Origin of the sequence: Sphaerisporangium corydalis (genome assembly GCF_025506355.1) — a bacterium.
Classification (GTDB): Bacteria; Actinomycetota; Actinomycetes; order Streptosporangiales; family Streptosporangiaceae; genus Sphaerisporangium; species Sphaerisporangium corydalis.
Map to the genome: position 1 here is coordinate 1 of NZ_JANZYP010000073.1, position 51,614 is coordinate 51,614.

Consider the following 51,614-nt stretch of genomic DNA (forward strand, 5'->3'; position numbering starts at 1 on the left):
TCAAGGCCGGGCACGATGGGCCGTGCGATGGAAGCCGGCCCTCAACGCGTTCTCCATCACCTTCGGCGACCGGTTCCCGGCCGCCGAGACCTACTAACCCGAAGACGCTGGAAACACCTTTAGCGAGACAGACCCGCGTGGGGTCCTCGGCGGGGGACGCGCGCCTTGCGCACAGGACGCCACGGCTCGGGCCCGGGGCGGGGGTGGTCGAGTAACGGTGGCGGCGGTCGTGAACACCTCGCCGGAGACGAACCCCATCATGTGCACGTCCCCAGCGAGGGATGTCTGTGCACGTCCTTAGCGAGCGACATCGACGTGGGGTCGCCGATGGGGGGAGCGGTACGCGCCTGGGGGCGAGGGCGCCAGGGCGCGGCTGGGGTGAGGGCGGGGTGGCTCGCTTGGGTGGGGCGGGGATGGTGGTCGGGCGGCGGTTGCGGGTGTGGGTACGGGCGCCTGGCCGGAGACGAACCCCACCAGGTGTACGTCCTTAACGAGGGATGTCAGCGTGGAGGCGTCGGCGGGGGGAGCGGTGCGTGCCTGGGGCGAGGGCGCCACGGCGCGGCTGGGATGGGGGCGGGGGTGGCTCGCTTGGGTGGGGCGGGGATGGCGGCCGGGCGGCGGTTGCGGGTGTGGGTACGGGCGCCTGGCCGGAGACGAACCCCACCAGGTGTACGTCCTTACGAGGGGTATTGGGTACCGACGTGGGGTCGCCTGCGGTGGGGGCGGTGCGGGCGGGGTGGCGGTGGATACGGCTCGCATCCAGGTGGGGATGGCTCTGGCTCTGGCCTGGGGGTTAGAGGGCTCCGGCGAGGCTGCGGAAGGCTAGGCCGGTGCCGAGGAGTACGACCATCGTCGCTGTTCCGAGTGGGGCGAGGCCCGCGATGCGGCCGGCCAGTCCCTTTCGGGCCGTGGCCAGGCGGTCGAGCCGGGAGGCCAGCTTGACGAGCAGCAGGCCGGTCGCCGTGAGGGTGGCCGCCATGCCGAGGCCGTACGCGCCGACCAGGGCGACGCCGAACCATGTACGGCCGAGTGCGGCGGCTCCGAGGAGCACGATCAGGGCCGACGGGCTCGGCACCAGCCCGCCCGCCACCCCCAACCCGATCAACCCGGCCCGCTCATGCCCACCCCGCCGCCCCCGCCCACTTTCCCCGCCACCGCTGTTTTGGTTCCCGCTAACGGTGTGCTCGTGGTGGGGTTCGTCTCCGGCCAGGTGCCCGTGCCCATGTCCGTGGCCATGTCCGTGGCCGACTTGGTGTTCGCGCGTGTTCTCGTGTTCGTGGACGAGGGTGTTGCCGGGGGCCTTGTCGGTTGTGGGGGTTTGGTGGGTGGTGGTCGCCTGTGCGCGAGTGGTTTGGGTGGCGTGGTTGTGCCCGTTGGCGACGTCGTGTTCGTCCCCGCTGGCGCCGCTTTCGATCCCGCTAACGGTGTGCTGGTGGTGGGGTTCGTCTCCGGCCAGGTGGCCTAGGTCGTGACCGTGGCCATGTCCGAAGCCGTGGCCGTGGCCGTGGCCGTGGCCGAAGCCGTGCCCGTGACCGTGGCCGTGGGTGGGGTGGCCGCGGAGGGCGGAGTGGAGGAGGCGGAGGCCTACGGCGGCGATGAGGAGGCCGCTGGCCAGGCCGAGCCAGGAGAGTACCGATTCGCCGGCCACCGTTGAGAAGGCGCTGATCAGCAGGCCCACCACCAGTACACCGGCGGTGTGCGTCACGGTGACCGTGGCGCCGACGACCACCGCGTCGCGCGGGCGACCCCGCCGGCCGGCCAGGTAGGCGGCCATGATGGTCTTCCCGTGGCCGGGGATCAGCGCGTGCCCGGCGCCGAGTACCACCGCGAGCAGTACGGCGAGCAGGCCGAGCGGAACGGTGAGATCGGACGCCCCGACCAGGCCGGTGAACGTGCGGTCGACCGAGTTCAGCGCGTCGCCGATGGGGCCGCCGATGCCCAGCCCGCCCAGGGAGGCGCCACGGGGTGCGGCGGCGCCCGCCGGTCCCGTCCCGGCCACGCGCAGCGTCACCGAACGCTGGTCCAGCGGGCTGGAGAGCAGGTCGTCGGGATATTTCCGCAACTGGTCGCTGCCGCTCACCGCCGGCACGCCGGACGGCGCCAGCGCCGGCCCCTCCGACGACGCGGTGATCTCGCGCCAGCCGATGCGATCCGCGAGGTAGGTGTCGGAGAACCCCACCGAGGAGGCGACGGTGGCCGGGGCGGACAGTTCGCAGGTCAAGCGACTGGTGCTCAGGCCTCCCTGCCCGGGGGTGTACTCGAACCCGGCTCTGCCGACCCGCCAGGCCGCGGGCTTCCCGTCCACGACGAGCCGCTGTGACCCGGCGAGCGCCGTGCACGTGGTGGTCGCGTACGCCGCGCTCTCGGCGGGCGAGACGGTCCCGGAGCCGTCGGTGTCGACGGCGTCCTTGGCCTGGAGGGTGGGGAGCTCGGCGTAGTCGACGACGGCCGTGTTCTCGACCCGGTCCGGGAGCACCTTCAGCCCGTTGGAGTGGTTGACGGTGAAGTTGCCCAGCGGGTGGAACGCCACGACGGCGGCCAGGACGAGACCGATCATGAGAACCTCGCTAGAGCGGGGAGTTTCGGGTCGAAGTGGGGGTTGTAGAGCTTGGCCTGGGAGAGGGAGTGGGAGGAGCTCTTGCCTAGTGCGTGTTCGATCGTGCCTCGGTGGTAGTACGAGAGCGCGTTGCGCCAGCCTCTGGCGGTGGCCTTCTTGGCGTACGGGAGGGCCTCGCGGGATCGGCCGGCGCGGTGGAGGGCCCAGGCGAGGGCGTCGGCCGCGACCATGTTCGGGTTGCGCGCGTACTCGGCCTCGGCGTGCCGTACGGCCTCGGCCGGCGACCCGTGGTCGGCCTCGAACTCGGCCCACGTGAGGTCGTCGCGGACGCCGTTCGCGGCCATAAGGCCCTTCTGCGCCTTGAGCAGCGCCCACTGCCCGCCGGGGTCTTTGCCGAGCCGCAGGAGCACCTCGCCGTACTCGGCGACGTACTGCGCGAGCGGCAGCCGGGCGACGACGGTCGCGTAGCCGGCGGCGGACTCGTCCAGCCGCCCGGCGAGCGCCGCGGCGCGTGCCCGGCCCGCGAGTGCGGGGACGAACCCGGGTGAGGACCGCAGGGCCTCGTCGTACATCTGCCCGGCGCGTTCGAGATCGCCGCCGCGCAGCGCCAGCTCGCCGAGGTAGTAGCGGCAGTAGGCGACGTCCTCGGGGGTGAACGCGTCGCGCAGCCCCGCTTCGAGCAGTTCCCTGGCCTTCTCGACGTCGCCGCGCAGCTCGGCGTCGTAGGAGGCGCGGGTGAAGGACGCGACGCCGGGCTTGAGCTCCATCATCCGCGCGACTGCCTCGGCCGCCTCGGGGTAGTCGCCGAGCTGGGTGCGGGCGTCGGTGAGCACGCCGTAGGCGGCGGACCCGTACGGGTTGACGGTGATCGCCCGCCCGGCCAGCCGCGCGGCCTCGGTGAACTCGTGGCGTCCGGCGGCGAGCGCCGCCTGGCCGGTCAGGACGGCGAAGTCGTCGGGGGCGAGGGCCGAGGAACGGGCCAGCGCCTCGTCGGCCTTGACGTAGTAGGAGGGGTCGGCGGTGAGCCTGGCCTGCTGGACGTACGCCACGCCGAGGGCCGCCCAGGACTGGTGGTCCTTCGGCAGCCGCTTCAGCCTGGCTTGCAGGCCCTTCACGGCCTGGGCGACGTCGGCCGAGGAGGTGGGGGTCTCGGCGTAGGCGGCCGAGACGGGGGCGGACGGAGCGGCGGGGGCGGACGGCGGGAGCATCATCGCCCCCACGGTGACGGCCAAGGCGAGGCCCACGGCGCCCACGCCCATGATGGCGGCCGTCCGTGCCCTGCCGTGCGGGCGTTCGGGATCGGACATGGTGGTTCTCCTGGTGGTTCGCGAAGCGGTGGCGCGGGTGCCGCGCCGGCTCCCGCCGGGTGGCGGGAGCCGGGGGCCTCGGGTCAGTGCTGGTTGACCGCGGACGAGCTGGGGAGCGGGATGTAGGGGAAGCGGGGCTGGAACGGCTTGTCGTTGCCGTTGACCTTGTCGCCGGCGGCCAGGGCCTCGACGAGCTTGCCCGACTGCGCGGCGCCTTCGACGGCCTGCAGCGAGATGTCCACGACGTCGTCGCCGAGGCGGCGGCCGTTCGGGAAGCCCTGCAGGTCACCGGCGAGCACGCCGAGCCGGTTGGGCTCGGCCGTGGGCGGGACGGCCATGTTCAGGCGCAGCATCTCCGAGGGACGGAAGGCCCGGGGGTCGGCGTCCTTGTTGAGGATCTGCGAGTTGAGGTCGGCCTTGATCGGCCCGTTGGCCTTGGCGATGCCGGTCAGGAAGATCTCGACCAGGTCGTTGCGCGGCGTCTTGGGCGCGGGGATCTTGTAGATGCCCTCGATCAGCTTGGGCAGCTCGGGGTCGGTCACGCGCTTGACGACGGCGGGGATCGAGGCGTCCTTGTCGGGGCTGATGGCGTTGAAGGTGTCCTTCAGGCCGGCCGGGATGACGACCTCGTTGACCAGCGGGTTCCCGAGGCGGGACACCTGGCGGTAGCCGCCCGGGCTCCACTTCTCGGTGGTGGACCAGATGCCGATCACCGGGTTGCGCTTGGAGTCGCCCCGCAGCGCGACCTCGTCCTTCGGCACCTGGATGGCGATGCTGTGGACGTTGTAGCCCTTGGTGGTGTCCTGGCCGACCTCCGACAGGTCGCCGCCGTACAGCAGGTCGAAGACCCGCAGGTCGAGGAAGAACGCCTCGTCGGCCTGGCCGGCGAAGGTCTGGCCGCCGCCGGGGAGCCGGCGCAGGGACTGCGCGCGTAGCTGCCCGTAGTCGGGCATCGAGGCGGCGCCGACGTTGCTCGGGGCGACGACGCCGTCCCTGACCACGGTCGTCCAGCCGTGCCTGGCGGTGAACTTCTTGAGCGTGTAGCGCTGGCGGAACAGCAGGTTCTCGTCGTTGATCGAGGTGACCTGGCCGTTGTTGTACAGGAAGGTGGAGGTCCCGCGCTTGTCCTCATTACGGAAGGTCCACTGGTAGGTGACGTCCGGCAGCCCGTTGCCGTTGTTGTCGATCTTGATGTTGTACCGGGACTGGGTGTCGAACGTGTAGAAGTTCGGCCCGCCGGTGGGTTCCTCGAACGGGATCCAGTTGGCCATCAGCGTCACGGTGTCGGGTTTGTCCGGGCTGACGAAGGCGTAGACGTCGGTGTTGTCGTTCCTCGGGTCACCGGCGATCAAGGGGGCCTCGCGGTGCGAGGACGCGCCGCTGGTGTCGGGGCGGAGCAGGGTGAGCGAGGACGCGGCCAGCGCCCCCACTACTCCTAGTGCGATCAGGGCTCGGTTTATCCGGAGCTCCATGTCGTCGTTCCTTTCGGCCGCCGGTCGCGATGCGACCGATCACTGAGCAATGGAAGAGGTCCGGCCGGGCCCTCGGGATGAGATACGCGGCTGTGGCGCGTTTGGATTGGCCCATCGAGGAAAACGTTTGGCGCCGGATGGCCGGGCGGGTCGAACCGACCCGCCGGGCCCTTCGCACTGCTGCTCCGAATCCCGCTAAAGCAGCACAAATAGGATTAGCGACATAAAAGACGATTTATGCGACAAAGAGCGGTCAGCTGGGCAGGGTCTCCGCGTTGGCCAGGAACTGCGTGGTGGCGAGCTCGCGGTAGAGGCCGTCCTGCGCGAGAAGCTCCTGGTGGGTGCCCACGGCCCGGACCCGCCCGCCGTCCAGGACCACGATCCGGTCGGCGCCGGTGACGGTGGACAGGCGGTGCGCGATGACCAGCACCGTCGTCGTCCCGGCCACCTCGTTGATCACGTCGCGCAGCCGCAGCTCGTTCACGGCGTCGAGCTGGGAGGTGGCCTCGTCCAGCAGGAGCAGGCGCGGCCTGCGCAGCAGCGCGCGGGCGATGGCCACCCGCTGGCGCTCGCCGCCCGACAGCATCTGCCCGCGGTGGCCCACCGCCGTCTCCAGCCCCTGGGGCAGCCGGGACACCAGGTCCTCCAGCCGGGTGCGGCCGAGCACCTCGGCCACCTCGGCGTCGGTGGCGTCCGGCGCGCCGAACACGATGTTCTGCCGCAGCGATCCGGACAGCACCGGCGAGTCCTGCTCGACGTACCCGAGGGCGGAGCGCCACTCGCCGAGCGGCAGGTCGCGGATGTCGCGCCCGTCCACCGCGATGGTCCCCGAGCCGGGCTCGTAGAACCGTTCGAGCAGGGCGAAGATGGTCGACTTGCCCGCGCCTGACGGCCCCACCAGCGCCGTCATCCCGCCGGCCGGGATGTCGAAGGACACGTCGTGCAGCGCCTGGGGGCGGTCGTCCCCGTACCGGAAGCCGACGTCCGTGACCGTCACCGTGGCCGGGCCCGTGCCGCCGGGGGCCGGGGTCTCGGCGGGGGCGATCGGCTCGGCGGGCAACTCCTCCACCTCGCGCAGCCGGGGGATGACCGCGAGGCCCGCCTGGAGCTGCACGGCCGCCTGGACGATCTGCGCGATCGGCGCCATCAGGTAGAAGAGATACAGCAGGAACGCGATGAGCGAGGACACCTGCAGGGCGCCGCTCGCCACCCGCACGCCGCCCACGCCCAGCACCGCGAGGAAGGCGAGCTGGACGGCGAGCCACGTCGAGGTGCCCGCCGCCGCGCTCCAGCCGGCGGCGCTGAGCCCGCGCCGCCACGCACGCCGCGCCGCCTCCTCGACCGCGGCCGTCTCGCGCTCCTCGGCGCCCGAGGCCTTGACGGTGCGGAACGCCTGGAGCGACCGGTCGAGCGTCGCGCCCATCTCGCCGAGGGCCGCCTGCGCGGCGTTGGTGGCCGTGCGGATGCGCGGGAGCACGACCAGGTTGATCGTCCCGATGACGACCAGCACCCCGAGCGTGACCAGGAGCAGCACGCCGTCCATGAAGGCCATCAGGGTCACGCAGCCCGCGAGCGTGAAGACCGCCGTCACGCCGTTGGTGAGGCCGGTGGTGCACACCGCGCGCAGCAGAGTGGTGTCGGCCGTCACCCGGGACTGCAGGTCGCCCGGCTCCAGCCGGTCCACGTCCGGGACCCGGAGCCGCAGCATCCGCCGGACCAGCCGGAGCCGCGCGCTCAGCACGACGCTCTCGGCGGTCCGTTCCAGCACGTACCCGCCGACGGCGGAGACGGCGGCCCCGACCATGACCAGGCCGCTTAGGGCCAGCACCGGCCCGGCCAGCGACACCTCGCGCCCGAAGGAGTCGATCACGTTCCTGGCGAGCAGCGGGGTGGCGAGCCCCGCGAGGCTGCCGAGGAGGCCGAGCACGCCGCCCAGCACCAGGGTCCACCTGAACGGGCGGACGTGCGTCAGCAGCAGCCGCCAGGAACCGCCGGCCGGAGAGGTGGTGGCCTTCATGAACCAGATCAACGTCAAACGCGTAGTGTCGCGTTCCCGGCTCAGGTCACGGACCGGTTGCGATCGCTCGCGGGATGACGGCGGCCGCCTCCGGCGTTGTGGATCACGGGGTGTGGCCGCCCCGGGGGCTGGAGGTGGGCGAAGTGGTGGACGGGCTCGAACGGCTGGTCCAGGGCAGGCGGCTGTCGCCCGTCCAAAGACGCATAGTGGACTATCTGAACGGGCACCTGCCCGACGCCGTGTTCCTGTCGAGCGTCGAGCTGGCCGAGCGCGCGGGGGTGAGCCAGCCGTCGGTGACCCGTTTCGCCACCGCGCTCGGCTTCGCCGGCTACCCCGAGCTGCGCCACGCGCTGCGTCCCCTGGTGGTCGGCGACGCGGCCGGCCGGTGCGAGACCCGGCCCGAGGGCGCCGCGCCGCGCCCGCACGAGGTGATCGACGACGAGATCCGCAACCTGACGGCGATCCGCGACCGGCTCGCGAACGGGGGGAACGACGCGCGCTCGGGCCTGCCGGGCCGCATCGGGTGGCTCGGCGCCGCGCTCGCGGCCTGCGAGCCGCTGCCGGTCCTCGGCCTGCGGGTCTCCTCGGGGCTCGTCACGACCTTCGCCTACTACGCGCGGCGCATCCACCCCGACGTCCGGCCGCTGGTCCACGGCGGGTCCGAGCTGACCGACGGCCTGCACGCCGCCCGCCGGGCCGGGTCGGAGTGGCTGCTGGCCGTCGTGCTGCCCCGGTACCCGGCCGAGGCCGTGCACGCGCTGGAGTACGCCGCCAAACTGGGCTACCGCACGGCGGTCCTCGCCGACCGGGCCGAGGTGCCGTTCCCCGCGGACGTGGTGCTGCACGCGCCGGTGGGGGAGCGCGCGGTCTGCGACTCCCACGCGGCGCCGCTGGCCCTCGCGATGCTCCTGGTGGAGGCGATGGCCGACGCGGCGCCGCTGCGGACCCGGGCCCGGCTGGAGGAGCACGGCCGGATGACCGGCGAGACGGGCGCCTTCCTCCCGCCGTGACCCGCCGACCCTCCCGCCGTGACCCGCCGACCGCGACCGGTTGTGCACCACCACGTCCCGTGCGGACGCGGCCGGTTCAGCCGGCGAGGCGGCGCATGGAGCTGACCGACCAGCGCAGGGTGATCACGGCGAGCACCAGCATCAGCCCGAAGGCCAGCGGGATCGAGCCGTTGCCCAGGTCGCCGTTGAACAACGCCCGGCCCGCCTCGACCGTGTGGTAGAGCGGGTTGAAGTTGGCGACCGCCCGCATCCAGCCCGGCGCGAGCGACATCGGCAGCAGGATGCCGGTCAGCAGGATCAGCGGCAGCGCGAAGAGCTGCATGATCTGCGACATCCCGTTCTCGTCGCGCAGCGCCAGTGCCAGCCCGTACGACAGGCTGGAGGCGAACACGCCGGTCAGGGCCATCAGCAGGATCATCAGCGCGAGGCCGGGCGGGTTCGGCCGCATGCCCATGAGCAGGCCGAGCGCCGCGATCAGCAACGCCTGCGCGACGAGCACGATGACGTCGCGCAGGGTGCGGCCGAGCACGATGGCCGGGCGGCTGGCCGGGCTGACGGCGAGCCGTTCCAGGACGCCGCCGCGGATCTCACTGATCATGCCGAAGCCGACGAACAGCGATCCGAACAGCGCGATCATCACCATCACACCGGGCGTGAACTGCTTCAGCGTCTCCGCCTGCGGCACGCCCGGGGTCGTCTTGGCCAGCAGCGGCGCGAACAGCAACATGTACAGGACCGGCTGCAGGATGCCGAACAGCGGCCAGACCGGGTTGCGTACGGTGTTCCTGAGCTCGTAGCCGAGGAACAGGGCGGTGTGTCTGAGCACGGGGACTCCAGGGGGTGGGGGAGGCGGTCAGGCGGCGTCGCGCAGGAAGCGCCCGGTCTTGTGCAGGAAGACGTCGTCGAGGGTGGCGCGGTCGAGGGCGATCGACTGGATGACCAGGGCCCGCTCGGCGAGGGCGCGCAGCAGGTGGGGCAGGGCGTGCTCGCCGTCGTCGAGGTAGACGAGCAGCCGGTCGCCGTCCACGCGCGCCTCCCGGGCGTACGTCTGGGCCTCCAGCAGCTTCCTGACCTCCTCCAGGTCCGGGGCGTCGGCCGGCCTGCCGGTGTCGGCGGGGGTGAGGCGCAGCGTCACCACGTCGCTCGCGACCTCGCGCTTGAGCGCGGCCGGAGTGCCCTCGGCGACGATGACCCCGTGGTCGACGATCGCGAGCCGGTCGCACAGCGCGTCGGCCTCGTCGAGGTAGTGCGTGCTGAGCAGCACGCTGGTGCCCGCGCTCCTCAGCAGCCGGATCTGGTCCCACAGGTTGGCGCGGTTCTGCGGGTCGAGGCCGGTGGTCGGCTCGTCCAGGAACAGCAGCGGTGGCCGGTGGACCAGCCCGAGCGCGATGGCGACGCGGCGCTTCTGCCCGCCGGACAGGGTGCGCGCCGGCCGGTCGGCGAACTCGGTGAGCTCGAAGGCGGTGAGCGTCTCCTCGACCCGGCCTGCGGCATCGGCCTTGGCGATGCCGTTGACGCGGGCGGCGAGCATGAGGTTGGCGCGGGGGCTGTTGAGCTCGTCGACGCCGCCGGCCTGGCTCACGTACCCGATGCGCTCGCGGATCGCGCGCGGGTCCCTGGCCAGGTCGCGCCCGGCGACCGTCGCCGACCCGCCGGTGGGGGTGATCAGGGTGGAGAGCATCCTGATCGTGGTCGTCTTGCCCGCGCCGTTCGGCCCGAGCACGCCGAAGATCTCCCCGGTCTCGACGGACAGGTCGATGTCCCGGACGGCCTCCACCGTCTGGGTGCCCTTGCGGCTCCTGGTGGTGAAGGTCTTCTTCAGCCCGTGGGCTGTGATGATCACGACGGGTGGTCCTTTCCTCAGGAGAGATCGACTCTGGACCCTCCATGCGCGGGAGGGTCAAACCCATTGATTCCGGAAGCTAGCCCTTTTCCGCATTCCGGGTCGCCCGCTCCGTCCAGCCGATGTCACAGTCGCGCGACCCCTAAGGTGATCGCATGAGTGGACGACCGATCGCGCTGATCACCGGAGGCTCCCGCGGGGTGGGGGCCGCCATCGCCAGGGCGCTCGCCCCGACGCACGACCTGCTGGTCGGCGGGCGCGAGAGCACCGCACTGCTGGAGATCTGCGACGAGCTGGGCGCGCGGCCGTGGCCGGTCGAGCTGACCGACGAGCGCGCGGTGGCCGAGGCCGCCGCCGACATCGACCGGCTCGACGTGCTGGTCCACAGCGCGGGCGTGGCCAGGCTCGGCTCGATCGCCGAGCTGCCGGTCCAAGTCTGGCGCGAGGCGTTCGAGGTGAACGTGACCGCGGTGGCCGGCCTCACCCGGCTGCTGCTGCCGGCCCTGCGCTCCGCCAGGGGCCACGTCGTCCTGATCAACTCCGGTTCGGGGAAGCGGGTCAGCCCGGGGTGGGCCGCCTACGCGGCGAGCAAGTTCGCGCTGCGGGCCTTCGCCGATGCCCTCCGCCAGGAGGAGTCGCCCGCGCTGCGCGTCACCACGGTCTATCCCGGGCGCGTCGACACCGACATGCAGCGGGCCGTGCGCGAGCACGAGGGCGGCGACTACGACCCCGCCGAGTTCCTCACGCCGGCCTCGGTGGCTCGCCTGGTCGTCGCCGCCGTGACGGCCACCGACGACGCGCTCGTGACCGAGATCGAGGTCCGTCCCGCGGGCCCGGTCCGCTGAGATCCGGATCGTGGAGAAGGCCCGGGCGGCTTTGGTGAATGGATCACCCTGAGCTGTTTCCTGCCTTTAAGCTGCGTTTTCGGGAAACGACCCTGAGGCTCTGAGAAGCGAACTCCTCCTTAAGGAGGACGTTCGAAACCATTCTCCGGTCGTATCTCTTTTGGGAATCTTTGCCGTGGACCGGACGTTGATCCGGGCAGTAGAGGGGGAGAGGACGCAGGTCCGGCACGACGGCCGGAAGGGCGGACTCCACCCGCACACCAGGGCGGGCGCGGCGAGACGAGGTGCCATAAGAATGGCAAGGCCGACGGGGAATCGGACGCAGGATCAGCAGGTGGCCGACAGAGATCTGCTCGGCACCTACCTGGCCGAGATCGGGCGGGTGCCACTGCTGAGCGCGGACCAGGAGGTCGAGCTCGCCAAGCGCATCGAGGCGGGCCTGTTCGCGGAGCAGCTCCTGGACGGCGGGGAGCCGGAACCCAAGGCCTCCGACGCCCTCGACGAGGAGCTCGAGCGGGTGGCGGTGTCCGGGCAGCGGGCCAAGGACGAGTTCATCCAGGCGAACCTGCGGCTGGTCGTCGCGGTGGCCAGGAAGTACTCCGGCAGGGGGATGCCGCTGATCGACCTGGTCCAGGAGGGGAACCTGGGCCTGGTGCGCGCCGTGGAGAAGTTCGACTACCGCAGGGGCTACAAGTTCTCGACCTACGCCACGTGGTGGATCCGCCAGTCGGTGGGCCGTGCCATCCACGAGCAGGCCAGGCCGGTGCGCCTGCCGACCCACGCGGGCGAGCAGATGACCCGCCTGATGCGGGTCCGCCGCGACATGATGGCCGAGCTCGACACCGAGCCGACCGACGCCGACCTCGCCACCGTCCTCGACCTGCCGATCGAGCGGGTACGCGAGCTGCGCCGCTGGGCGTCCGACCCGGTGTCGCTGCAGCTCGGCGTGGGCGACGAGGACGAGACCGAGCTGGGCGACATGATCGCCGACGACACCTGGGCCAACCCCGAGCAGCAGGCGATGGACACCCTCGAACGCGAGCGGCTCGACGACTGGCTGCTCGGGCTCGAAGGCCAGACCCGGGAAATGTTGCGCTGGCGTTACGGTCTGGTCGACGGGCGCGAGCACACCCTCACCGAGGTCGGCGAGCGGTACGGAATCGGCCGTGACCGGGCACGACGCATCGAGCGTGACGCCCTCGCCCGGCTGCGGAAGCTCGCGCACGCCGCGGCCTGACGGCTAGCGGCACGGGTGATCGGCCCCCTTTTTCGGGCATTTCACCCTTTTCGGCGGAGGGACGCGTGTGGCCTCCCTCCGCATGACCGCAGGTCGTGACACGGGTCAGCCGTATCATGACCGTTCTCACACCCCTGAGGTACGCGGTTGAGGACGTACCGATAGCTCTTGGTAGCCCCTCCGAAACATGGCCGAAACATCGTGCCAGCGAGTTTCACGTACGTGAAACACGCCAGGTCAAGACCTGAAACGGCAGAAGAACACGCTTTCGCCCAACGTCAGTGCGCAGCCGGTCAACGAAGCCCTGGAGCGCCCACTGCGGGAGAAACCGGCCACACGCCATTTGTAAGGAGGGTCGCATCGAATGAAGATCGATAGCGGCACTACAGCCTGGATGCTCGCGGCCACCGCATTGGTGCTGCTGATGACCCCAGGTCTCGCGTTCTTCTACGGAGGCATGACCAGGGCCAAGAGTGTCCTGAACATGATGATGATGTCGTTCGCCAGCATCATCACGGTGACGATCGCATGGGTGATCTACGGTCACTCGCTGGCGTTCACCAACAATGGCAACAGCTTTCTCGACAAGTTCGTCGGCGGGCTGGACGCCCTAGGCCTGCAGAGTCTGGTGGACACCGCCACCAAGGACGATGGCACGGGCATGCCGAGCCTGGTGTTCTCCGCCTTCCAGCTCACCTTCGCCATCATCACCGTGGCCCTGATCAGCGGCGCCATCGCCGACCGCGCCAAGTTCGGCGCGTGGGTCGTCTTCAGCGTCATCTGGGCCACGATCGTCTACTTCCCGGTGGCGCACTGGGTCTGGCAGACCGGCGGATGGCTGAACTCGCTCGGTATCGAGGACTTCGCCGGCGGTACCGTCGTGCACGTCAACGCCGGTGCCGCGGGTCTGGCGCTCGCCTTGGTGCTCGGCAAGCGCACCGGCTGGCGCAAGGACCCCATGCGCCCGCACAACCTGACATTGGTCCTGCTTGGCGTCGGCCTCCTGTGGTTCGGCTGGTTCGGCTTCAACGCCGGCTCCGAGCTCGCGGTTGACGGCACCGCCGGTCTGGCCTTCATGAACACCCAGATCGCCACCGCGGTGGCGGCCGGCGCCTGGATCCTGGTCGAGAAGCTCCGCGACGGGCACTCCACGACCCTCGGCGTCGCCTCCGGCGCGGTCGCCGGTCTGGTCGCCATCACCCCGGCCTGTGGCTTCGTCGACCCCTGGGCCGCGATCGTCATCGGCGCCATCGCCGGCACGGTCTGCGCCTACGCGGTGGGCCTCAAGTACAAGCTCGGCTACGACGACTCGCTCGACGTGGTCGGCGTCCACCTCGTCGGTGGCGCGTTCGGCGCGATCTCGCTCGGCTTCTTCGCCGCCTACCCATTCCTGGACCAGCAGGGCAAGGGACTGTTCTACGGTGGAGGCCTGAAGCAGCTAGGGCTTCAGATCCTCGGCCCGGTGGTCGTCGGCCTCTACTCGTTCGTCCTCGCCTACATCATCGGCAAGATCATTGACAAGACGATGGGCTTCAGGGTCACCGAAGAGGACGAGGTCACCGGCGTCGACATCACCACCCACGCCGAGACCGGATACGACCTCGGCTCCGTCCACGCGTCGGGCGTCGCCGCGGTGAACGGTCCTGTCCAATCAGTGACGAAGAAGGTAGACGCATGAGGCTCATCACAGCGGTGATCAAGCCCTTCAAGCTCGACGACGTCAAGGCCGCTCTGGAGCAGTTCGGCGTCAAAGGCATGACGGTCAGCGAGACCAGCGGCTACGGCCGCCAGCGCGGCCACACCGAGGTCTACCGGGGAGCCGAGTACCAGGTCGACCTGGTGCCCAAGGTCCGGGTGGAGGTGCTCGCCGAGGAGGAGGACGCCGAGGACGTCATCGACGTCATCGTCAAGGCCGCCCAGACGGGCAAGATCGGTGACGGCAAGGTCTGGTCGGTCCCCGTGGAAACCGTGATCAGGGTTCGCACGGGAGAACGCGGACCGGAGGCCCTCTAACCGGATGATGAGAGGCGACGCTCGCTCATATGCCGCGGCCCGCAAGGAGCGGGCCGCGGACATCGACCGCTGGCTGGCCGACCTCTTCCGCACGGCTGTTCCGCAGCCGTTCGGATGGGAAGGCCGGAACGCGCCCGGGGGGGCCAAGAGTGGGTTCGCGTCCGGTGAGGATCGCGGCGCCGGGGCTCCGGCGACGGGGCCCGGCGCCCCAGGGGCGGGGAACGGTGCGGCCTTCGCCGGCACCGGCGTCGCCCTGGTCGCGGTGGGCAGCCTGGGGCGGGGAGAACTCGCCCCGGGCAGTGACCTCGACCTGGTTCTCCTGCACAACGGCCAGGACGATGTCGCCCGCATCGCCGACCGTATCTGGTACCCCATCTGGGACTCGGGCCTCGGGCTCGACCACTCGGTCCGCACGGTCGACGAGGTCACCAAGGTCGCCCGCGAGGACCTCAAGGCCGTGCTCGGCCTCATCCAGGCCCGGCACGTCACCGGTGACCCCGAGCTGACCAGGGCGGCCCGTGAGGCCGTGCTCGCGGAATGGCGCTCCGACTCGCGCCGCAGGCTCGGGGAGCTGCGCGAGGCGGCCGACAAGCGCGCCGAGTCCTCAGGCGAGCTGGCCTTCCTGCTCGAACCCGACCTCAAGGACTCCCGTGGCGGGATCCGCGACGTGCAGGCCATGCAGGCCGTCGCCGCCGCCTGGGTCGCCTCGGCCCCCGGTCCCCGGGTGCGCGAGGCCTACGAGTTCCTGCTGGACGTCCGGCACGGGCTCCACCTGGTCACCGCACGCGGGGCCGACCGTCTGGTGCTCCAGGAACAGGACGCCGTGGCCGCCGCGCTCGGCCTGCTGGACGCCGAGGCGCTGATGCGCCGCCTGGCCGAGGCCGGCCGCACGATCGCGCACTCCTTCGACGCCACCTGGCGCACGGTGGACCGCCTGCTGTCGGGCCCCGCCCCCCGGGGCCGGCGCCCGCTGGCCGACGGGGTGGTGGAGCACGGCGGCGAGGTGGTCCTGGCCCGCGGCGTCAACCCCAAGGACGATCCGATCCTGGTGCTCAGGGCCGCCGCCGCGGCGGCCGAGGCGGGCCTGCCGATGGCCCCCGCCACGGTCACGCTGCTCGCGGCCCAGTCGCCGGCGCTGCCGGTGCCCTGGCCCGACGAGGCCCGCGACGCGCTGGTGGCGCTGCTCGGCGCCGGGCGCGCGGCCGTGCCCGTGTGGGAGGAGCTCGACCAGGCCGGCATCATCGTCCGGCTCATCCCCGACTGGGAGCGCGTGCGGCACCGCCCGCAGCGCAACCCCGTCCACCGCTTCACGGTCGACCGCCACCTCATCGAGACGGCGGCGGGGTCGGCGTCGTTCACCCGCGAGGTGTCCAGACCCGACCTGCTGCTCATCTCGGCCCTGCTGCACGACGTCGGCAAGGGCTGGCCGGGCGACCACTCCACCACCGGCGAGATCGTCGCCAGGGACATCGGCGCCCGCATGGGCCTGGTCCCCGCCGACGTGGACACGCTGGCCACCGTCGTCCGCCACCACCTGCTGCTCCCCGAGACCGCCACCCGGCGCGACCTCGACGACCCGGTGACGATCTCGCGCGTCGCCGAGGCGGTCGGCTCGCGCGAGGTGCTCGAACTGCTGGCCGCGCTCGCGGTCGCCGACGGCAACGCCACCGGCCCGGCCGCCTGGAACACCTGGAAGGCCTCCCTGGTCTCCGAGCTGGTGCGCAGGGTGCGCTCGGTGCTGTCGGGCAGCCCGCCCGCCCCCGCGCCGTCGCTGTCGCCGCAGCAGGCGTCGCTGGCCAGGCACGGCGGCGGGGCGATCCGCGTCAACGGCGGCGCGGTCACCGTCGTGGCGCCGGACCGGCCGGGCCTGCTCTGGCGGGCGGCCGGCGTGCTCGCGGCGCACCGCATGGTCGTGCGCGCCGCCTCGGCGGCCTCGGCCTCCTCCACGGCGGTCATCGAGTTCTCGGTCGTCCCGGAGTACGGCACGCCGCCGGACCCGGCGACGCTGGAGGCCGATCTGCGCCTGGTGCTGGCGGGCCGCCTGGACATCGAGCAGCGCCTCGCCCGGCGTACGCGGTCGATGCGGCCGGCCAGGGTGCCGGTGGCCCCGCCACGGGTCAGCCTGGTCGACGACGCCTCCCAGACGGCGACCGTCGTCGAGGTGCGCGCCCATGATCGTCCAGGGCTTCTGTGGCGCATCGGCCGTGCTTTCGGCGAGTGCAACCTTGACGTCCGGGCGGCGCGCGTGGAGACTCTCGGCGCGGAGGCGGTCGACGTCTTCTATGTCGTGGACCGGGCCGGTCGGCCCCTCACCGACGCCGCGCAGCGCACACAGGTCCGCGAGCACGTCCTGTCCGCCCTGCGCTGATGACGCCCGCCCCGCGCTGATCTTCGCAGGCCAGAGGGGGCTCCGTAGCTCCGGGATTCATAACAATTACGTTCAGTGTTGCGGATCTGGTCTCGGCATAGGTGACCTTGTGGTCGAATTGTGCCCGCTTATGTACTTATCAGCCATGCCGTCATCCACGCATGGAAGATAGCGGGGGAGTGGCGCGGTGAGCACGACCGAAACCGAGACCAAGACCACACTCCAGCCCGGTACCGGACCCCAGCGCCACAAGCGCTCCGGCGGGCAGAGGGGCGGCGGCCGTCAGCACGGCCCCAGCGGCGTCTCGCGGTTCTCGTTGCGGAACTGGCGGGTGCCCGCGCGGCTGACCGCGCTCATCCTCGTGCCGACCGTCGTCGGCGTCCTGCTCGCGGGACTGCGCGTCGTGTCGTCCATCGACAGCGTCGGCGCCTACCAGCGGAACGCGGCCGCGGCGACGATCGCCGGCCACCTGCGCGACCTCAGCGTGCAACTCGGGCTGGAACGCGACAGGACGGTCTGGTACCAGACCACCCGCCAGCAGAAGAACGCCGTGGCCGACGCGCGCAGGGCCGTCGACGCGGGCATCACCCGGGTCCGCGGGGACCTGACGACGATCGACGCCGACTACGGCGTGCGCGCCGTCGAGGACGCCAGGCAGGCCGGCAACCGCCTGGACACCATGGCCGTCATCCGCAAGGGCGGCCAGGCCGCGAAGTACACCGACGTGGTCATCTCGCTGCTGCGGCTGCACGACGAGATCAGCCAGGCGAGCGAGGACACCCAGCTCGTCGGCGACATGCGCGGCCTCAGCGCGATGGCCCACGCCAAGGAGGAGGCCTCCGAGCAGCGGGGCATCCTGATCGGCACCCTGGCCAGGGGGCAGCGGTTCACGCCCGACACCCTTGAGGACTTCATCGCCTCGCGGTCGCGGCAGAAGGCCGCCATCAACACCTTCAACGGCGAGGCCGGCGCCGACAACGGCCGCTTCCTCGCCCAGACCGTCCAGGGCACCCAGGTCATCCGGGCCGAGCTGACGAAGTCGTGGGCCATCGCCCTGGCCGGGCGCAACCAGCCGCTGCGCGACAACGACTCGCGCGGCGGGGCCGTCAAGCAGTGGTTCGACGACAGCACCAAGACCATCCAGCTCCTCCAGCAGGTGGAGGCGCGGGTGGCCGCGTCGGTCACCGCCCGGGGCTCGGCCCTGGAGTCCGCCGAGCGGCGCAACGCCATCATCGCCGGGATCCTCATCCTCGCGCTGATCCTGCTCGTCCTGGCCACCACGGTCCTGATCGCCCGCTCGCTGGTCCGGCCGCTGCGCCGGTTGCGGGCCGAGGCGCTGGAAATCGCCGGCTTCCGCCTGCCCGCCGTGGTGCGGCGGATGCGCGAGAGCGGCGAGGCCGCCGAGGCGCCGGAGGTGCAGCCGATCGTGGTCGGCACCCACGACGAGATCGGGGAGGTCGCGACCGCCTTCGACGAGGTGCACCGGCAGGCCCTGCGCCTGGCCGCCGAGGAGTCCCAGCTCCGCGGAAACGTCAGCGCGATGTTCGTCAACCTCTCGCGGCGCATCCAGACCCTGGTCGAGCGGCAGATCTCGCTGATCGACGGCCTGGAGCGCGGCGAGCAGGACGGCGGGCGCCTGGGCGACCTGTTCAAGCTGGACCACCTGGCCACCCGCATGCGCCGCAACAGTGAGAACCTGCTGGTCCTCGCGGGCCACGAGGCCGCGCGCAAGCGCAGCCAGCCCGCCAAGCTGGTGGACGTCGTGCGGGCCGCGCTGTCGGAGGTCGAGGACTACGAGCGGGTGACCGTCAAGGTCCACCGCGGCTCGGCCGTCGCCGGGCACGCGGCCAACGACGTGGTCCACCTGGTGGCCGAGCTCGTCGAGAACGCCCTGGCCTTCTCGCCGGGCACCACCCGCGTCGTGGTGTCGAGCAGCATGATCGAGGGCGGCGGCGCCCTGCTCGCGATCAGCGATTCCGGCATCGGCATGGGTCCTGAGGAGATCTCCGAGGTCAACCGGCGGCTGGCCGACCCGCCCGTCGTCGACGTGTCGGCCTCGCGCCGCATGGGCCTGTTCGTGGTCGGCCGCCTGGCGCTGCGGCACAACATCCGGGTCCAGCTCCGGCGCGGCGACACCGCCGGCCTGATCGCCATGGTCCTGTTCCCGCCCCAGCTCATCACCGTGGCCGCCGGGCGCACCCCGCTGATGCCGCAGGGGGACACCGCCCTGTCGCCCGTGTTCGGCGGCAGGGGGCCGGCCTCCAACGGGTCGGCCGCCGAGGGTCCCGGCCGCAACGGGACCGGTCCCCAGCCCGTACTCAGCGGCCCCGGGTCGCTCCCCGGCCGCAACGGCGGCGGTTCCGCGCCCCTGTTCGACACGATGGGCCCGCCCGCCGAACCGCGCGGCGCCTTCCGCGACCCCACGCCCACCGGGCCCTTCGCCGGGCACACCGGCCCGCTGCCCCTGCCCGTCCGGCCCGAGCCCGCGCGCTCCCCGTCCGCCGGGCCCCGGGGCGTGAACGGTCCCGCCGCCGGTCGCCCCTCCGGCCCGAACGGTCCCGCGGGGCCGTACACCGGCCCGGACGAGGGCGGGCCGTACCCGGGCCCGAACGACCGCCCAGCCGCCGACCAGCCCTTCCCAGGCCCCAACGGCCCGTACACCGGGCCCGGCGGACCGTACACCGGACCGGACGAGCCGCGCCCAGGACCCGGCCGCGCCTTCGCGGGGCCGAACGGGCCGTACACCGGGCCCGAGGGCCCGGCGAGCGGGCCCTTCACCGGACCGGACGGCCCGTTCACCGGGCCGCCCGCGCGGGCCGCGGGGCCGCAGGCGCCGGGCGGGCCGGCCACCGGACCGGTACGGCGTCCGGCGGAGCGACCGGAGCCCCAGGCGCCCGCGAGGCCGGTCGACCCCGGCGCCGGCGAGTGGGCCCGGCAGGAGCCCGTGCGTCAGGAGCCCGTCACCGGTGAGTGGGCGCGGCCGGAGGCGGCCCGTCAGGAGGCCGGTCCTTCCGAGTTCCCGCTGGAGCGCGGCGACGAGTTCCTGCCGATCTTCGCCTCGGTCGAGTCGGCGTGGTTCCGCCGTCCCGACGCCCCGGACGCGGCCACGCTCCAGGGGCCGCCGACGCCGAACGCCCGGGTACCCTCGGCGGAGTCCGGCCCCTCCCGGCCGGCGGACGGCCCCTCCCGGCCGGCGGACGGCCCGTCGCGGCCGGTGGACGGTCCGTCCCGATCGGTGGACGGCCCGTCGCGGGCCGCCGAGCCGGCGGAGCCCTCCGGCGGCGGCACGTGGGGCACCATGGCCGACCGCGGCCGGCTGGCCGCGGACGCGGTGAAGGACCCTTCCCTGGGGGGCATCACCGCCGCGGGCTTGCCGAAGAGGACGCCGAAGGCCAACCTTGTGCCGGGATCGGTCGCGGGCCCGCCCGCGGCGGCCTCGGCCCCGGTGCCGAGGCCGGACGTGTCGGCCGACCTCGTCCGCGCACGGATGTCGCGCTTCCAGCAGGGCATCCAGCGCGGCCGGGCGGACATCTCCGGTGCCGCCCAGCGGGACAGCGATACCGATTCACCCAATATTGACGGACGCCGTACTGATGAGGAGGGCTCGTGATTGAGCTAAGTCACGAGGCACGCAGGTTCGACTGGCTGATCACGGAGTTCGTCAGCGGGACACCGGGCGTGGCGCACGCCATCGTGGTGTCCGCCGACGGCCTCCGGCTGGCGAACTCCGAGGGGTTCCCGCCGGACCGTGCCGACCAGCTCGCGGCCGTCGCGGCCGGCCTGCTGAGCCTGACGGTGGGCGCGTCCCGGGTGTTCGACGGCGGCGCGGTGACGCAGACCGTCGTGGAGATGCAACGCGGCATCATGCTGGTCATGGCCATCAGCGACGGCTCGTGTCTGGCGGTGCTGGCCTCGCCCGAATGCGACCTGGGGCTGGTCGCCTACCAGATGACCCTGCTCGTCGAGCGTGCCGGCCAGGCGCTCACTCCGGCCCTGCGGGCCGAGTTGCAGACGTCCAGGATCCGGTGATGCTCGGGGGTGACGGGACCGAAGACGAGCCTCTCTTCCGTCCGTACGCCGTCACCGGGGGCCGGGCGGAGCCCAGCTACCACCTCGCAATGGAAACTCTGGTCTCATCAGCCCCGATAATGAGCGATGATTTGTCCCTGCTCACTCCTGAGCAGGAAGCGATCATCGTGCTCTGTCACTCCGTCCGTTCGGTCGCCGAGGTCTCCGCGCTGCTGCGGGTCCCGCTCGGTGTGGCCCGCGTGCTGATCGCCGATATGGCCGACGAAGGTCTGGTTCGCCTGCATCTGCCGCGGCTTAACCAGGGACAACCAGACCACAACCTGCTTGAAAGGGTTCTCAGTGGACTTCGCAGGCTCTAGCCGTGGCGGCTCGCTGACGTCGACGAAGATCGTCGTCGCGGGCGGCTTCGGCGTCGGCAAGACCACCTTCGTTGGGGCGGTGTCGGAGATCCTCCCGCTGACCACCGAAGCGGTCATGACCGACGCGAGCGCGGGCATCGACGACCTCGGTCTGACCCCGCACAAGACCACGACCACGGTGGCGATGGACTTCGGCCGGCTCTCGCTGGACCAGGATCTGATCCTCTACCTGTTCGGCACCCCCGGGCAGCACCGCTTCTGGTTCATGTGGGACGACCTGGTGCGCGGCGCGATCGGGGCGGTCGTCCTGGTCGACACGCGCCGGCTGGCCGACTGCTTCCCGGCGATCGACTACTTCGAGGAGGCCCAGCTCCCGTTCGTGGTCGGCATCAACGGGTGGGACGGGCACTACCCGCACGTCGAGCAGGAGGTCCGTGAGGCGCTCACGCTGGCGCCGCACATCCCGATCGTGCGCACCGACGCGCGGTCCAGGGACGCCGTCAAGTCCACGCTCATCACGCTTGTGGAGTACGTCCTGACGCTCAGGTCGGCCTACGGCCACATGAGCTGACGGCCGGTCCGGTACGGCGCCCGCCGTGCCGGCCGGTCAGCGGCCCCCGGCCCACCACGTTCCGGCGACCAGCTCCGCCACCAGGGTCTCGGTGAGCAGCGCCACCTCCGGGTCATCGTCGCCCGCGTACCTGACCGGACGGGCGCCCTCGATCTCGCCGCCCACCGCCAGCACGGCCGACCCCCGCCGCCGCACCCAGTCCATGGCCTGCTCGTCGTAGCGGGAGCCGGGGAACAGGATCGCCCGGTAGTCGAGGGTCTTGGTGAGGTACACGTCCACGTGCGCCCAGTCTCCGGTCTCGCACGCGTCCGCCGGCCTTCGCGGGCCCTCGCGGAACATCAGCGACGACTGCTCGGCCGACGACAGCCGTTCGGCCGGCGCGATCGTGTACACCCCGTGCGGCCCGTCGAGCAGGTGCAGCGCGTCGTCGAGCCAGGTCCCCCGGCGGTCCAGCAAATCCGCGGTGGCGCCGGCGGCCCGGCGCACCAGGTCGGCCACGTCCCGGCGGGCGCCGGTGAGCCGGTCGGTGAGGGCCAGCAGCAGGGCGAGCGTGTGCTGGAAGGTGCGGCACGACACACCGCCGCGTTCCTCGCCCGCCAGCATCGGCACGACCAGGTCGGCCCCCTCGGTGACCGGGGAGCCGGGGACGTTGGTCAGGGCCAGCGTGACCGACCGGCCCCGGTGACGCGCCAGCGCGTCCAGGGTCTCGCGGCTGCCGCCGGTGGCCGAGATCGCGACGGCCAGCGTGTCCGCGCCGGGCGGGTACCCGATCGCCGCCGAGCCGTACTCGGCGACGGCGTCGATCCCCGCCGCCCGCAGCCGCAGCGCGGCCACGCCGGCCGCGTAACGGGAACTGCCCATGCCGAGGAGGACCACCCGACGGAGGCCGGACGGCAGCCCGGCGAACGGGTCGCGCGCGAGCGATCCGGCCAGCGCGTCGAGCGCGGCGGGCTTGGCTTCCAGGTCGGCGAGGTACAGCTCGGTGTTCATCGGGTCTCCTCAGCGGACGGGCGCCCCCCGGCGCCGGGCTCAGCGGCCGGTGACCCCTCGGCGCCGGGGAACCGGGCGCGCAGGACGCCCATGGGGGCGTACCGCCACCGGGGCAGGTGGCCGGCCGCGTAGATCAGTTCGCGGCACTCCTGCTCGATCTCGAACGGCGCGAGCAGCGCGTCGTCAAGCAGCGCGCGCATGCCGCGCGCGTCGAGGCGTTCGCGGTACGCCGAGAACAGGACGCCGCGCGAGGAGGAGGCCCACCGGGCGGCCGGGCCGGGGGCGGTCCCCCGGCGTCTGACCGCCACCTGGGCGACGTGTTCGAGGCTCGTGCCGAGCTGCGCGAGGTCGCGGGCCGCCGGCTGGAACAGGTCGGTCTCGGCGACGGTGGGGTTGCCGTCGAAGTCGATCACGGCGTAGCCGTCGCGCCAGCGGAGCGTCTGGCCGACGTGCAAGTCGCCGTGGATGCGGATCAGCGGGGTCGCGCCGACCCGGGCGAGCGGCTCGATCTCCCGGCCCAGCGCGTCGGCGTGCCCGGCCAGCCAGGTGCCGTCCTCGCCGCCGGTCAGCTCCAGTGCCTCGCGCAGCGCCCCCTCGGCCCGCGTCCGCCACGCGCCGTCCGGGCGCGCGGTCCGCACGGGTTCCGGCAGGGCGGGCGAGGGGGTGGCCATCGCCGCGTGCAGGTCGGCCGCGAGCCGTCCGAGGTCCGCGGCGAAGGCGGTGCGCCCGGCCGCCGCCTCGTCAACGCACCACTCCCAGCCGTCCTTGGCGTCCGGCAGGTAGGCGGTGACCAGGGCGACCAGCGCGGGCGCGCCGCCGGGGGAGCGCGCCGACAGCGCGGCGTAGGGCCGGGCGGTCTCGGTGAACCCGACGGCCGACAGGTGGGCGTACACCTCGGGGGCGGGCTGGGGGAGCGGCAGGGGCGGGGTGAGCCACTTGACCACGACCCGCTCGTCCACGACGACCGAGCGGTTGGTCTGGTCGACGTCGAAGCCGCGTTCCGCCGCGTCGTCCCGGACGGCGGGCAGGGGGTGGAACCGCTGGACCGCGTAGCCCCCCGGCACGTCCTCGCCCCGGGACAGGGCGCCGACCAGCAGCGAGGTCACACCGTCGCCGGCGACCGGCGGTAACCTCGGCGACGGCGGCCGGTCAGGATCTGTTGAACTCGGATTCAACTCGACAACCAAACTACGAGCTAACAATGTCCGGCAAAGTCTTGCTCATGTTGATATGTGCTGCAACACTCCTGCTTTGGTCTGCCGTGCGAAGGTCAGGCACCGCGGTCTTTTCCGTTCCAAAAAATCTTCAGAACCCTAAGGAGTAGCGGCCGTGTCCCGAACCCGGTACACCCGTCGTCTTCCGGCAGCGGCCATCGCCGCCGGTCTTGTGCTTGCCCTAGCGGCGTGTGGCGGCAGCGACTCGACGAGCGCGGACGGTGCGGCGCCCAGCGCGGCGACCGACCAGCTCAACCCGAACGCCGACTTGACCAAGCAGTCGCTCGACATCACGATCTGGGACGGCTACAGCCCCAAGGACCTGCCCCAGCGGGTCAAGAGCAAGCTGGGCTTCGACGTGAAGATCGCCATTCACGACACCAACGAGGCCGCGATGGCCCGCGTCGCCACCAACACCGACAGCGGCATCGACGTGGCGTTCGTCTCGGGCCAGTACGCCCAGGCGCTCAACGAGCAGGGGCTGCTGGAGCCGCTGCACCCCGAGCTCATCCCGAACCTCGCCAACCTCTACCCCGAGGCCTCGCAGCTCTCCTTCGACAAGGGCAACAAGTTCTCGGTGCCCTACACCTGGGGCACGACGGGCATCTGCTATCGCACTGACCTCGTGAAGGCCCCGCCGACGAGTTGGAACGATATTTTGACCCCGCCCGACGACCTCAAGGGCAAGGTCACGATGATGACCACCGAGCGCTGGCTGGCCCTGCCGGCGCTCAAGGCACTGAACTACTCGATCAACACCACCGACGACAAGCAGCTCGCGCAGGTCAAGGAGTCGCTGCTCAAGGCCAAGCAGTGGGGCATGCTCTACGACGACACCACCTTCGGCGCCAAGCTGGAGAAGGGTGAGGCCGCGATGGTCGAGGCGTGGGACGGCTGGTGCCCGACCACCAACCCGAAGATCAAGTTCATGGTGCCCAAGGAGGGCAGCGACCTCTGGTCGGACACCATGGTGATCATGAAGACCTCCAAGAACAAGGAGGCCGCCCACGCGTTCATCAACTTCATCCTCGACCCGGCCGTGCACAGCTGGGTGGCGGAGAACATCCTGTACAAGGTGCCGAACAAGGCCGCCATGGACCTGGTCGCCCAGAACGACAAGGAACTCCTGGAGAAGAACGCGCCGCTGAAGATGACCCCGGCGGAGCTGCTCAAGGGCGAGTCCATCATCGACCTGGGCGAGGCGTCGGCCAAGTACACCCGTCTGGCCACCGAGATCTCGGCCCAGCAGTAGCGACGGTTCGGACTTGTCTACCAAGCACGACATCGCACCACCCGGCGCGGTGGCCGGCCCCTCAACGGGCCGGCCGTCGCGCCGGTCCCGCGCACTCCGGCCGCTGGCCGCCCGCCTGGTGTTCCTCGGCCCCGGGCTCGGCTTCCTGATCGTCTTCCTGCTCGTCCCGCTCGCCCTGATGATGAGCTACACGATCTTCCGGCGCGGGCGGTTCGGCGGGGTGGTGTACGAGGCGACGGCGGAGAACTTCGGCCGCCTGTTCGACCCGCTCTACTTCGACATCGTGCTGAGCTCGGTGCGGACCGCCGCGGTGACGACCCTGATCGCCCTGCTGGTCGGCTACCCCACCGCGTACGTGATCGCCCGGCTGCCCCGCAGGTGGAAGACGATCGCGCTGATCGCGGTCGTCCTGCCGTTCTGGACCAACTTCCTGATCCGGGTCTACGCCTGGGTCATCCTGCTCAGCGGGCCCGGCCTGGTGAACGAGACCCTCACCGGCGTCGGCCTGATCGACAAGCCGATCCAGTTCCTCTACAACGAGGGCACGATCGTCACCGGACTGCTCTACTCCTACCTCCCTCTCATGATCCTTCCGCTGTACGCCGCGATCGAGCGGCTCGACCCGCAACTGCGCGAGGCCTCGGCCAACCTGGGGGCGCGCCCGGCGCGCACGTTCGCCTCGGTGACGCTCCCGCTGACCGTGCCCGGGGTCCTCACCGGCTGCGTGTTCGTCTTCGTGCCCTGCCTCGGCAACTTCGTGATCCCCGAGATCCTCGGCGGCGGCCGTTCGATCATGGCGGGCAACCTGATCAGGGACCAGTTCCTCAAGGCGCGCGACTGGCCGTTCGGCTCCACCCTGGCGCTCGCGGTGATCGCCGTGCTGATCGTCCTGCTGTTCCTGCAGGCCTGGGCGTCACGCGCGTACGGCGGGACGGAGGGCCGTCGTGCCTAGGGGGCGCCTGATCTACGTGCCCTTCTGGGCCACCTACGTCTTCCTCTACACGCCGATCATCGTGCTCGTCGTGATGTCGTTCAACGCCGGCAAGTCGCCGTACGTCTACGAGGGCTTCAGCCTGAAGTGGTACGCCGAGCTCGCGGGCGACGACACCGTCAGGAACGGCCTGGTCAACACGCTGATCGTCGCGGCGGGGGCCACCGTGCTGTCCACCGTGCTCGGCACGCTGCTGGCCGTGGGCATGGCCCGCCACAGCCGCTCGCGGCTGCTGGACGCGCTCGGCCTGCTGCCCGCCGTCCTGCCGGACCTGGTCGTCGGGCTCGGCCTGCTGGTCTTCTACGCCACGATCAAGATGACCCTCGGCCTGCACTCGGTGATCCTGGCCCACACGGTCTTCGGCATGGCGTTCGTCGCCGCCGTCGTGCGCACCCGGCTGACCCACGCCGACACCTCGCTGGAGGAGGCGTCCCGCGACCTCGGCGCCTCGCCGCTGGCGACGTTCACCCGGATCACGCTGCCGACCCTGGCCCCCGGGATCGCCGCGGGGGCGCTGCTGGCGTTCACGCTGTCCCTGGACGAGTTCGTGATCGCGTTCTTCACCGCGGCCCCGACCGAGCCGACGCTGCCCATCGTCATCTACTCGATGGTGCGTTTCGGGGTCACCCCCGAGATCAACGCGCTGGCCACGATCCTGCTCGCGGTGAGCTTCACCGTGATCATCGTCGCCCAGCGGATGACCCGACTGACGGAGACCCTGACATGAGTGCTCTTCCCGAGGCGCCCGCCGTGCCGCAGACGCTGGTGGGCATCGAGGGCGTCTCCCGGCGGTTCGGCGACGTCGTCGCGCTGGACGACGTCACCCTGGACATCCGCCAGGGTGAGTTCTTCGCCCTGCTCGGGCCGAGCGGCTGCGGCAAGACGACCCTGCTGCGCATCCTCGCCGGGTTCGAGGAGCCCGACGCCGGTACCGTCACCCTCGACGGGGCCGACCTGCTGTCACGGCCCGCGCACCGGCGCCCGGTCAACCTGATGTTCCAGTCCTACGCGCTGTTCCCGCACATGTCGGTGGCCAGGAACGTCGCCTACGGGCTGGAGCGCGAGAGGGTGCCCCGCGCCGAGGTCAGGGACCGGGTCGAGGAGGTGCTCGCGACCGTGGGCCTGGCCGAGCAGTCCGCCCGCCGGCCCCACCAGCTCTCGGGCGGGCAGCGGCAGCGGGTCGCGCTGGCGCGGGCGATCGTGAAGCGGCCCCGGCTGCTGCTGCTGGACGAACCGCTGTCCGCGCTGGACAAGAAGGTCCGCGCCGAGATGCAGCTCGAACTGAAGCGCCTGCAGCACGAGGTCGGCATCACCTTCGTCGTGGTCACCCACGACCAGGAGGAGGCGATGTCGCTGGCCGACCGCATCGCCGTCCTGGACGCCGGCCGGGTCCAGCAGGTCGACGCGCCCGTGCGGCTGTACGAGCGGCCCGGCACGCCGTTCGTCGCCGGCTTCATCGGGGCCAACAACCTGTTCGAGGGGACCGCCTCGGGCGGCGGCCTGTCGGTGCCCGCCCTCGGGACGCTGCCCGCGGCGGGGGGCCTGCCCGCGGGGGCGCCCGCGCTGCTCGGCGTGCGGCCGGAGTCGGTGCGCCTCGGCGAGACCGGGATCCTGCGCGGCGTCGTCGCCGACGTGAGCTTCTACGGAGGCGTGTCCCACATCGCGGTCCGCGTGGCCGGCCACGACCGCCCGATCCTGGTCGCCGCCCAGGGGCCGGCCCGCCTGCGGGCGGGCGCGGAGGTCGGGCTCGGCTGGACGGCGGCCGACGCCGTGCTGATCGCCCGGTGACGGCCGTGCGATCAGTGGGCGACGGCCGCCAGCGCGTGGCCGGTGACGGTGCGCGCGTAGCTGAGGATCAGCTCCGCCGCCTCGTCGGGGCCGATCACCGGGTGGCGCGCCGTGATGCGGTACCCGTAGGCGTCCTCAAGCGCGACCAGGTTGCGGGAGATCACCACCGGGTCCTCGGTGAGCGCGAACACCCCGAGCGCCGCGCCCATGTCCAGGATGGACTGGTACATCGCGACCTGCCGGTCGTAGAGCGTGGTGAGCAGCACCGCGTACACCCGGTTGCGCGCCGCCGCGCCGCCGAGCTCGTTGAGCAGCCGCACGCCCGGGTCGTCGGGGCCGACCGGCAGCCCCGAGCGGATGGTGACCACGAGCTTCTCGGCCGGGTCGCTGAGCCGCGCGACCCGCTTCAGGCGCTGCTCGTAGAACCGCTCCATCCCGGCGTGGTGCGCCTCGACGAGCAGCTCGCTCAGGTCGGGGTAGTGGTAGAGCACCGCGCCGGAGGTCAGCCCGGCCTCCTCGGCGACGTGGTTGAGATGCACGCCCTGGGTGCCGTGGCGGAGGATCGCGCGCCGTGCGGCCTCGATGAGGTCGACCCGCCGATCCGCCCGGCTCTTGCGCGCGCTCATGACAGTCCCCCCTGTGCCCCGTTGTTGAAGATGGAGTCTAAAGCGACCCATCTGCCGTCGGCCATACATACGTGGTTATGGCCGTACCCCGCCCCTGTGTATTTGAATCGTTCTTCAACTTCGATGGAGTATTGATGGCCACCATCCTGTTCATGCCGGAGAGCGCTTACGGGCCGACGAACAACTGCGTCGGCATCGGCGACATCCTGCGCCGCCGGGGCCACCGCGTGGTGTTCGCCGCCGAGGCGTCGTGGAAGGGCAAGCTGACGGCGCTGGGCTTCGAGGAGGACCTGGTCGACCTCGCCCCGCCGGCGGAGGAGGAGCAGGACGCGGGCCAGTTCTGGAAGGACTTCATCCGTGACACCGCACCGGAGTACCGCAAGTCCACCTTCACCCAGCTCGAGACCGTCACCAAGCCGATCTGGGACGCGCTGATCGACGGGACCAAGTACTGCGAGCCGCAGCTCAGGGCGATCATCGAGCGGGTGGACCCCGACGTCATCGTCGAGGACAACGTGATCACCTTCCCCGCGCTGCTCACCGCGGGCAAGCCGTTCGTGCGCATCGTCTCGTGCAACCCCCTTGAGGTGAAGGGCGACGGCGTCGCGCCGGTGTTCAGCGGGCTCCCGGCCGCCGACCGTGGCGAGTGGGACGCCTTCCGCGCGGAGTACGACCGCACCCACCGCGACATCTGGGCGGCGTTCAACGCCTGGGTCGTCGAGCAGGGCGCGCCCGCGCTGCCCGAGCTGGAGTTCATCCACGAGGGCGACCTGAACCTGTACGTGTTCCCCGAGATCGCCGACTACACCGATGACCGGCCGCTCGGGGAGTCCTGGCACCGGCTGGACTCTTCGGTGCGCGAGACCGACGAGTCCTTCGAGCTCCCGGCGTCGCTGGCCGCCCGCGAGGGCGCCCTGGTCTACTTCTCCCTCGGCTCGCTCGGCTCGGCCGACGTCGGCCTGATGCAGCGGGTGATCGACGTGCTCGGCACCACGCCGCACCGCTTCATCGTGTCCAAGGGCCCGCTGCACGACGAGATCAAGCTGGCGGACAACATGTGGGGCGCGGAGTTCGTCCCGCAGACGAAGATCATCCCGCTGGTCGACGTGGTCATCACGCACGGCGGCAACAACACCACGACCGAGGCACTGCACTTCGGCAAGCCGATGATCCTGCTGCCGCTGTTCTGGGACCAGTACGACAACGCCCAGCGGATCGACGAGCTGGGGTACGGCGTGCGCCTGTCGACGTACGCCTTCGCCGACGAGGAGCTCACCGGCGCGCTGGACCGGCTGATCGGCGACACCGGACTGCGCGCGCGCCTGGCCGAGGCCGGCGAGGAGATCCGCCGCCGCGACGGCCTGCGCAAGGCCGCCGACCTGATCGAGAGGACGGCGACCACACCATGACCAGGTTCCCGGTGAACCCGGCCACCGGCGAGCGGCTGGGCGGGGTCCCCGACACCCCGCTCGCCGAGGTCGCGGCGGCCGTGCGGCAGGCGCGCGCGGCCTTCGAGCATTGGTCGGCGGCCACGCCGGCGGAACGCTCGCGCGCGCTGCTGCGCCTGGCCGACCTGGTCGAGGCCGACGCCGACGAGCTGACCCGCCTGGAGGTGGCCGAGACCGGCAAGCCCGCCACGGTGTTCCGCGACGGCGAGCTGCCGTTCGCCGTGGACAACCTGCGGTTCTTCGCCGGCGCCGCGCGTTCCCTGGAGGGGACGGGCGCGGGGATCCTTAGTGCGGGGTACACCTCGGTGCTGGTGCGCCGGCCGATCGGCGTGGTGGCCTCCATCGCGCCGTGGAACTTCCCGCTGGTCATGGCGGTGTGGAAGCTCGGCCCGGCGCTGGCCGCCGGGAACGCCGCCGTCATCAAGCCCGCCCCGCAGACGCCGGGCACCACCCTGCGGCTGGCCGAGCTGGCCGCCAAGGCGGGCTTCCCCGAGGGGCTGGTCCGCGTGGTGACCGGGGACGCCGAGGTGGGCGACGCCCTGGTCGGCGACCCCGGCGTCGACATGGTCAGCGTGACGGGCTCGACGGCGACCGGCCGCGCCGTGATGCGGCGCGCGGCCGGCGACCCGGGTGATCCGCGTCCGGGGCTGAAGCGCGTGCACCTGGAGCTGGGCGGCAAGGCGCCCGCGCTGGTGTTCGCCGACGCCGACCTGGCCGCCATGGCACGGGGTGTCGCCATGGGCGCCACCTACAACACCGGCCAGGACTGCACGGCCGCGACGCGGGTGTACGCCGAGCGCGGGGTGTTCGGCGAGACGGTGGAGGCGCTGAGGGCGACGCTGGAGGCCGTGCGCGCGGGGGACCCCTGGGACCCGGCGACCGACATCGGACCGCTGATCTCCGGCGCCCACCGGGCGCGCGTCCACGGGTTCGTGGAGCGCGCCGCCGCCGCGGGCGCCCAGATCGTGTGCGGCGGAATTGTCCCGGAGGGCCCCGGATTCTTCTATCCGCCCACGCTGATCACCGGCGCGGCCCAGGACGGCGAGCTCGTCCAGGGCGAGGTTTTCGGTCCGGTGCTCGTCGTGGTGCCCTTCTCCGGCGAGGACGAGGCGGTCCGGTTCGCCAACGACACCCCCTACGGGCTCGCGTCCTCGGTATGGTCTTCGGACGTCGCGCGGGCGCTCCGGGTGGCCCATCGTCTGGACGTGGGAGTCACCTGGGTGAACGACCACCTGCCGATCGCGTCCGAGGCGCCGCACGGCGGGGTCAAGGGCAGTGGGTTCGGCAAGGACATGAGCCAGGAGGCGGTCCAGGAGTACTCGGTGACCAGGCATTTGATGATCAAACATGCCGCGTCCGAGGATCGTGACAGTTTCCGCCCCGCATAGTTACGGAAGCGAGAAGGGGGATTTATCCCCTTCTCTTAATGTTTGGTGTTTTTGTTGCAGAATGTGCTGTTGGCCGATCTGGTACGGGTGTGCTCCAATTACCCTCGCCTGATGGATGTCTCGGACGTCTCATGCGCCTCGCGCGTGACGTACCCCCCTGCACGCCAGGCTCGTGAGAGGTTGCGAAACCAGTGAGGACAGAAGACCCTCGGGGTAACCCGGGTCGTGGAAACCGTGTGGAGCGGTCCGGGCCGTCCATGGCGCGAGCCCCGAAGAGCGGAAGCTGGCTCCGCCTCCAGAACTGGCGCGTCCGGTCACGGCTCGTGGCCCTCATCATCATCCCCACCATCGTCGGCGTCATCCTCGGCGCCGTGCAGCTCACCAACGCGATCGCCACCTCCTCGGACTACCGGCGCCTGACCGAGGTGGCCGCGCTGGTCCAGAAGATCGACGTCCTGATCCACGAGGTGGACAAGGAACGCGACCTGATGGCCTGGTACATCGCCGACGGGCGGCGCCAGGCGCGGTTCAAGAGGGTGCGGACCCAGCAGGACAGTGTTGACCGGGCCAGGGAGCCCGTCCTGTCCGGCGTGTCCAACCTCGACCCCTCCCACACCGCGCGTGTGCGCTCCGAGGCCGAGCAGATCCGCCTCTGGCTGGAGGGCCTGCCCGGCCTGCGCACCCGAATCGCCGAGCCCAGCGTGCCCTCCCGGGCCGCGCTCGGCATGTACTCCAAGCTCATCACCGTCCTCGGCTCCATGCAGAGCGAGCTCGGCACCTCCGGCAACGACCAGCGGCTGTTCGGTGACAGCATCGCGCTCGGCGCGCTCGGCCGCGCCAAGGAGGAGGTCTCGCGCCAGCGCGGCCTCATGACCGTGGGCCTGGCCACCCTCGGCAAGCCCGGCGGCGGCTTCGACTACGACGACTTCGTGGACTTCCCCGGCTCCTGGAGCCGCCAGCAGAGCGAGACCGCCACCTTCCTCGCCGAGGCGGCGCCCGCCGACGTCAAGTACTACAACGACAACGTCCGCGGCCAGCAGGTCGACAAGGCCGACTGGATGCGCGCGCTCGCGCTCGCACAGCTCCGCCAGTTCAAGGAGATCCAGGACCTCGACCCGATCCGCCGCGACGACACCACCATCTGGTACAACTCCACCACCGCCGTCGCCGACCGCATGCGCAAGGTCGAGGAACGGCTGGTCGGCTCGGTCGTCCAGCAGAGCCAGGGCCTCCAGGAAGAGGCCCAGCGCCAGGCCATGATCTCCGGCGCGCTGATCCTGGTCCTGCTGCTGCTGGTCCTCATCATCACCGCCGTGGTCGCGAGCTCACTGACCCGGCCGCTGCGCCGCCTGCGCTCGGAGGCACTGGAGATCGCCGGCGTCCGCCTCCCCGAGACCGTCCAGCGGCTCAGGGAGAGCACAGACTCCTCCCCGACGGCCGAGGTCATCCCCATCGGGGTCACCTCCAGGGACGAGATGGGAGAAGTGGCCCGCGCCTTCGACGAGGTCCACCGCGAGGCGATCCGGCTGGCCGGCGACGAGGCCCGGCTGCGCAGCAACGTCAACTCGATGTTCGTCAACCTCTCCCGGCGCAGCCAGACCCTGGTCGAACGCCAGCTCAGCCTCATCGACGGGCTGGAGCAGGGCGAGCAGGACGAGAACCGGCTCGGCAACCTGTTCAAGCTCGACCACCTGGCCACCCGCATGCGCCGCAACAGCGAGAACCTCCTGGTCCTCGCCGGTCAGGAGACCGCGCGCCGGTGGAGCCAGCCGGTCCCGATCGTCGACATCGTCCGCGCCTCGCTGTCGGAGGTGGAGAACTACGAGCGGGTCGACGTCCGCGTGCAGTCCGGCATGGCCGTGGTCGGCCAGGCCGTCAACGACGTCGTCCACCTGGTCGCCGAGCTGGTGGAGAACTCCATCTCCTTCTCGCCGCGCGAGACCAAGGTCGTGGTGTCCAGCAACCGCATCGACGGCGGCGGCGTGATGATCTCGGTCAGCGACAGCGGCATCGGCATGACCGCCGACGAGCTGGCCGAGTCCAACTGGCGCCTGGCCAACCCGCCGGTCGTGGACGTCGCGGTGTCGCGCCGCATGGGCCTGTTCGTGGTCGGCCGCCTGGCGCTGCGCCACAGCATCCGCGTGCAGCTCCGCCAGCAGGACGGCGGCGGCCTCACCGCCATGGTGATGCTGCCCGAGACGCTGCTGTCGGCGCCCGGCACCCCGCAGTACGGCGGGATGCCCATGGAGGCCACCGGCCCGATGGCGGGCGCCGCCCAGTTCGGCGCGCCGCCCCAGGCCCCGGCGTACGACCCGGCCGCCTTCACCCCCGCGACCGGGTTCGACGCCCCCGCGCCGAACGGCATGCGCGCCCCGGTCTATGGAGCCGACGAGCCCGGGGTCGGCGCCGCCGCCGGCCCGGCCAACCGCGGGCCCTTCGAGCGCGGGCCGTTCGAACGCGACCCGTTCGAGCGCTCGCCGGCCGCCCCCCGCGACCCCTTCGAGCGCCCGGCGCGGCGCGACCCGTTCGAGAGCCCGCCGGCCGCCGAGCGCGGGCCGTTCGAGCGGGACGACGCGGCCGAGCAGGACCCGTTCGACCGCTACTTCAACCCCAACCCGCCGCTGGACACCCCGTGGCCCTCCGACACGCCGACCCCCGGCAGCACCTCCTCCTGGGCGTCCGACCCGGCCGACCAGGACACCGCCTCGTGGCCGGCGATCCCCCCTGCGGGCAGCGGGATGACCGGGCCGCTCAGCGGCGGGTACACCGGCCCGCTGAGCGGCGGGCCCAACGGGCCGGTCACCGGCGGGCAGGCCGGGCCCGTGACGGGCGGCGGGCCCAACGGGCCGAGGACCGGCCCCAACGGCCCGAGGACAGGGCCCGCCGACCGGCGGGGCCGCTCGTTCGGCGCGGTGCCCGACATGGACCACACCGGCCCGCTGCCGGTCGTCCAAAGCTCGTCCCTCGACGGGGCGGACGAGTTCCTGCCGATCTTCGCCGCCGTCGAGTCCGACTGGTTCCGGCGCTCGGACGCCGAACCACCGCAGGACCGGCCCGAAGTGCCCTGGCAGGAGGACATGGTGGAGTTCCCCTCGCGGACGCCCGAGCCGGCGCCCGAGCCGGCCGTCGTCATGGAACCCCCGGCGGAGGCCAGGGCGTGGTCGTCCCCGGGAGACGCGGGCTGGCAGGCCGCCCAGGCGGCGAGCGACCCCTCCCTCGGCGGGATCACCCAGTCGGGGCTCCCCAAGCGGGTGCCCAAGGCCAACCTCGTGCCCGGGTCGGCCGACCCGGGACCGTCGGTCTTCTCACCGGCGCCGTCGCTGTCCCCCGACCGTGTGCGCAGCAGGCTGGCGAGCTACCAGCAGGGCGTGCGCAAGGGCCGGGCCGCCGCCCGGGGCGAAACGAGCGACGATCTTTACCCCAACGGCAACGTCGAACGTAACAAGGAGGACTCGTGAGGGAGCTGAGCCAGGCCGCCCGTGGAGTCAACTGGCTGATCACCGACTTCGTGAACAACGTCCCTGGCGTCGCTCACACCGTCGTTGTCTCGGCCGACGGGTTGCCTCTGGCCTTCTCGGAGGGGTTCCCCAAGGACCGGGCCGACCAGCTCGCGGCGGTGGCCGCGGGTCTGATCAGCCTGACCCAGGGTGCGTCCCGGGTGTTCGAGGGTGGAGCGGTCACGCAGACCGTGGTGGAGATGCAGCGCGGCCTGCTGCTGATCATGTCGGTCAGCGACGGTTCCTGCCTCGCGGTCCTGGCCGCGGCCGACTGCGACATGGGCCTGGTGGCGTACCAGATGACGTTGTTGGTCGAGCGCGCGGGTCAGGTACTGACACCGGCCGTCCGCGCCGAACTCCAGTCGTCCCAACCCAGGTGAGAGGGCCGATGACAGGAGGACGCTGTGGCACGCCGCGGCTGGACGGATGACGGCGACCCGCTGAGCGGCGGATCGTCGTACCCGCCGATCGATGACGCCCGCCGGTTCTCCGGCGCGGCGGCCCCCCTGCCCATCCCCGAACCGATGGAACAGAGTTCCCTGGTCCGGCCGTACGCCATGACCGGGGGGCGCACCGCCCCCCGGACCTCGCTCGCCATGGAGGCGCTCGTCTCCTCCTCCTCATCGGCGCATCAGGATCTGTCATCTCTCACTCCGGAGAAGCAGGCGATCAGCTCGCTGTGCCGCACGGTGCGGTCGGTCGCCGAGATCGCCGCGATGCTGCGCATGCCGCTGGGCGTGGCCCGCATCGTGATCGCCGACATGGCGGCCGAGGGTCTCGTCCAGGTGCACCACCCGCAATTGGACACGGGTAAGCCGGACCTCAACTTGCTCGAAAGGGTTCTCAGTGGACTTCGCAGGCTCTAGCCGCGGCGCGGCGCTGACGTCGACGAAGATCGTCGTCGCGGGGGGGTTCGGCGTCGGCAAGACGACCTTCGTGGGGGCGGTGTCGGAGATCGTGCCCCTCACCACCGAGGCGGTCATGACCGACGCCAGCGCCGGCATCGACGATCTGGGCTTGACCCCCCACAAGACGACGACCACGGTCGCGATGGACTTCGGACGCGTGTCGCTCGACCAGGACCTGATCCTCTACCTGTTCGGCACGCCCGGCCAGCACCGGTTCTGGTTCATGTGGGACGACCTGGTACGCGGCGCCATCGGCGCCGTGGTGCTCGTCGACACCCGCCGCCTCGCCGACTGCTTCCCGGCGATCGACTACTTCGAGGAGGCGCAGCTCCCGTTCGTCGTCGGCATCAACGGCTGGGACGGGCGCTACGCCCACGCCGACGAGGAGGTGCGCGAGGCGCTGACCCTGGCCCCGCACATCCCTCTGGTGCGGACCGACGCCCGCTCGCGCGACTCGGTCAAGACCACCCTCATCGCGCTCGTGGAGCACGCCCTGACGATGCGGGTCGCGGTTCCCGGCTGGGGAGGCCGCTGAGCCTCCGGGCCGGGAACCGCTCCGGCGGTTCCCCGCCAGGTCAGCGGGGCCGCGCCTCGATGAGGCTGGCGTTGAAGCGCAGCGGGAGCACGTCGGTGACCGACATGCCCGCCTTCTCGATCAGCACCGTGTGCTCGGACCTGCTGCGCTCACGGCCCTGGCCGAACAGCCCGAGCATGCGCATGTCCAGGTCCTTGCCGAAGTGCGGGGTGTCGTCGTCGGGCACGACGATCTCGACGAGCAGCAGGCGCCCGTTCTCGCCCATCGCCGCACGTGCGGTCCGCAGGATGCGCGACGCGTCGGTGTCGTCCCAGTTGTGGATCACACTGCCCATCAGGTAGGCGTCGGCGCCCGACGGGATGGACGAGAAGAAGTCGCCCGAGACGAACTCGCACCGGTCGGCGAGCCCCCAGGACTCGAAGGCCTCGCGCGCGTCCGGCAGGACGTGCTCCAGCTCGAACAGCACGCCGCGCAGGTGCGGGTTGGCCCGCAGCGCCGCCGCCAGGATGTGCCCGCGCCCGCCGCCCACGTCCATCAGGGTCGAGACCGAGGAGAAGTCGTAGAGCCCGGCGACGCCCTCGGCCATGGGGATCGCGCGGTTGGTCATGAAGTCGTTGAACGTGCGCCCCAGCTCGGCGTTGTGCGACAGGTAGTCGTACAGGATGCCGTAGCGTTCCACGAACGCCGACCGCCCGGTGCGCACGGTCTGGGAGAGCTCCGTCATCGCGTACGACATGGTCGGGTCGGTGTTGGCGATCACGGCGCTGCGCAGCGAGCCGGGGGCGCCGGTGACGAGCATGGCGCCCGCCTCGGTGAGCTTGTAGGTGTCCTGGCCCACCGACTCCACCAGCCCCATGCCGGCCAGGGTGCGCAGCACACGGTTCAATGAGGGGCCGTGCGCGCCGCAAAGGGAGGCCAGCTCCGAGACGGACAGCGGCCCATCGCTCAGATGGTCGGCACAGTTGAGGTCGACCATGGTCTTCATGGCCGACACGCGCCAGCCACCGCGGAGGACGTCCCAGACGACGGTCCCGGGATCGGTCATTTCCACTCCAGTCATGAGATGTGTGGTCCCGGAGGCATTCCCGGGACGTACAGACCTGTCGCCAGGCCTGGAACAGGGGATCCGGCGAGGCCTAGGCCTGGAAGGGCCGGAACGGGTCCTTGCCGCGGACCAGCCGGCCCACCTCGGCGCGCAGGTGCACGAACGCGGGGAGCTCCCGCGTGGCGATCTGGTCGCGGGGGAACGGCAGCTTGACCGACAGCTCGCCGACCACGGTGGCCGGTGACTTCTTCAGGACGATCACGCGGTCGCCGAGGTACACGCTCTCGTCGATGTCGTGCGTGATCAGCAGGACCGTCATGCGGTGCAGCTCGCGCACCTTCAGCACGAGGTCCTCCAGGTCCTCGCGCGTCTGGGCGTCGACCGAGCCGAACGGCTCGTCCATGAGCAGCAGGGACGGCCGGTAGGCGAGCGCGCGGGCGATGGCCACGCGCTGCTGCATGCCGCCCGACAGCTCCCAGGGGTACTTGGTGGCGGCGGCGGCCAGCCCGACCTCCTCCAGCGCGTCCGCGGCCGCGGCGCGCCGTGCCGCCCGGTCCCCGCCGCGGCGGCGCAGCGGCAGGGCCACGTTGTCGCCGACGGTCATCCAGGGGAAGAGCGACCGGCTGTAGTCCTGGAAGACCACGGCCAGGTCACCGGGCGTGTCCGAGACCGCGACGTCCCTGATGCGGATCTGGCCCGCCGTCGGCTTTATGAGCCCGGCGATCGAGCGGAGCAGGGTGGACTTCCCGCAGCCGGAGGGGCCGACGACGCACACCAGCTCCCCCTCGGCGACGTTCAGGTCGATCCCGCCGAGGGCCTGGTGGGCGCTCGGGCCCTTCCCGTAGGTGTGACTCAGGTTGACGACATCGAGCACGATGTTTCCTCAGGTTGTCTGCTGGGCTCGCCGGTGCCAGGAAAGGACGCGCCGCTCAACGAACAGGAACGACGCGTTCAACACGAAGCCGAGGATGCTGAGCAGCACCATGGCGCCCCACATCCCGGCCAGGTCGAAGCTCTGCTGCTTGAAAAGGATCAGGTACCCGAGCCCGTCCGTGGCGCCGACGAGCTCGGAGACGACCATCAGGATCACCGCGAGGGAGAGGCTCAGCCGGAGCCCGGCGAAGATCTTGGGTGCGGCCGCCGGGAGGATGATGCGGAACAGCCGCTGCCTGCGCCCCAGCCCGAAGACCTGCGCGGTGTCGGCGTGCACGCGGTCCACGTGACGCGCGCCGTCCACGGTGTTGACCAGGATGGGCCAGATCACGCCGTAGACGATCGTCGCGAGCTGCATCTGCGTGCCGAGCTTGAACAAGACGATGAACAGGGGGATGAGCGCGGGCGGCGGGATGGCCCTGGCGAACTCCAGGATCGGGTCGATGTAGCCCGACAGCGCCTTGGAACGTCCCAGCGCGATGCCGAGCCCGACGCCGATGACGCCCGCGATGGCCCACCCGGCGAGCAGGCGTCCCACGCTGGGCGGCAGGTTGTCCACCGCCTCCTCGGTGAGGAAGAGGTGGGAGGCCGGGCCGGAGAACCACAGCTCGTACATGTGGGTCACGATGGTCGTCGGCGGGGGGAAGTAGATCGAGTCGCCCTGCCGGGCGCCGAGTTCCCAGGCGACGAGCACGAGGGGGATCAGCCACATCTGTTCCAGTACCCCGAGAAGGCCGCGACGGCCACCCTCGGTGCCGCTTTCGGCGGCGTGCCGGCCGGCACGCGAGGTCGTCGTGGTCACGAGCCGCCCCCCGACTTCACGGTGTGCCAGCGGAAGGCCCTGCGCTGCACGCTCAGGAGCAGCGAGTTGGCCAGCAAGCCGAGGACGCCCGTCCAGATGGTGGCGGCGAGCACGAGGTCGGTGCGCGAGCCCGCCCCCGCCCGGATCATGTAGGCGCCGATGCCGTCCGAGCCGCCGGCCAGCAGTTCCGCGCTGAGCGCGACCACAAGGGCGATGGAGGTGGCCAGCCGCACGCCGGTCAGCATGAAGGGGGCGGCGCTCGGGAGCGAGACGCGCCCGAGGATGGACAGGTCGCCGAAGCCGAAGCTGCGGAGGGTGTCCTTGGCCACCGGGTCGACGTCCTTGAGCCCGTACATGGTGTTGATCAGGATGGGCCACGACGCGGCGAAGACGATGACCGTCACCTTGACGCCGTGGTCGGAGGGGATGAGCAGGGTGACCAGCGGGATCAGCACCACGGAGGGGACGGGGCGCATGAACTCGATCAGCGGGCGCACCGCGCGCTCGGTGCGGGGCATGCTGCCGAGCAGCACACCGAGGGGGACCGCGATCAGGACGGCGATGAGCAGGCCGAGCCCCCAGACCAGGAGCGTTCCCTGGACGTCGAGGAGGAAGTCGCCGTCGGTGGCCAGGCTCACCGCGCCCGAGAGCACCGTCGACATCCGAGGCAGCAGGTCGGGGTCGATCAGGCCGGTGATCCCCGCCAGCTCGCCTGCGATCAGCAGGCCCGCGACGCCGGCGGCGCCGCGGGCCACTCTGGCACTGATCATTGAGGAAGCGGGACCAGAAGAGGCTTGACGTCCATCTTGGCCTTCAGGTACCCGTACTCGACCATCAGGTCGGCCACGCGCTGGATGCGCTGGGCGTTCAGCGAGGTCGGGTAGGCGCCGAGGTTGATGACCGCCGCCACGTCGGGGGTGATGTGGGTGTAGCTCGGCAGCACCTTCTCGACGGCCTTGCGGTCGGCCGCCGCGGCCTGCTGGCCCTTGAGGATGGCGCGCTGGAAGGCGGCCGTCGTGTTCGGGTACTTCTTGGTCCAGCTTTCGGTGGCCGCCCAGCCGGCGATCGGGAAGTCCGCCATGGCCCCGGTCATCGTGTCAGCGATCTTGCGGGCGCCGAACTCCTTCTGGACGTTGGTCAGGAAGGGCTCGGTCAGCCAGGCCGCGTCGACCTGGCCGCTCTTCAGCGCCGCGGGGGCGTTGGGGAACGGCATGGGGACGAACTGGACGCCCTTGTTCGGGTCGAGCCCGGCGACCTTCAGGGTGGAGCCGACCGCCAGGGTGCCGATGCTGTTCGGCGCGGCGACCGATATCTTCTTGCCCTCAAGATCCTTGACCGTCTGGATCTTGGAGTCCTTCGTGACCATGATGCTGAAGACGTCGTTCTTGGCCTCGTAGGTGTCGGCCACGAAGCGGAAGCTTCCCGCCTTGTTCTCCGTGGCGGACAGGACGGAGAAGTAGTTGGCCAGGGCGAAGTCCAGCTGGCCGCCCATGAGCTGGGGGAGGGTGACCGCGGTGCTCTGGAGGATCTTCGGCTGAACCGTGAGCCCCTCCGCCTTGAAGAACCCTTGCTGGTCGGCGATGTAGAGTGCGGCGACGTCGGCGATGGCGAGGACTCCGACGCTGATGGTCGTCTTCTCTAGAGCCTTTCCGTCGCCAGATGCGGTAGAACTCCCGTTCGAGTTCCCGCATGCTGTGAGTGCCAGTATGGCAACTACGCCGACGATGAAGGTACGACCCCTAAGGCTTCTCATTGAGGTGTCCTTGTTAGTTGTGGGGGAAGAGGGCCTGCCCGCTCCTGGGGAAGAGCCTGTGGGCACGGCGAGCGTGAAGCCTAGCGGAGGAAGATCGGACCTTACATAAATAAGTGCCCTTTGTCACGAAACTCGTAAAAAAGTCCGCTTAAGGGCAATATGTCCGATATGTACGTCTGGAACGCTTTAAAAGCACACTGACGCGGATGGTGACCCTACGTAGCCTCTTCCGTCACTGTGATCTCGCACGGACCCGCTAACCCTGCTAGAACGGGATTCAATAATGGATTGGACCGTTCTAAATGCCCATAGGTATTGGTCGACCTCGTAGGCTTATGCTCCAATTGCCCCTTGACTTGCCACGTGTCACACATCCACGTGGCTTTCCCCCCAAAAGCAGACCAGCTGGCGAGAGGTTGCGACCAGTGAGGACAGCAACAATCGAGAGCGGTCGCCGTACCGAGCCTGAAGCAGCCCAACCGCCTTCGGACCCGGGCGCGCCAACCGGCCCCGGTAACGCACCCAGAAGGTCGTGGGCTCTGCGCAACTGGCGGGTGCGTACCCGTCTCATCGCGCTCATCCTGGTGCCCACCCTGGTGGCCGTACTGCTCGGCGGCCTCCGCGTGGCCACCTCGATCCAGAGCGCCACAGAATATGAACGCGTCCGGACGGTGGCCGAGTTCGTCACCAACCTGGGCGACCTGGTCCATCAGCTCGACCTGGAGCGGGACCTATCCGCGAGGTTCGTCGCCAACGGCCGCCGGGGGAGCAACGCCAAGACGCTCATCACCGAGCAGCAGAACGCCGTCGACTCCGCCGCCCAGCTCGTGCGCGACCGCAGGCCCGACGTCGAGCCCGCGCTCGGAGAGATCGGGCGCCAGGAGTTCAGCCGCGTGCTCGGCCGCCTGTCCGAGCTCAAGGCGCTGCGGGACACCATCGGGAAGTCCCAGCTCCCGTCGCTCCCGTCCCTGGAGAAGTACAACCTCGTCATCGACGACCTTCTGGCCGTGTTCGACGAGACGGCGCGCGGCAGTTCCGACGAGTCCCTGGACGCCAGCGCATCGGCCCTCGCCTCGCTGACCAGGGCCGCGGAACAGTCCTCCCGGCAGCGCGGCTTCGTGGCGATCGCCCTGGTCGCCGGCCGCTTCGACAAGCCCGGCCTGGAGGCGTTCAACGCCGCCAGGTCCCAGCAGGCCAGCGAGTTCAGCGCCTTCCTGTTCAGGGCCACCCCCGCCGAACGGCAGGCCTACTTCGACACCGTCAGTAGCCAGCTCATCGACCGCGCCGCGGGCACGGTCCAGCGCGTGCTGAGCCTGACCGACGAAGGCGTGGCGCTACGCGGGCTCGGGGACGGCCGCAACCAGGACGACTACTGGTTCGAGGCCGCCAACGACGGCCTCAACCGCATGCACGACGCCCAGCGGACGATGGGCCGGGGCATCGTGGAGCGGGCCGGCGAACTGGCCCGCGCCGACCAGAGCCAGGCCGCCGTCAACATCGGCGTCGTCGCGCTCCTGATCATCCTGGTCCTGCTGATCACCACCGTCATGGCCCGCTCCCTGGTCGCACCGCTGCGCCAGCTCCGCCGCGAGGCGCTGGAGATCGCGGGCCGCCGGCTGCCGGAGATGGTGCAGAAGCTCCGGGAGTCGGAAGGCAACGCGGGCGCTCCTGAGGTACGGCCCATCGGCGTGGCCTCGACCGACGAGGTCGGGGAAGTGGCGCGGGCGTTCGACGAGGTCCACCGCGAGGCGATCCGCCTGGCGAGCGACGAGGCGCAGCTGCGAAGCAACGTCAGCGCCATGTTCGTCAACCTCTCGCGCCGGACGCAGACGCTGGTGGAGCGGCAGATCACCCTGATCGACGGTCTGGAGCAGGGCGAGCAGGACGACGGGCGGCTGGGAGACCTCTTCCGCCTGGACCACCTCGCGACCCGCATGCGCCGCAACAGTGAGAACCTCCTGGTCCTCGCCGGGCAGGAGCCCGCGCGACGCTGGAGCCAGCCCGTCCCGCTGCTGGACGTCACCCGCGCCTCGCTGTCGGAGGTGGAGAACTACGAGCGGGTGGCCATGCAGGTCCCCACCGGCGTCTCCATCGTCGGCCAGGCCGTCAACGACGTCATCCACCTGCTGGCCGAGCTGGTGGAGAACGCGATCTCCTTCTCCCCGCGCGAGACCAGGGTCACCGTCTCGGGCAACCGCATCGACGGCGGCGGCGTGATGATCTCCATCACCGACGCCGGCATCGGCATGACCGACGAGGAGCTCGCCCAGACCAACTGGCGCCTCGCCAACCCGCCGGTCGTGGACGTCTCGGTGTCCCGACGCATGGGCCTGTTCGTGGTCGGCCGGCTCGCCCTGCGAAACGGCATCCGCGTGCAGCTCCGGCGGCACGACGCCGGCGGCCTGACCGCGATGGTCCTGCTCCCCGAGTCGCTCATGGGCATGCCCGCCCACCCGGGCGGGGGAGCCCCCGCGGCCGGGCAGGCGTTCGCCGGCACCGGAGCGGCCGCCGCCGCCTGGTCGGGCGCGCCCCAACCGGCCGGCCAGAGCCTGTTCGCCTCGGCCGCACCGGCCGGCGGGTTCGACTACCAGGCCGGCCCGGCCCTGTTCGGGAACTCGTACGCCGACCAGGGAGCGTTCGGCGCCGCCAACGGCGGGCCGCTCGGCCCGACCACCGGCGGCGGGCTCGGCGCTCCCGGCGGCGGCTTCGGCGGCCCGCCCTCGGGCGGCTTCGGCACCCCTGCCCCGGGAACGGGCGGCTTCTACGGCCCGGCCTCGGGCGGGTTCGGCGGACCCCCCACCGGCTCGGGCGGCTACGGCGGCCCGCCGGCGGGAGCGGGGGGCGGCTACAACGGCCCGCCCACCGGCGCCGGCGGTTACGGCGGCCCTGGTTCCGACGGTTACGGGGGTCCCCCCACGGGCGGCCACAACGGCCCGCCCACCGGCGGCCAGAGCCTGTTCGGCCCGCCGACGGGCCCGAGCACCTACGGCGGCTCGCAGGGCGGCCCGGGAAGTTTCGGCGGCCCGCCCACCGGACCGTCCGCCTACGCGGGGCCGCCCACCGGCCCCCCGAACAGGAACGGCGACGGCGAACTGCCGGTCCGCATGCGCCCGCGCAGGTACGAGTCCTCGGACCTGGACGCCGTCACCGGCCCGCTGCCCGCCGTCCGCAGCTCTCCCATGGAGCAGGAGGACGAGTTCCTGCCGATCTTCGCGGCCGTCGAGTCGGCATGGTTCCGGCGCGCCGACCGCGAGGCCGACAAGGAGAAGGCCGCGCCGGGATGGCAGGAGATCCCCGCGGACGCCGGATGGCAGGCGGCGGCCGTCGTCGCCGAGCCGGTCCGGGACGGGACCACCGCCGCGGGCCTGCCCAAGCGGGTGCCCAAGGCGAACCTGGTGCCGGGAACGGCGGGCACACCCGAGCCCGTCGCCTCACCCATGCCCGCCATGCCGGCTCTGTCGCCCGACCGGGCGCGTAGCCGCCTGTCGAGCTTCCAGCAGGGCATCCGGCAGGGCCGGGCCGTCGCGCGGGGCGAGCTGAGCGAGGACGAAGTGGCGTATAACGCCGAGCTTCGGCGCATTCAGGGCGACAAGGAGGACAAGTGAGAGAGCTGAGCCAAGCCGCCCGCGGAGTCAACTGGCTGATCACCGACTTCGTCCGGGGCGTACCGGGGGTGGCGCACACGGTGGTGGTGTCCTCCGACGGGTTGCCTCTGGCCTTCTCGGAGGGGTTCCCCAAGGACCGGGCCGACCAGCTCGCGGCGGTGGCCGCGGGTCTGATCAGCCTGACCCAGGGTGCGTCCCGGGTGTTCGAGGGTGGAGCGGTCACGCAGACCGTGGTGGAGATGCAGCGCGGCCTGCTGCTGATCATGTCGATCAGCGACGGCTCCTGCCTGGCCGTGCTGGCCGCCCCTGACTGTGACATGGGTCTGGTGGCGTACCAGATGACGCTGATGGTCGAGCGCGCAGGTCAGGTCCTGACCCCGGCCGTGCGCGCCGAGCTTCAGGCGTCGTCACCGCGGTGACCTCCATGGGCGGTCCGGGCTGGGAGGACGGATTACGGCGTTACCAACAGGAGCCGTCGTCCCCGGTCCGGCCTTTCACGGTCACCGGAGGGCGCTCGGCACCACGGACGCATCTGGCCATGGAGACGTTGGTTCACTCCACGATTCCGGCTTACCAAGATATTTCCGGCCTCATCCCGGAGTACCAGGCGATCAACACGCTCTGCCGCCAGGTACGCTCCGTCGCCGAGATCTCCGCGCTCCTGCGGGTCCCGCTCGGCGTCGCCCGGGTGCTCATCTCGGACATGGCCGCGGAAGGCCTGATCCAGTTGCACCAGCCGCAACTCGACGCCGGGAAGCCGGATCTCAACTTGCTCGAAAGGGTTCTCAGTGGACTTCGCAGGCTCTAGCCGCGGCGGGTTGACCTCGACGAAGATCGTCGTCGCGGGTGGGTTCGGCGTGGGCAAGACGACCTTCGTGGGGGCGGTGTCGGAGATCGTCCCCCTCACCACCGAGGCGGTCATGACCGACGCCAGCGCCGGCATCGACGACCTGGGCCTCATCCCGCGCAAGACCACCACGACGGTGGCCATGGACTTCGGACGCGTGTCGCTGGACAGCGAGCTGATCCTCTACCTGTTCGGCACCCCGGGGCAGCACCGCTTCTGGTTCATGTGGGACGACCTGGTCCGTGGCGCGATCGGGGCGGTCGTCCTGGTCGACACACGGCGCCTCGCCGACAGCTTCCCCGCCGTCGACTACTTCGAGGAGGCGAAGCTGCCGTTCGTCATCGGGCTCAACGGATGGGACGGCATGCACCCCCACCAGGACGAGGAGGTGCGCGACGCCCTCACCCTGGGCCCGCACATCCCGATCGTCCGTACCGACGCCCGGCAGCGCGACTCGGTCAAGAGCACGCTGATCGCGCTGGTCGAGCACGCGCTCACCATGCGGGTGTCGGTACCCGGCTGGAGGAGCTGACGGCACCGGACCTCCCGGCCCACCGCTCGAAACGCGTGACCGGCCCGCGGAGCGGATAGGCTGGGAGGTCGAGTCCCAGACGCATTCCCCGGACGATCCGTAGCGCAGAGGCTGGCCAATCACGTGTTCGAGACGCTTTCCGACCGGCTGACATCGGTCTTCTCCTCCCTCAAGTCCAAAGGGAGGCTGTCCGACGCCGACATCGACGCGACCTGCCGAGAGATCCGCATCGCGCTTCTCGAGGCCGACGTCGCGCTGCCGGTCGTCAAGGAGTTCGTTTCCCATGTCAAGGAACGCGCCCGGGGCGCGGAGGTCTCCCAGGCGCTCAACCCGGCCCAGCAGGTCGTCAAGATCGTCAATGACGAGCTGGTGCGGATCCTGGGCGGGGAGACCCGGCGGCTGAGGTTCGCCAAGACCCCGCCCACCGTCATCATGCTCGCCGGCCTCCAGGGCGCGGGAAAGACCACCCTGGCCGGCAAGCTCGCCCGGTGGCTGCGCGAGCAGGGGCACGCCCCGCTCCTGGTGGCCGCCGACCTGCAGCGGCCCAACGCCGTCCAGCAGCTCCAGGTCGTCGGGCAGCGCGCCCAGGTCGCCGTGCACGCCCCCGAGCCGGGCAACGGCGTCGGCGACCCCGTCAAGGTGGCGCGCGAGTCCATCGACCACGCCAGGCGCCAGCAGCACGACATCGTCATCATCGACACCGCCGGCCGCCTCGGCATCGACCAGGAGCTGATGCGGCAGGCCGCGGACATCCGCGACGCCGTCAGCCCCGACGAGGTCCTGTTCGTCGTCGACGCCATGATCGGCCAGGACGCCGTCACCACCGCCCAGGCCTTCATGGACGGCGTGGGCTTCGACGGGGTCGTGCTCACCAAGCTCGACGGCGACGCCCGCGGCGGCGCCGCCCTCTCGGTGCGCCACATCACCGGCCGCCCGATCATGTTCGCCTCGACCGGTGAGAAGCTCGAGGACTTCGACGCCTTCCACCCCGACCGCATGGCGTCCCGCATCCTCGACATGGGCGACATCCTCACCCTGATCGAGCAGGCGCAGCGCACCTTCGACGAGGCCGACGCCGCCAAGATGGCGGGCAAGCTCGCCTCCGGCGAGAACTTCACGCTCGACGACTTCCTCGAACAGATGATGATGGTCCGCAAGATGGGCCCGCTCAAGAACCTGCTCGGCATGATGCCCGGCATGGGGCAGATGCGCGAGCAGCTCAACCAGGTCGACGAGCGCGACCTCGACCGGGTCGCCGCCATCATCCGGTCGATGACCCCCGCCGAACGCCAAGAGCCGAAGATGATCAACGGCTCGCGGCGCGCGCGCATCGCCCGGGGCTCGGGCGTCACCGTGACCGAGGTCAGCAGCCTCGTGACCCGCTTCTTCGACGCGCAGAAGATGATGAAGCAGGTCGCGGGCGGCATGGGCATCCCCGGGATGCCCGGGAGCCGCAAGGGCGGCAAGGCCGCGCAGAAGAAGGCCAAGAAGGGCCGCCGGGTCTCCGGCGACCCGCGCAAGGCCGCGCTGGGCAAGGCGGCGGCCGGCGACGGCGACGCGCCCCAGCTGCCCCCGGGCCTCGGGGGTCTCGGCGGTCTGGGCGGTCAGCTTCCTCCGGGGCTGGAGCTCCCTCCGGGCTTCGACCCCTCCAAGCTCCGGCTGCCCGGCCAGAAGTAGCCTTCGGGCTTTTTCTCGGGTCCGGCCGGGAGCGTTCCGGCGGTTATCGGGTCTGGCTTTGGGTCTCTGAGCCGGTCGGAGGCACTCCGGTGGCGCCGATCGGGCGTCGATTCGGACAGGCGCCCAATCATCTGGCACAATGACATGTTGGAACACCGTGACCGTGGGTGCCCTCTCACCCCCGCGAGTCACGGCTTGTCCCTCGGGCGGTCATCCCGTCGTGCCCCACTCGGCGAGACGCCCGCTCACCCACGCTTCGATTGCAGGAGAGACCACACCCGTGGCAGTCAAGATCAAGCTCAAGCGGCTCGGCATGATCCGCAACCCGCAGTACCGCATCGTGGTGGCCGACAGCCGCACCAAGCGTGACGGCCGTGCGATCGAGGAGATCGGCCTCTACCACCCCAAGGAGAACCCGTCGTTCATCCAGGTGAACTCCGAGCGGGCGCAGTACTGGCTGGGAGTCGGCGCGCAGCCGACCGACCCGGTCATGAAGCTCTTCAAGCTCACCGGTGACTGGCAGAAGTTCAAGGGCGAGGCCGCTCCGCCGCCTCTGCTCGTGGCCGAGCCCAAGCCCGACCGTCACGCGATCTACGAGGCCGCCGCGAAGGAGTCGCTCGCGGGCGACGCCGGAAGCGCCAGCGCCACCACGCAGCGCAGGCCCAAGAAGACCGTGAAGGCTGACGAGACCCCCGCGACCCCGGCCGAGCCGGCCGCGGAGGAGAAGCCGGAAGGCGAGGCCTGAGGTGCTTGAGGAAGCCCTCGAGCATCTGGTCAAGGGCATCGTCGAGCATCCTGACGACGTTCTGGTTCGTGCCCGCCGCATCCGCAGCGGGCGCGTCCTCGAGGTCCGGGTCCATCCCGAGGACCTCGGCAAGGTCATCGGTCGCGGTGGCCGCACGGCGAAGGCGCTTCGCACCGTCATGAACGCCCTCGCCGACGGCAAGTACGTCCGGGTCGACCTGCTCGACCTGAACGAGGCCCGATAACGAGACCTCAGAGGTCACCGATCCTCTGGACAGGGGACCCCCGCACGCCGGGCGGTCCCCTGTCGCGGTCCGAGACGGCGTTCTGGCCCTGCTCACGGGCTTCGGGCTTTGGGCTGTCCGGCTTTTCGGGCTTTCGCGTGATGCCATGCCGGTCACCACTCTGTTGCCGCGCAGGGGCTCCGTGGGGTGCCGGGCTCTCCTTGACGTTTCTGACGTGTGGTGCTTCCGATCTATATCTTCTCTATCTCTTCTAAGGAGTGGTGACGTGCAGCTCGTTGTCGGCCGCATCGGCCGCCCGCACGGCATCCGTGGCGAGGTGACCGTCGAGGTGCGCACCGACGACCCCGAGTCGCGCTTCGCCATCGGCGCCTCCCTGGCCACCGACCCCGCGAGTGCCGGCCCGCTCGTGATCGAGAACATGCACTGGCACAAGGCCATCCTGCTGCTGCACTTCGCGGGCGTCACCAGCCGTGAGGGGGCCGAGGAGCTCCGCGGCACCATGCTCGTGATCGACTCCGCGGACCTGCCGCCCTCCGACGACCCCGACGAGTTCCACGACCACCAGCTCATCGGCATGTCGGTCGTCACCACCGACGGCACCGGCGTCGGAGAGATCGTCGACGTCCTGCACCACGGCCAGGACCTGCTGGTGATCCGGCGGGCGGGTGGCCAGGTCCTGGTCCCGTTCGTGCGGACCCTGGTCCCCGAGATCGACCTGGACGCCAAGCGCGTCGTCGTGGACGCCCCGCCCGGCCTGCTCGACCCCGACGAGATGGCCTGATCATGGAATGGCGGGCCGCGGACCGGTGACCATGCGCGTCGACATCATCTCGATCTTCCCTGAGTACTTCGCCCCGCTCGACGTCTCGCTGATCGGCAAGGCGCGGCAGAGGGGGCTGCTGGACGTCCGGCTGCACCAGCTCCGCGACTGGACCCACGACGTGCACCGCACCGTGGACGACACCCCCTACGGCGGGGGGCCCGGCATGGTGATGAAGCCGGAGCCGTGGAGCGAGGCCATCGACGCCGTCGCCGGCTCCGCGCCCGAGCCGCCGCGCCTGGTCGTGCCGACACCGAGCGGGCGGCCGTTCACCCAGGAGGTGGCCCTCGCGTACGCCGCCGAGCCGTGGCTGCTGTTCGCGCCCGCCCGCTACGAGGGCATCGACTCCCGGGTCATGGCCGAGTACGGCGACCGGCTGCGCCTCGACGAGGTCAGCATCGGCGACTACGTCCTCGCGGGCGGGGAGGCCGCCGTGCTGGTCATGGTCGAGGCCGTCGCGCGGCTGCTGCCCGGCGTGCTCGGCAACGCCGGCTCGGTGACCGACGACTCCTTCGCCCCCGGGGCCATGGCGGGCCTCCTGGAAGGCCCCGTCTACACCAAGCCGCCCGTGTGGCGCGGCCACGAGGTGCCGCCGATCCTGCTCTCCGGCAACCACGGGGCGATCGCCCGCTGGCGCAGGGACCAGGCGCTCCGCCGCACCGTCGCCAACCGGCCCGAACTGGCCGCGCGCCTCGACCCCGGGACCCTTGACAAACGTGATCGCCAGGTCCTCGACGAGGCTTCGTTTCGCTTCCCGCCGGAAGATATGGCAGACTGAATCGCTGCTGCCGACTGCGCTGCGGTCGGCGTGGCCGACCGGGGCAGACCGGCCCGGTATCCGAGACGTATTCAGCCCAGCGCTCGTGTCTTCCTCGTCGCCATGCTTCCATGCCTGGCCGGGCGGACCTCCGGGTGCTCGCTTCAAATGAGGGACCGCTGTCATGCACACGCTGATCCAGGAGCTTGAGAAGGCCTCCGTACGCACTGACGTCCCGAGCTTCCGCCCCGGCGACACGCTCGAGGTTCACGTCCGCGTCGTCGAAGGCAACCGGTCCCGTATCCAGGTCTTCAAGGGCTTCGTGCTGCGCCGCCAGGGTGGTGGCTCCCGCGAGACCTTCACCGTGCGCAAGGTGAGCTACGGCGTCGGCGTCGAGCGGACCTTCCCGGTGCACAGCCCGGTCATCGAGAAGATCGAGCTCGTGACCCGCGGCGACGTCCGCCGCGCGAAGCTCTACTACATGCGCGACCTGCGCGGCAAGGCCGCCCGAATTCGCGAGAAGCGCGACGCCCTGCCCACCGGCAAGTAGGCTCGCAGCACACGTGGCCCGCACCCGCGAGGGATGCGGGCCATTTTGCTGGATCAGATGCCGGCCCATCTGCCCAGGTCGCGGAGTTTCTTGAATGCGATGCCGAGTCGGCGACCCGCCTCGGACCGCACATCATTTAGGCTCGACAGCGATGACTAGCTATGGCCAGGGGCCGGCGGGCCGCGCCGCCCCGTCGAGGACGAGGTAGACGTGGTCGCGGAAGACACCAAGCCGACAGCCAAGAACGGCAAGGAGAAAAAAGGCTCCTTCTGGCGCGAGCTACCGGTTCTGGTGGTGGTCGCGCTGGTTCTGGCGCTCATCATCAAGAGCTTCGTGATCCAGGCGTTCTACATTCCGTCGGAATCCATGGAGAACACCCTGCTCGTCAACGACAGGGTGCTCGTCAACAAGCTCGTCTACCACACGCGCGATATCGAGCGCGGCGACATCGTGGTGTTCTCGGGAGTCGACTCCTGGGCCAGCGAGGTCGAGGTCCCCGAGCCGGCCAACCCCGTCGCGGGCTTCTTCCGCTGGGTCGGCACGGCCTTCGGCGTGGTGCCCGGCGAGAAGGACTACATCAAGCGCGTCATCGGCGTCCCGGGGGACACCGTCAAGTGCTGCGACGCCAGGGGCCGGGTCACGGTCAACGGCACGCCGCTCGACGAGAAGTCGTACCTGTACCCCGATGACCAGCCGTCCCAGAAGTTCTTCGAGATCAAGGTCGAGAAGGACCGCCTGTGGGTCATGGGCGACCACCGCTCGGTGTCCCTCGACTCCCGCTCCCACCAGGGCGACCCCGGCGGCGGGGCGATCCCCAAGGACAAGGTCGTCGGACGCGCGTTCGTCATCGTGTGGCCCTTCGCCCGCGCGACGACGCTGTCCATCCCGGACACCTTCAACCAGGCCGAACTCAAGGCCACCGCCCTGGCAGGCGAAGCCGCCCCCCTCCTCCTGGGCTTCGCCGCCGCCTTCCCCCTCCTAGCCCTCCGCCGCCGCCTCCTCCCCACCCCCCACCGCCGCTCCCCTTAACCCACCCCCT

At 71.1% G+C, this 51,614-nt stretch carries 45 protein-coding genes; 31 read left to right on the top strand and 14 right to left on the bottom strand.

Annotated elements, in window-relative coordinates:
- Positions 1 to 793 precede the first annotated feature (793 nt).
- The 4 genes from NYZ98_RS34910 to NYZ98_RS34925 all read right to left on the bottom strand — a co-directional run bounded on the left by NYZ98_RS34910 (position 794) and on the right by NYZ98_RS34925 (position 7,371).
- Entirely contained in the window at positions 794 to 2,557 is a 1,764-nt protein-coding gene (locus NYZ98_RS34910; RefSeq protein WP_262848338.1) for a nickel/cobalt transporter, read from the bottom strand.
- A complete protein-coding gene (locus tag NYZ98_RS34915; RefSeq protein ID WP_262848340.1) occupies positions 2,554 to 3,864 on the bottom strand; it encodes a tetratricopeptide repeat protein in 1,311 nt (436 codons plus the stop codon). Before NYZ98_RS34915 ends, NYZ98_RS34910 begins: the two co-directional genes overlap by 4 nt.
- A gap of 83 nt (positions 3,865 to 3,947) precedes the next feature.
- Complete coding sequence (locus tag NYZ98_RS34920; RefSeq protein ID WP_262848342.1) at positions 3,948 to 5,336, bottom strand: DUF4331 domain-containing protein; 1,389 nt, start codon at positions 5,334 to 5,336, stop codon at positions 3,948 to 3,950.
- 253 nt (positions 5,337 to 5,589) lie between these two features.
- On the bottom strand, positions 5,590 to 7,371 hold the full coding sequence (locus tag NYZ98_RS34925; RefSeq protein WP_262848344.1) for an ABC transporter ATP-binding protein: 1,782 nt from the start codon (positions 7,369 to 7,371) through the stop codon (positions 5,590 to 5,592).
- 92 nt (positions 7,372 to 7,463) lie between these two features.
- Between NYZ98_RS34925 and NYZ98_RS34930 the strand changes: the two genes are divergently transcribed.
- A complete protein-coding gene (locus NYZ98_RS34930; protein WP_262848346.1) occupies positions 7,464 to 8,363 on the top strand; it encodes a MurR/RpiR family transcriptional regulator in 900 nt (299 codons plus the stop codon).
- Between the two features lie 76 nt (positions 8,364 to 8,439).
- Here NYZ98_RS34930 and NYZ98_RS34935 read toward each other — a convergent pair whose 3' ends face one another.
- On the bottom strand, positions 8,440 to 9,189 hold the full coding sequence (locus tag NYZ98_RS34935) for an ABC transporter permease (RefSeq protein WP_262848348.1): 750 nt from the start codon (positions 9,187 to 9,189) through the stop codon (positions 8,440 to 8,442).
- Between the two features lie 27 nt (positions 9,190 to 9,216).
- Complete coding sequence (locus NYZ98_RS34940) at positions 9,217 to 10,206, bottom strand: ATP-binding cassette domain-containing protein (RefSeq protein ID WP_262848351.1); 990 nt, start codon at positions 10,204 to 10,206, stop codon at positions 9,217 to 9,219.
- A 155-nt stretch (positions 10,207 to 10,361) separates the two neighbouring features.
- On the opposite strand from NYZ98_RS34940, the gene NYZ98_RS34945 reads away from it, so the two are divergent.
- The 9 genes from NYZ98_RS34945 (at position 10,362) to NYZ98_RS34985 (ending at position 21,628) form a co-directional block, all read left to right on the top strand.
- Positions 10,362 to 11,051 (top strand): SDR family oxidoreductase, encoded by a 690-nt coding sequence (locus NYZ98_RS34945; protein ID WP_262848353.1) that lies wholly within the window; start codon positions 10,362 to 10,364, stop codon positions 11,049 to 11,051.
- A gap of 334 nt (positions 11,052 to 11,385) precedes the next feature.
- Positions 11,386 to 12,288, top strand: coding sequence for a sigma-70 family RNA polymerase sigma factor (locus tag NYZ98_RS34950; RefSeq protein WP_262848355.1), 903 nt, complete (start codon positions 11,386 to 11,388; stop codon positions 12,286 to 12,288).
- Between the two features lie 364 nt (positions 12,289 to 12,652).
- On the top strand, positions 12,653 to 13,966 hold the full coding sequence (locus NYZ98_RS34955; protein ID WP_262848357.1) for an ammonium transporter: 1,314 nt from the start codon (positions 12,653 to 12,655) through the stop codon (positions 13,964 to 13,966).
- A complete protein-coding gene (locus tag NYZ98_RS34960; protein ID WP_262848359.1) occupies positions 13,963 to 14,301 on the top strand; it encodes a P-II family nitrogen regulator in 339 nt (112 codons plus the stop codon). The genes NYZ98_RS34955 and NYZ98_RS34960 overlap by 4 nt, the downstream gene beginning before the upstream one ends.
- 7 nt (positions 14,302 to 14,308) lie before the next feature.
- Positions 14,309 to 16,669 carry a [protein-PII] uridylyltransferase gene (locus NYZ98_RS34965; RefSeq protein WP_262848361.1) on the top strand — a complete coding sequence of 787 codons (2,361 nt, stop codon included), beginning with the start codon at positions 14,309 to 14,311 and terminating at the stop codon, positions 16,667 to 16,669.
- Between the two features lie 187 nt (positions 16,670 to 16,856).
- Positions 16,857 to 20,279, top strand: a complete 3,423-nt coding sequence (locus NYZ98_RS34970; RefSeq protein WP_262848364.1) for a sensor histidine kinase — start codon at positions 16,857 to 16,859, stop codon at positions 20,277 to 20,279.
- Positions 20,276 to 20,698 carry a roadblock/LC7 domain-containing protein gene (locus NYZ98_RS34975; protein ID WP_262848366.1) on the top strand — a complete coding sequence of 141 codons (423 nt, stop codon included), beginning with the start codon at positions 20,276 to 20,278 and terminating at the stop codon, positions 20,696 to 20,698. Before NYZ98_RS34970 ends, NYZ98_RS34975 begins: the two co-directional genes overlap by 4 nt.
- Entirely contained in the window at positions 20,698 to 21,057 is a 360-nt protein-coding gene (locus tag NYZ98_RS34980; RefSeq protein WP_262848368.1) for a DUF742 domain-containing protein, read from the top strand. The genes NYZ98_RS34975 and NYZ98_RS34980 overlap by 1 nt, the downstream gene beginning before the upstream one ends.
- A 13-nt stretch (positions 21,058 to 21,070) precedes the next feature.
- The gene (locus NYZ98_RS34985; protein WP_262848423.1) at positions 21,071 to 21,628 is read left to right on the top strand and encodes a GTP-binding protein; all 558 of its coding nucleotides are present in this window, start codon (positions 21,071 to 21,073) and stop codon (positions 21,626 to 21,628) included.
- A gap of 36 nt (positions 21,629 to 21,664) precedes the next feature.
- Here NYZ98_RS34985 and NYZ98_RS34990 read toward each other — a convergent pair whose 3' ends face one another.
- Both NYZ98_RS34990 and NYZ98_RS34995 read right to left on the bottom strand, forming a co-directional pair.
- Positions 21,665 to 22,618 carry an SIS domain-containing protein gene (locus NYZ98_RS34990; protein ID WP_262848370.1) on the bottom strand — a complete coding sequence of 318 codons (954 nt, stop codon included), beginning with the start codon at positions 22,616 to 22,618 and terminating at the stop codon, positions 21,665 to 21,667.
- Entirely contained in the window at positions 22,615 to 23,724 is a 1,110-nt protein-coding gene (locus tag NYZ98_RS34995; protein WP_262848372.1) for a hypothetical protein, read from the bottom strand. The genes NYZ98_RS34990 and NYZ98_RS34995 overlap by 4 nt, the downstream gene beginning before the upstream one ends.
- Before the next feature lie 223 nt (positions 23,725 to 23,947).
- Here NYZ98_RS34995 and NYZ98_RS35000 point away from each other — a divergent pair, with 223 nt between their 5' ends.
- The 4 genes from NYZ98_RS35000 to NYZ98_RS35015 are packed head-to-tail and all read left to right on the top strand — an operon-like array spanning position 23,948 to position 27,863.
- Entirely contained in the window at positions 23,948 to 25,084 is a 1,137-nt protein-coding gene (locus NYZ98_RS35000; RefSeq protein WP_262848374.1) for a polyamine ABC transporter substrate-binding protein, read from the top strand.
- Between the two features lie 13 nt (positions 25,085 to 25,097).
- A complete protein-coding gene (locus NYZ98_RS35005; protein WP_262848376.1) occupies positions 25,098 to 26,036 on the top strand; it encodes an ABC transporter permease in 939 nt (312 codons plus the stop codon).
- On the top strand, positions 26,029 to 26,802 hold the full coding sequence (locus tag NYZ98_RS35010) for an ABC transporter permease (protein ID WP_262848378.1): 774 nt from the start codon (positions 26,029 to 26,031) through the stop codon (positions 26,800 to 26,802). Before NYZ98_RS35005 ends, NYZ98_RS35010 begins: the two co-directional genes overlap by 8 nt.
- Positions 26,799 to 27,863 carry an ABC transporter ATP-binding protein gene (locus NYZ98_RS35015; RefSeq protein ID WP_262848379.1) on the top strand — a complete coding sequence of 355 codons (1,065 nt, stop codon included), beginning with the start codon at positions 26,799 to 26,801 and terminating at the stop codon, positions 27,861 to 27,863. Before NYZ98_RS35010 ends, NYZ98_RS35015 begins: the two co-directional genes overlap by 4 nt.
- An 11-nt stretch (positions 27,864 to 27,874) precedes the next feature.
- On the opposite strand, the gene NYZ98_RS35020 is transcribed toward NYZ98_RS35015, so the two are convergent.
- The gene (locus NYZ98_RS35020) at positions 27,875 to 28,489 is read right to left on the bottom strand and encodes a TetR/AcrR family transcriptional regulator (RefSeq protein ID WP_262848381.1); all 615 of its coding nucleotides are present in this window, start codon (positions 28,487 to 28,489) and stop codon (positions 27,875 to 27,877) included.
- 134 nt (positions 28,490 to 28,623) lie between these two features.
- Here NYZ98_RS35020 and NYZ98_RS35025 point away from each other — a divergent pair, with 134 nt between their 5' ends.
- From NYZ98_RS35025 to NYZ98_RS35050, 6 genes are all read left to right on the top strand, one after another.
- Positions 28,624 to 29,898 carry a glycosyltransferase gene (locus NYZ98_RS35025; RefSeq protein ID WP_262848383.1) on the top strand — a complete coding sequence of 425 codons (1,275 nt, stop codon included), beginning with the start codon at positions 28,624 to 28,626 and terminating at the stop codon, positions 29,896 to 29,898.
- Complete coding sequence (locus NYZ98_RS35030) at positions 29,895 to 31,325, top strand: aminobutyraldehyde dehydrogenase (protein ID WP_262848385.1); 1,431 nt, start codon at positions 29,895 to 29,897, stop codon at positions 31,323 to 31,325. Before NYZ98_RS35025 ends, NYZ98_RS35030 begins: the two co-directional genes overlap by 4 nt.
- 257 nt (positions 31,326 to 31,582) lie before the next feature.
- Positions 31,583 to 34,783 (top strand): sensor histidine kinase, encoded by a 3,201-nt coding sequence (locus NYZ98_RS35035; protein WP_262848387.1) that lies wholly within the window; start codon positions 31,583 to 31,585, stop codon positions 34,781 to 34,783.
- Complete coding sequence (locus tag NYZ98_RS35040) at positions 34,780 to 35,202, top strand: roadblock/LC7 domain-containing protein (protein WP_262848389.1); 423 nt, start codon at positions 34,780 to 34,782, stop codon at positions 35,200 to 35,202. Before NYZ98_RS35035 ends, NYZ98_RS35040 begins: the two co-directional genes overlap by 4 nt.
- 24 nt (positions 35,203 to 35,226) lie before the next feature.
- A complete protein-coding gene (locus NYZ98_RS35045; RefSeq protein WP_316249636.1) occupies positions 35,227 to 35,688 on the top strand; it encodes a DUF742 domain-containing protein in 462 nt (153 codons plus the stop codon).
- A complete protein-coding gene (locus NYZ98_RS35050) occupies positions 35,669 to 36,265 on the top strand; it encodes a GTP-binding protein (RefSeq protein WP_262848391.1) in 597 nt (198 codons plus the stop codon). Before NYZ98_RS35045 ends, NYZ98_RS35050 begins: the two co-directional genes overlap by 20 nt.
- Positions 36,266 to 36,305: 40 nt before the next feature.
- Here the strand turns inward: NYZ98_RS35050 and NYZ98_RS35055 are convergent, their stop codons facing one another.
- From NYZ98_RS35055 to NYZ98_RS35075, 5 genes are all read right to left on the bottom strand, one after another.
- Positions 36,306 to 37,310 carry a methyltransferase gene (locus tag NYZ98_RS35055; protein ID WP_262848393.1) on the bottom strand — a complete coding sequence of 335 codons (1,005 nt, stop codon included), beginning with the start codon at positions 37,308 to 37,310 and terminating at the stop codon, positions 36,306 to 36,308.
- Positions 37,311 to 37,401: 91 nt separating this feature from the next.
- Positions 37,402 to 38,184, bottom strand: a complete 783-nt coding sequence (locus NYZ98_RS35060) for an ABC transporter ATP-binding protein (protein WP_262848395.1) — start codon at positions 38,182 to 38,184, stop codon at positions 37,402 to 37,404.
- 9 nt (positions 38,185 to 38,193) lie between these two features.
- The gene (locus NYZ98_RS35065) at positions 38,194 to 39,045 is read right to left on the bottom strand and encodes an ABC transporter permease (RefSeq protein WP_262848397.1); all 852 of its coding nucleotides are present in this window, start codon (positions 39,043 to 39,045) and stop codon (positions 38,194 to 38,196) included.
- Positions 39,042 to 39,815, bottom strand: a complete 774-nt coding sequence (locus NYZ98_RS35070) for an ABC transporter permease (RefSeq protein ID WP_262848399.1) — start codon at positions 39,813 to 39,815, stop codon at positions 39,042 to 39,044. Before NYZ98_RS35070 ends, NYZ98_RS35065 begins: the two co-directional genes overlap by 4 nt.
- On the bottom strand, positions 39,812 to 40,798 hold the full coding sequence (locus NYZ98_RS35075) for an ABC transporter substrate-binding protein (protein WP_262848401.1): 987 nt from the start codon (positions 40,796 to 40,798) through the stop codon (positions 39,812 to 39,814). The genes NYZ98_RS35070 and NYZ98_RS35075 overlap by 4 nt, the downstream gene beginning before the upstream one ends.
- A 554-nt stretch (positions 40,799 to 41,352) precedes the next feature.
- Between NYZ98_RS35075 and NYZ98_RS35080 the strand changes: the two genes are divergently transcribed.
- The 11 genes from NYZ98_RS35080 to lepB all read left to right on the top strand — a co-directional run bounded on the left by NYZ98_RS35080 (position 41,353) and on the right by lepB (position 51,604).
- On the top strand, positions 41,353 to 44,403 hold the full coding sequence (locus tag NYZ98_RS35080; protein WP_262848403.1) for a sensor histidine kinase: 3,051 nt from the start codon (positions 41,353 to 41,355) through the stop codon (positions 44,401 to 44,403).
- Positions 44,400 to 44,822 (top strand): roadblock/LC7 domain-containing protein, encoded by a 423-nt coding sequence (locus NYZ98_RS35085; protein WP_262848405.1) that lies wholly within the window; start codon positions 44,400 to 44,402, stop codon positions 44,820 to 44,822. The genes NYZ98_RS35080 and NYZ98_RS35085 overlap by 4 nt, the downstream gene beginning before the upstream one ends.
- A 5-nt stretch (positions 44,823 to 44,827) precedes the next feature.
- The gene (locus tag NYZ98_RS35090) at positions 44,828 to 45,211 is read left to right on the top strand and encodes a DUF742 domain-containing protein (protein ID WP_262848427.1); all 384 of its coding nucleotides are present in this window, start codon (positions 44,828 to 44,830) and stop codon (positions 45,209 to 45,211) included.
- A 10-nt stretch (positions 45,212 to 45,221) separates the two neighbouring features.
- Positions 45,222 to 45,782, top strand: coding sequence for a GTP-binding protein (locus tag NYZ98_RS35095; protein WP_262848407.1), 561 nt, complete (start codon positions 45,222 to 45,224; stop codon positions 45,780 to 45,782).
- A 123-nt stretch (positions 45,783 to 45,905) separates the two neighbouring features.
- Entirely contained in the window at positions 45,906 to 47,459 is a 1,554-nt protein-coding gene (gene ffh / locus NYZ98_RS35100) for a signal recognition particle protein (RefSeq protein ID WP_262848409.1), read from the top strand.
- A 280-nt stretch (positions 47,460 to 47,739) separates the two neighbouring features.
- Entirely contained in the window at positions 47,740 to 48,204 is a 465-nt protein-coding gene (rpsP, locus tag NYZ98_RS35105) for a 30S ribosomal protein S16 (protein WP_262848411.1), read from the top strand.
- A gap of 1 nt (position 48,205) precedes the next feature.
- A complete protein-coding gene (locus NYZ98_RS35110) occupies positions 48,206 to 48,448 on the top strand; it encodes an RNA-binding protein (RefSeq protein WP_203991432.1) in 243 nt (80 codons plus the stop codon).
- Between the two features lie 265 nt (positions 48,449 to 48,713).
- On the top strand, positions 48,714 to 49,229 hold the full coding sequence (gene rimM / locus NYZ98_RS35115; protein ID WP_262848415.1) for a ribosome maturation factor RimM: 516 nt from the start codon (positions 48,714 to 48,716) through the stop codon (positions 49,227 to 49,229).
- 31 nt (positions 49,230 to 49,260) lie between these two features.
- Positions 49,261 to 50,046, top strand: coding sequence for a tRNA (guanosine(37)-N1)-methyltransferase TrmD (gene trmD / locus NYZ98_RS35120; RefSeq protein ID WP_262848417.1), 786 nt, complete (start codon positions 49,261 to 49,263; stop codon positions 50,044 to 50,046).
- Between the two features lie 163 nt (positions 50,047 to 50,209).
- A complete protein-coding gene (rplS, locus tag NYZ98_RS35125; protein WP_262848419.1) occupies positions 50,210 to 50,575 on the top strand; it encodes a 50S ribosomal protein L19 in 366 nt (121 codons plus the stop codon).
- A 210-nt stretch (positions 50,576 to 50,785) separates the two neighbouring features.
- A complete protein-coding gene (gene lepB, locus NYZ98_RS35130; RefSeq protein WP_262848421.1) occupies positions 50,786 to 51,604 on the top strand; it encodes a signal peptidase I in 819 nt (272 codons plus the stop codon).
- Positions 51,605 to 51,614 lie beyond the last annotated feature (10 nt).

What these genes read in the sequence shown, in the direction of transcription:
- NYZ98_RS34910 (WP_262848338.1), bottom strand. Translation starts at nt 2,557, where the DNA reads ATGATCGGTCTCGTCCTGGCCGCCGTCGTGGCGTTCCACCCGCTGGGC.
- NYZ98_RS34915 (WP_262848340.1), bottom strand. Translation starts at nt 3,864, where the DNA reads ATGTCCGATCCCGAACGCCCGCACGGCAGGGCACGGACGGCCGCCATC.
- NYZ98_RS34920 (WP_262848342.1), bottom strand. Translation starts at nt 5,336, where the DNA reads ATGGAGCTCCGGATAAACCGAGCCCTGATCGCACTAGGAGTAGTGGGG.
- NYZ98_RS34945 (WP_262848353.1), top strand. Translation starts at nt 10,362, where the DNA reads ATGAGTGGACGACCGATCGCGCTGATCACCGGAGGCTCCCGCGGGGTG.
- NYZ98_RS34955 (WP_262848357.1), top strand. Translation starts at nt 12,653, where the DNA reads ATGAAGATCGATAGCGGCACTACAGCCTGGATGCTCGCGGCCACCGCA.
- NYZ98_RS34960 (WP_262848359.1), top strand. Translation starts at nt 13,963, where the DNA reads ATGAGGCTCATCACAGCGGTGATCAAGCCCTTCAAGCTCGACGACGTC.
- NYZ98_RS34965 (WP_262848361.1), top strand. Translation starts at nt 14,309, where the DNA reads ATGAGAGGCGACGCTCGCTCATATGCCGCGGCCCGCAAGGAGCGGGCC.
- NYZ98_RS34980 (WP_262848368.1), top strand. Translation starts at nt 20,698, where the DNA reads ATGCTCGGGGGTGACGGGACCGAAGACGAGCCTCTCTTCCGTCCGTAC.
- NYZ98_RS34990 (WP_262848370.1), bottom strand. Translation starts at nt 22,618, where the DNA reads ATGAACACCGAGCTGTACCTCGCCGACCTGGAAGCCAAGCCCGCCGCG.
- NYZ98_RS35015 (WP_262848379.1), top strand. Translation starts at nt 26,799, where the DNA reads ATGAGTGCTCTTCCCGAGGCGCCCGCCGTGCCGCAGACGCTGGTGGGC.
- NYZ98_RS35020 (WP_262848381.1), bottom strand. Translation starts at nt 28,489, where the DNA reads ATGAGCGCGCGCAAGAGCCGGGCGGATCGGCGGGTCGACCTCATCGAG.
- NYZ98_RS35025 (WP_262848383.1), top strand. Translation starts at nt 28,624, where the DNA reads ATGGCCACCATCCTGTTCATGCCGGAGAGCGCTTACGGGCCGACGAAC.
- NYZ98_RS35030 (WP_262848385.1), top strand. Translation starts at nt 29,895, where the DNA reads ATGACCAGGTTCCCGGTGAACCCGGCCACCGGCGAGCGGCTGGGCGGG.
- NYZ98_RS35035 (WP_262848387.1), top strand. Translation starts at nt 31,583, where the DNA reads ATGGCGCGAGCCCCGAAGAGCGGAAGCTGGCTCCGCCTCCAGAACTGG.
- NYZ98_RS35055 (WP_262848393.1), bottom strand. Translation starts at nt 37,310, where the DNA reads ATGACCGATCCCGGGACCGTCGTCTGGGACGTCCTCCGCGGTGGCTGG.
- NYZ98_RS35070 (WP_262848399.1), bottom strand. Translation starts at nt 39,815, where the DNA reads ATGATCAGTGCCAGAGTGGCCCGCGGCGCCGCCGGCGTCGCGGGCCTG.
- NYZ98_RS35075 (WP_262848401.1), bottom strand. Translation starts at nt 40,798, where the DNA reads ATGAGAAGCCTTAGGGGTCGTACCTTCATCGTCGGCGTAGTTGCCATA.
- NYZ98_RS35090 (WP_262848427.1), top strand. Translation starts at nt 44,828, where the DNA reads ATGGGCGGTCCGGGCTGGGAGGACGGATTACGGCGTTACCAACAGGAG.
- trmD (WP_262848417.1), top strand. Translation starts at nt 49,261, where the DNA reads ATGCGCGTCGACATCATCTCGATCTTCCCTGAGTACTTCGCCCCGCTC.
- rplS (WP_262848419.1), top strand. Translation starts at nt 50,210, where the DNA reads ATGCACACGCTGATCCAGGAGCTTGAGAAGGCCTCCGTACGCACTGAC.